This window comes from Dyadobacter sp. (assembly GCF_039919315.1).
Classification (GTDB): Bacteria; Bacteroidota; Bacteroidia; order Cytophagales; family Spirosomataceae; genus Dyadobacter.
Window position 1 is genome coordinate 115344 of record NZ_JBDSFX010000083.1, and the last position, 57671, is coordinate 173014.

Below are 57671 nucleotides of genomic sequence, written 5' to 3' on the forward strand. Positions count from 1 at the left end.
TGCATCATCTGTTACATCTATTTCTACCACTTCTACATTGAACAATGTAGCCAGTTCGTTGGCAACGGCTTCGTTTTTTCCTGCTATGTCACGGATGCCTGCAATGACGGAGTAGCTTGCATTTGCAAGAGTTACGGCAGTAACTTTACCAAAGCCTGTACTGGTTCCTGTTGTAAAAACTGTCTTGTTAATCGTTAATAATTTTGTTGTTATTTGATGAAGCAAAGATATTATTGCAGCAAGGCCATTTCCATTGATATATGTTTGAAAAACAAGCAAACAAATGTCAATGGATTGGTAAGCAGGACAGTCTATTTTTGGGATGCAGCAATTCGTATGCGGGTATGCAAAGCTTCTTCTGAGGGCTGAGGGACTTTAACATTGCAAGAGCAAAATAATGCAAGTATAAATGTAAATTTCTATCTTAGTTCATTGACAATTTAAACAACAAACTATTTATGAAGCACTTAATACGTTTAATGACGACCGTCGCCTTTTCACTGGTACTGATCACAAGTTGCCAAAAAGACATTGAGAAGGCGAGCACCGTAAGCCCTACAGAATTGCAAAATGCCCAGAACGCAGCGAGACTTTCCGCCGAATTGAAGTCGAAATTGGATAAGGTGCGGGCATCCTTGCCGGTTAGCGGTCAAAAAAATCAGCGCCAGAGCGCTGACCTAATATTGAAAATGCACCCCGAGTATCGGAACATGATACTCAAAGCATTAAAGTTAGTAGAGACCCCCTGCAACGACAACACGGCCGTTTCGCAATGGCTGGATCAGCAACTTGCTGACTGGAACAACGAAATTATTGGCTATGTGCTCGACTTCGCGATGCTGGATCTACCAACCTATGATGCACTAGTCTTTGAAAACAGCTCGGCCAACCAGTATTTTGGCGTGAAGGGCGAGTACACGCAAACGCTTACCAAAACATTTAAGGATATCAAACGCTTTTGGAACATTCCGTCTGATGACATTATACTCGCAGCCATGCATGGCAACATGTTGCTTAACCGCGATAAGATCATCCGGACTTATGTAGCCGCGTTCGGTGTGGACCCAGCGACTGCTGCTCAGCTTGCCGACATTGTGGTAGAACTGACGAACGAGATTCCGCAATACAGAAAGGGTGATCATCCTATTTTTACATTCAATGCATTTGCTTTGGAGGGATTTGATTATCCCCCATTCGCCAACATTCCTGACAAGATTATCATGGGCGATGGAATTTTAGCGGCATTCACCGCAACCGGGTTTGGCGATGTGGCCCCTCAGGCGATACTCGCACACGAATTCGGTCACCATATTCAGTTTGAGCTGAATTTGTTCGGCGACGAAGAAAGCCCCGAAGCAACGCGCAGAACCGAATTGATGGCTGATGCCTACGCTGCATATTACCTATCACATGCGCGGGGAGCTTCCATGCAATGGAAAAGGGTAAAATTATTTATGCAGGTGTTTTTTAATATCGGCGATTGCTCGTTTACGAGTGATGGGCACCATGGTACGCCAACGCAAAGAATGGCTGCTGCTGAATTTGGTTACAGCGTCGCCAACAATGCTCAGAAGCAGGGACATATACTTACAGCTCAACAATTTACTGCCCTTTTTGAAGCACAATTGCCCACAATCGTTTTGCAATAACGCATTTGAAAGTGAGAAATAGTCAAAGAGACCGTCTCATTTCACATGTGAGACGGTCTCTTTGTAATAGGTGATTTTGGAAAAAAATGATGCAACATGATTATTAACAATCAAATAATGCGCAAATAACACCGGGGTCATACTGGAAAGGCATCTTTGTAAAACATGCTTTGGCTGTATGGACAGAAGAAAGTTAATCAAAACCCTTGGGGCGATGGCAGGAGGACTGCCTGTTTCTGCGACAGCACAACCCCTGCACTACGCGCCAAAACGCGTTTTACGCATCGCCCATCTCACCGACATTCACATGCAGCCTCATCTGTGGGCCGCGAGAAGCTTTGAGAAATGTCTGAATCACCTGCAAAATCTGGACATTAAGGCGGATCTCATACTGAATACAGGCGATTCAGTGATGGGTGCCCATGGTATTTCCAAAGACAAGTCGGCAAAGGAATGGCGGCTTTATCATCAAATCATTTCTTCCGAAAATAGCACGCCTATGATTACCTGCATTGGCAATCATGATATCTGGTTTCCCTCAACCGCTGAGGGTACTTTTCAGGATGGCAAGAAACGGGCGATGAATGCTACTGAAATGACCAGGCCGTATCACAGTTTTGATAAAAACGGATGGCATTTCATATTACTCGACAGCGTTCAGCCCAAACCGGAAACTACGGGTTATGTGGCCAGCCTGGACGAAGCGCAGATGGACTGGCTACAAGAAGATTTGAAAAATACGCCTTCGCATGTGCCGGTGATGGTTGCGTCGCATATCCCAATCCTATCTGCCAGTGTTTTCTTTGACGGCGATAATTTAAAGGATGGGAACTGGGTTGTCCCCGGCAGCTGGATGCATATGGATGCGGCTCAGATAACGAAGTTGTTCAGCAAGCACGAAAACATCAAACTGGCAGTAAGCGGTCATATCCATCTCCTCGACCGTGTTGAATACAACAACGTTGCCTATTGCTGTAATGGAGCCGTGTGTGGTAATTATTGGATGGGAAAATACAAAGAAACCAAACCCGGCTATGCCATTATCGATCTTTTCGAGGATGGATCGTTTTCGAATCAGTATGTGAATTATCACTAAGGATACCTATCTTAATCTTCATCAAATCCCTCTTCCTCTTCTTCCTCGCCTCCTTTTTCCAATCTCACAAAAGCGCCACGGCGGGGGGCAGGCATCATGCTCTTTTCACCACGAACGGTTTGCCACACAATCCGGCTGAAAATCAGGTCGTCAATGGCATCAGGCACTGAAAGATCAAACTGATCAGATTGACGGGAATTCGTATTAACGGCGACGTTTTTCTGGGCAAGGTCTACACCGGCCTGCTTCGATGTAAAAGCAGCCGCATTCGCCGTTTTGTTAAAACATCTCCACATCGGCGTAGCAGCGGCGTCGTATTGGCTCATTGGTTTCAAACCCAGGATCAGTTCCATTGTACGCAACATTCCCGAAGTAGAATACATGGTATGGTCTACAAACCCCCTTTTCACAAAACCTCCGGCAACAAATGCAGTAGAACGGTGCGCATCCACATGGTCAGGTCCATTTTGCGCGTCGTCTTCCAGAATAAACACGACTGACTCGTTCCAAACCTTGCTTTTGGAAAGATGTTCGACAAAACGACCCACAGCCAGGTCATTATCAGCCACAGCCGCAAACGGTGTAGGTTTTCCAACACTCGCGCCGGAAGTATGGTCATTGCCAAACCGGAGCGTATTCAGCCTTGGAAGCTTACCGGCAGCCAATAGTTCATCAAAATCCTTTTCCCAGGCCGCTTCGCGGTCGATATCCATATAACCAAGATTGTAGCCCTTAAATGTCGGGCAGTACTTGCCTTCAAGCGTTTTAATGTTAGCTTTTCCCTCGTCTGCAAACCAGCCATAGCTCCTGAAAGTCAAGCCGGCTCGTAATGCATGGTCCCAGATAAAGCCGTCTCTCGGATGCGCGATTTCTTTTTGGCCTTCAAAATCGTAAGTACCTCCACGACCGCCGTAACTTGTCACCCAGTTTTTTTCTACGTAGTCGTTGGCGTAGGCAGCCGAAGACCAGTTATGCCCATCGGCGCTTACTTCCGCATCCACGTAAAAGTTATCCAGCAACACAAATTCGCGGGCCAATGCATGTTGGTTCGGCGTTACTTTTTCCGGAAATAAGCACAATGAAGCATCGCCGTTTCCTTCCTTCATATCTCCCAGGATCTGGTCGTAGGTCCGGTTTTCCTTAATGATGTAAAACACATATTTAATGGGCGATTTGTCTCCTACCTTCATGGGAACCGGGTTTCCAGCCTCCCCTTCTGCATTCAATTCTTTGTTTTTGGTATAAGGGGTATTGGCATAAACCAAACGCGAGTAAGCAGAAAGTACCGGCGACGACGGAGCATCTATCATCGACAATGTGCCTTTGAACAATCCGCCAATGTACTGCTCCCTGCCTGTGTAAGCCTGCGGGTTAGGACCTACCTGCTGCGGGACTTTTGACAAGTTCGGATTAGGGCCTTTGGGGTTCGCTTTGGAAGAAAATCCTTTTCCATTGGTGACAAATATTTTCGACCCAATCGTTTTCACAGCGGTCGGATACCAGCCTGTCGGGATGAATCCGATGGAATGGCTGCGTCCTTTTGTTTCAACGTCAAACACCGCTAGACAGTTGTTATCGGCATTGGCAATGTATAACGTTTTCTCATCCTCGCTCAACGCAAGGCCATTGGGCGTAGTACCCACGGGCGCGTCTGGAAATAGGGACGTGGTTAATGTTTCCGATATCTGGCGTTTGGTAAGGTCAATGAGCCCGACGGTGTTGTCATTGCCATTGGCTACATATAAAAATTTACCATCTTTGGTTAACAGCAAATCGTTAGGATTTTTGTTAGTAGCAATTTCGGCTGCTATTTTTTGCGTTGCTGTGTTCACAATCACAACCCGGGAGCCGCCCCAGAGTGAAATATAAAGTTCCTTTTTATCATTGGAAAGCAAACAGGTGTAAGCTGCCGCACCCAGGTTTAGTTTGCCAATGGTTTTTTTGGTTTGAGAATCACAAATGTAAAGCGAGCTGTCTTCTTTGGTCACGACATAAATCCTGTTCTGTGCATCGTCGACTGCTATTCCCGTCGGAGATATTTTAACAGGCCAGGGTTTGCCCAATACGATCGGCTGCGCAGGAACAAGCTGCTGGTTTTCAATTTTGAATACTAAAATTTGATTATCGTTACCACCGGAGGCATACAGTGTTTTTTCATCCTGGCTGAATGCCAGACCAAGGTATGATTTAGCGACTCCCGCCGTATCCAGCACCGTTTCCGAGGCTGCATCAATTAAGGTAATGCTTTGTGTGCTCTGCCCATTATTGGTGACAGCCAAGTATTTTTTTGACGGGGAAACTACTAGGTTCAAGGGAAGATCATCCAGATCCAGACTCCTGCCAACCGGTGTTAGTGACCAGCCATTGGGTAAATTGATGCGTTTTGACGAAAGATCTTTATAAATGGCCTGCTCTTCCGATTGCCCGGGAGAGCCTGTATTTTTCTTACAACCGTAGGCTGAAACAACCGCCAGCAGCAAGTAAAGTCCGGTTTTTAAATTTCCTGTCATGGTGAGTTAATAGAATGAATGCGTTTTATGTCAAATCTAGGTCTTCTATATGGCTAAAGACCAATTGATAAGTTAAGGATTTGTTAAGAAAAAACCTGAGTGGAATCAGAATAGCTTCGGTATGCGTCAGTTTTATAGAAGCGTTATTTCTTTACAAAAAAGAATCCTTTGTCGTACCCGGCCTTGATGTGATCAATTTCCATTTCCTGCTCTCCTTCGACATAGGATGTGAATTCAGCTTTCAGCTCATAGTCCTTGAAATACCCCAGAAATTTTTCTTCATTGAAAAACCAGGCGGGATAGCGGGCTTCGTAGATTTCCGGGGATACAATCTGCAATGTCAACCGGTCGGGTTGATTATTTTTGATAAATGCAGTCCGGTCGATGATTATATATTTGAAACCGTAATCCATTACTTCCAGAAGGAATTCGTGGGGTTTTTCAAGATACTGGACTACGCTCGACAGCAGCAGTACATCAGCTTTTTTTGCTGCAAGGCTTTCCTGGATAGTGAAATGGAATTTTAAGATTTCGTCCGCAAACAGCTGCTGCCCGCAACGAACGTAATTTTCTTGCTCTACAACGCTCCAATGCATTTTTACCGAGGCAGGGATAAGATCTCTTACCTGATAATAAGTACTTCCCAATGACCCGCCAAAATCAATGACATTCAATGCATTTTCACATTCAATAGCAGTGTAAAGAAGCGCGGAAATGACTGAATAGGGGTAAATTTTTTGATCAAATAAAACAGAGTCCCGCTCGTATACGGCTTCTCCGATTTTGATTTTCAGCAATGCTTCTCTTGTGATATCGAGGATAGTACCCGCTTCATATCCGCCGGAAAGGGACGTCAATGCGTCCCAGCTACTATAATTCCCAAACCAGCCGTACTGGTTTTCCTTGTCTTTCTTACGCTTGAAAAATGACATTTTCTTTTGATAGAGTATGGTGCAATTTAGCTTATTGAATGAAAACAGCATGGGATTCAGCAGATATCTTTGATATTTGTATTTCAAAAAATCCTTCCTATTACGAACATTTTGTAAATGCAGAATTTTTGCACGCTTTTCAATTCATTCTACCTTTCGCGTGGGTTGGCACTTTACAATTCACTTTTGAAACAAGACATTGATTTTCAGCTATATATTTTCGCGTTTGATGAAGATTGTTACCAGGTTTTATGCCGGTTGAATCTATCCAATGCTACAATTATTCCACTAGGAGCATTCGAGACGCCGGAATTGCTCTCGGTCAAAGCGGGCCGCACAGCCGCCGAATATTGCTGGACATGCACGTCGTTTACCATTTGGCATTGCATCCATACCTTTTCGCTCGATCGTTGCACTTACCTGGATGCGGACCTGCTATTCTTCGCAGATCCAAAAATACTGACCGACGAAATGGGCGATAAATCGGTACTCATCACGGAACATCGTTACAGCCCCGAGTACGATCAGAGCGCATTGAGCGGCATTTACTGTGTGCAATTCGTAACTTTTAAAAATACGCCGGCGGGACTGCACGTCTTGGATTGGTGGATGAAAGCATGCCTGGAATGGTGCTATGCGCGATTTGAAGACGGAAAATTTGGCGACCAGAAATACCTCGACGACTGGACAACCCGGTTCGAAGGCATACACGTGCTCGCACACCCGGGCGGGGGCATTGCACCGTGGAATTCCAAGGATTACAGCTATACCATTCAGTCGGACAAAGTGTATCTCCAATCTCAAAAAGGTGAAAATGCTCAGCTCGTGTTCTACCATTTCCATGATTTCAGGTATTGCGCCGAGAAAAGCTTCCGATTGACAGCCGAGCAGTACAGACTTCAAAGTGACGTGAAACGGATAGTATATAGTGCTTACCTGAAAGCGCTGGCAACCGCAGCATCGCAGGTTCGCGCAATTGAACCTTCTGCTGTTTTCCATGAAAATCCAATGCCATTGAAATGGATCAAAGTGAGCCTGTCGCGTCGCATACAGTTTTTTGTAAAAGGACATTATAAGAATTACGTCAAAATGAATGCATTAACTTAGCAACAGGCATGTCCCCGACCCTACCCAAAATCACTGTCGTGACCCCTTCGTTTAACCAGGCGCGTTACCTGGAAGACACCATCCGTTCCGTGTTGGATCAGGGATATCCAAACCTTGAATACATCATCATCGACGGAGGAAGTACGGACGGATCGACTGATTTGATCCGCCAATACGAAAAGCAGCTGACTTACTGGGTTAGTGAAAAGGACAACGGACTGTACGATGCTATACAAAAGGGTTTTGCACGCTCAACGGGTGAAATCATGACGTGGATCAATGCCGACGATATGTATCATAAGCAATCTCTGTTCACGGTGGCGGCCATTTTTCAAAAATTTGAACAGGTGAAATGGCTGATGGGCGCAAACACATTCTTTAACGAAGCCGGTCAATGTTTTCTCTATGACGATTTGCCTTACGCCCAGCGTTGGTCGCGGTTACGGCTGGAATTGTTCGACGGCCAGTTTATTCAACAGGAATCTGTATTCTGGCGGCGCGAACTTTGGCAGGAAGCGGGAAGTCATATAGCGCAGGGTTATTCATTGGCGGCAGATTTTGAGTTATGGCTGAGATTTTCGCGGTATCAGCAGCTGTACACGACATCATTTCTGTTGGGAGGCTTTCGGTTCAGGTCTGAGAATCAGAAAAGTTATGAGCAGCGGGACCAATATATGGAACAGGTGCGCGAATTATTAGCAAAGGAAAAGAGAGGAGCCGTTTCTCTTCTGTATTACCGGTTCCTGATACGTTTGGCAAAAGCCGTTTCAAAAAGGAAATGGAGAAACAAATTGTTGGCCAACATGCTAAATCTGCCGCCCAAAATCATCTTCGACCGGGAGCAGGGAATAGTGTTTAGTAAGAAAAATGATTTTTAGCGACCCGACATCCGCTCTTTTATCTTTTTGAATTGGAATCGAAGGTAGATTGACAGTCCAAAGTATTGCAGTATCAGTCTGCTTTTCTCTTTTTCAAAAACAATGTCCTTTTGCAATGACGAGATGCCGGTGTCATTGAAAACCGCAATATCATAATCCCTGAATGTGAAGTGGTAGTCTTGCATGCTATTGCATCCCATATTGAGCACATGATCCGCTGAGATCGTATACCGCGTATCATACCTGCGTCCATCAAAAAAACGCGCCGGATAGACAATGGCCTGATGATTAATGCCGGTCTTGGCCTGTCGGTAAGGCGAAAGCTCACCCAGATATTTCTTACCGGATTTGATTACATTACCGTAGTAGATCGAATGCGGATCCTTCAACTCCCGGGCAAACATTGAAAAGTCGGACGTCAATATGTCGTCAGCACCAACGAAGTATACCCATTGGCCCTGGACGTGATCCAGAGCTTTGTTCATGGCATCATAAATTCCGCTATCCTTCTCACTTTTCCAGTATGCAAGCCTGCCAGCATTCCGCTGAAGAATGGCCCGTGTGTTGTCTGTACTTGCTCCATCCATGACGATGATTTCAATGTGTGGATGTGATTGAGCGTAAATACTGTCCAAACATCTTTGTAAATACTGATCCGCATTGAAAGTGACCAGAATGACGGATATGAGCTGATTCTCCATCGCGATTAAACGACCAATATATTCTCAACCTGTGTGACAGGTTCAAAATTGCCGATATACTGATGCAGTCCCTGCGTGCAATACACCGATTTATGCAACACACTCTCCAATAAATGTCCGTCTGTTTCCCGGCAGCGGGTCCTATCGACTTCCGGATGGAAAATATGGAAGACTACGCCGCCAAATTTGATTGCGCGTTTTCTCAGTCCCGCATTAAGAAGCCTCACGGCAATCTCATTATCCTCACGGCCCCACGCATGAAATACTTCGTTATAACCGTTGACGCGGATAAGGTCGTCTTTCCAAAAAGCCATATTACAGCCTCTCAATGTAAAAATATTCTGGTTTTTATAGCGATCAGCCATGTATCTGCTCAGCCATCCTATGCTGAAACGGTTAGAGATATTGGTTAAACCGGATTGGAAAAGATCAACGTGCGGCTTCTGTAACTGAACTAGTTTTTCGGATAATGGCTTATCCATCAACACCCTGCTTCCGGTCACGAATGTGCCCCGCTTTCGCATCGCCAAATGATCCTTAATAAAATGCTTGTGAAGCAAAAGGTCTCCGTCGATCTGGATAACGTAGTCGAATGAGCTTGCAGCAATGGCTTTGTTTCGGATTTTGGAGAGGCGGAACCCTTCGTCCTCTTGCCAGATGTGGATGAGCTTCACGGGAAAAGTGGGACGAATAGCCTCTATCAGCTCAGCAGTCCGCGCTGTTGATCCGTCGTCGGCAATAATTACCTCGTCCGGTAAAACTGATTGTTCTTTCACGCTGAGCAGGCAAAGTCGCAGCGCTTCCGGCCAGTTGTAAGTAGAAATAATAAGCGAGCTAGAGAATGTCTTCATATCCATTAGTGCATCTTTTAACTTTTTTATTCAGCGTTTTTTCAATGATTTGCCGATGAAAAGGCTCATTGGGCTTCGGTAGTTCGTCATGGTGTAAGTGAAACTGGACCGCGGCCAGCTTGACGATTTTTTTCTCGATACCATTGTTGATGAACCGGGCTGCCAGCTCCTCATCCTCATGGCCCCATCCATTCAGCTCATTATTATATCCGTTGACCCGGATAAAATCAGTTTTCCAGTATGCCAGGTTGCTGCCGCGGACGCTGCAGCTCGTCATTTCCTTCCGATGTCCGAGGCCCCATTGCGCGGGTAAACGCAAGGCATTCAACCGGTTATTAACCCCGGAAGAGTAAAAACGCAGATTCACATTGGTGTTTTGAAGCACCGATTCAGTTTTCTGCGCAGTGAGTCTCGCGCGGGTGCCGCGCACGAAAGCGCCCGTTTCAGCCGCCGCCAGGTGGTCGGCCACGAATGATGGGTGCAGCAGCACGTCCCCGTCTACCTGGATTACGTAACTGCCGGTGCTGCGTGAAATCGCTTTGTTGAGTATCTGGCTTTTGCGAAAACCAATGTCTTCCTGCCAGACATGCCAAATCGGAACAGGGAATGTTTCCTGCATTTGGTTAATCACAGTGCGCGTTCTACTATCCGATCCATCGTCGGCAATAATCACTTCTTTGGGGAGGACCTTTTGTCTTGCAACACTTAAAAGATTGCAATGCAATGCCTCAGCCCAATTATAAGTAGCTATGATGAGCGAAGTCGGCGGAGCTAAGTCCATCAATAAATTAGGTTGTTCACTGTATACAATTTCATGTTAATTTCCTGGATTCAGCCCATAGCATTAAAGCGATGTTGCAACCGGCCAATGGACAGGTATATAGAGCAAAATATCAGGTTAATGGTTGGAATGGGGTATAGTCAACCAGATATTCACCTAGTAACATCGAATTTTTGCTATCCTCAGGGTCAGCGAGAATCCAGCCTAAGAAATTGAAATTAAAAAAGAAACGGATGGTTACTTATGTTGCTATACGTTTGCAGGTCTTGAAACTGAACCTGGTATAAAAGGCGGGGATGTATTTTACTGATAGAGCCCATGAAATTACGTTTTGTTAGGGAATAATATTATTGCATGGGGTACAAGTTAAGGAGCGGAAACGAATTAAATCGAACCGTATGCTAATTTATTTTTCGAAATTTAAGTCACCGATGTGCGACATTTGTTAATTTCCTGCATGTCAATCTAGTGGTTAGTCTTTGACGAATCGTTCCGACGGATTGGGATATACGGCTCCCCACCTTTTTTCTATCCTTACCAAATCCATCTCCGAGTTGAAATGTACATACCTCCCGCAGGTTTTGCCCAAAATATCAAGCTGAGAGAAGACAAAGTATAGACAACTAACCACAGGCTTTAGCCTGTGGTTAGCGGCCCGCTAGACGGTCGTCAGCTCGCGGCCCGGTAGGTGGTCGTGGTCGTCAGCCAATGGCTCAGCCAGCGGCTCGCTCGGCTCGGTCGACCTCTCGACCCTTACTGACCTCATCCGGAAACCTCGCAGCACGTTGGCTAAAGCCCGTGCGTCTTTTGCATACCCGTCACTCCAGGCTGAAGCCTGGGGTTAAAAAAGTCCTGCGGGAGTCTGGCCAAGTTGGTTTAACCCTTTTATGGTATTGAAGTGCACGTGCTTATGTTCCAAATTTGCACATAGAAAATTGCTAACCATCATTTCAGCCTCCTCGGCGAAAACTGAACAAAAACTGATTGAACATGAAAACACTAGCCTTTAAAGTTATCCTATTTTGTGTCCCTGTCATGATGGCTGGACGCTGCAGCAGGGAACCAGAAACACCCATACCGCAGGTGAACTTAGCCGACTTTGGCCTGGACGCCACTTTTGACGTTGGAGAAAATTACACTTTCAAACAATTTGTGCCTCTGGAAACGAACATGGGAAAACAGGCCGCCGGCTGTAATTTTCTCGGAAATCAGATGAGCATTGGCTTTGGTGCCCTAAACTACCTTGATCCCAACAAGTCCAACGGCTTCAATGTTGGTTTCAGCGTTGATAACGTCACTCATGAAGGGCTATATGAATTCCGCGAGGAAGATCCCGCTGCCAAAAACACATCGGGCTACATCAAGAGGACCAGGTCGGGTTTGATATCCTCAACCCCTTCTCCTATAATGGCATACGACAATCGTCAAAATTATTTGCGGCTGCCTCCTGACGCGGACGGCCACTGTAACGAACAGGAAATGCAGGTTGGCGTCCAAAGTATCGATATCACCAAGTACAGCAGTGAAAACGGGGGTGTGATAGAAGGCAGTTTTCACATCAATGTGTACCATAAACCCGAAAGCAAATGCGCACAGTACCAGCATCAGCTGATCACCGGAAATTTTAAATTGAAGCGGGTAAACATACCCCAGTAATTAAATCATTAAGTTTTTTATGCAAAACTGAAAATGTATGATGTAATTTATTTAGTGGGGCAGTAAGAGGCCTTCAATATGTTACTTTTAAGGAGAGGCAGGCCTGCAAGCCGTGACTTATCCACTACGTGACTCTCTTAAAAAATGAAATTTACAACGTTCGTCATTAGCCTGATTCAGTTGCTCTCTTTTGTGGGCACGATTCAGGCTTTTGCTCAGTCACCCAGAACTGTTCCGTTGCCCTTTATTCAAAACCTGATCTCATCTGCTGACCCTCTGATCAAACGAGCGGAATACGACTCGGCATCTACCAAACTGAGTCAGGCATTACAACTTTCAATCAACGCCAATGCCCGGCATTACGTAGCAACCTGCTATGACAAGCTGGCAGAACTGAATCAGTTCATTGGTAAAACAAATGAAATGAACCGGTTTGATTCGCTTTCCCTACCCATTGTAAAACACCTCAAAGACACCATTCTCCTGATCAATATCTATAACAGACAGGGGATTCAGGCCATGGAAAAAGGCAAAAACAATATCGCCGAACGCCATTTTAGCACGGCACTTGCCCTTGGTCTGGAACGGGAAGCTTCTAAAAAAACGGCCGAGGTTTACAGCAATTTCGGTTCAATGTATCTGGCCAAGGGGGAAAAAGGAATGGCATTGGAAAGCTTTTTGAAAGCATTAACCCTTTATGAAAAGAATGGCGCGGAACAAGGCATGGGAGAAACATACAGCAACATTGCCTCCTTATTTTATCTTATGGGAAAGGTTGACGATGCGATTCAGTACCAGCAAAAAAGCATTGAAATCAGAAAAAAACTGAATGATAAGAAGGGACTGACCATTACAAACATCAACATTGGACAGCTTTATATTATCAAGGGAGCATATCCGCTTTCATTAAGTCACTTGCAGCAGGCCTTAAAATATGCAGAGCAGTTAAAGAATACAAAATTAATTGCCTCTGCATCTTCTGCCCTATCCGTTTATTATTCCAAGACCAAAAACTATTCGGAAGCACTCGCCTGGCAAACCAGAGGAATAACGCTTTTTGAAGAGATCGATGACAAACAAATGCTTTCCCGGCTGTACGTTTCTGCGGGAAACCTGGCCAATGCTGCCAACGACTCTGCCAAATCAATCGCCTATTATAAGAATGGGCTGCATCTGGCTATTGCGATGGATAACAAGGAAAACATCGCTAACGCTTATGAAAAAATAAGTATTTTTCATTCGGGACGGCAGAATTTTGAACAGGCCCATTTCAATTATAAACAGTATATCGCTTACCGTGACAGCATTTCTGAGAAAAGTAATCTGGCAAAAATTACTGAAATTCGCACATTGTACGAAACGGAAAAGAAGGATGGAGAAATTATACGACTCAATACACTTCAAAAATTAAAACAACTGCAAATTGAGAAACAAGAGGCCGTAATCGATGGAAACTTGTTGGAAGTAAAACGGAAACAGGCCGAAATAGAGCTGCTTTCCGCCGAGAAAAAATTAAATGATGAAGCACTTGAAAAACAGAGCTTAGTTACCAAAAACAAAGAACAACAACTGGCATTAGCCGAAAAGGAAACCGAATTAATAGACAGCCAGCTTGATAATGAAAAGATTGTAAGAAACCTGCTAATCGCGGTTCTGATCCTTGGGCTACTGACCGGATTTACATGGCTTAACCGGTTTAAATTGCGAAAGAAAATCCAACAGCAAGCCGATTTGCTTGCCATTAGGAACAATATCAGTAAAGACCTGCATGATGAGATCGGCAGCACGCTCACGAGTATCAATATTTTGAGCAATGTATCTCAAAAAGCACTTTCTTCTAATCCTCAGCAAGCACAGGAAATGTTGGGAAAGATTGCCGGGCAAAGCAAAACCGTGCAGGAAAAAATGAGTGATATCGTGTGGGCAATTCGTTCAGAAAATGAAAAAATTGAAAGTTTGGTCGCCAGAATTAGAGAGTACGCCTCACGAACATTGGAACCATTAGACATTGACATCGAGATTTCATTTGATGACGAACTTATTGATAAGGAGTTACCACTTCAAACCAGGAAGGAATTATTATTGATCAGCAAAGAGGCCATCAGTAATATCGCCAAACATGCACAGGCATCGAAGGTAACGGTATCCTTTGGTCGAAATAATGAGTCACTGGAATTGAAAATAAACGACAATGGAAATTGGAAAGGCAATGGAACCGGTACCGGAACAAAAAGCATGGTGGAAAGGGCACGGCTGCTGGGAGGAGATCTATCCATTGTCCCCGGCAACTCAGGAACTCTTGTCCATCTGCTAATTCCTATAATCTGACTATATTTTCAGGCAACTAGCTCTATTAAATTTGACCTATGATTCCAAAAGTGCTTATATATGAAGATAACGTCAACTTGCGCGATAGCGTTGTAACACTTCTGGAATGGGACAAATCGTGCGAGGTCGTGGGTGCTATGACCGATGCCAGCTTCGTCAAAAAGGATGTTTTGCGTTATAAGCCCGACGTCGTCATTATGGACATCGAAATGCCTCACAGCAACGGCGTACAGGCGGTAAGGGATCTTCGTTCAGTTAATCAAGATGTTCCGGTTCTAATGTTTACCGTTTTTGAAGATGATGAAAATGTTTTCAATGCGATTTGTGCAGGAGCAAACGGGTATATCCTGAAAAAAAATCTTGAATCCTTACAGGCGTCGGTAACTGATGTATTGACCGGAGGCGCTCCTATGTCCGGCTCCATTGCCCGTAAAGTACTCGGATTTATCCCCAAATTCGAAACCAAAAAAGATCCTAATCTCGAACTGCTCAGTAAACGGGAAAATGAGATTCTGGAATTTCTTGTAAAAGGTTACAGTTATAAAATGATTGGCTCCGCATTGACCATTTCCGTCGAAACGGTTCGCGTTCACATCAAAAATATTTACAAAAAACTGCATGTAAACAGCGCTACGGAGGCATTGTATAAAGTATCTCAGGGAAAGTAATCTAATGGATTTAAACAGTTCTATCAGATATATAAACATGCCTGACGAGCGGTTGGGATCTACTCTTTTACAACCTTAAAGCGCCTTTCTCCTTCCTTGGACTTCACTTTAATCACATAAAACCCATCGGCCAGATCCGGCGAACGGAGGTCTACTTCCAGAGCAGGTGTACCTTCCCCAAATTCGAGTTTTTTGCGTGTTATGCCATCCAGGTCAATTACCTCGATTAGAACAGGCCCGGATATTACGCTTTTCGGTTCAAGCCTGAACATTCCTTTCGACGGATTTGGGAAAACATGCCATTCCGGAATTTGGTCGAACGAGACAGATTTAATGGATGAATACGTGAAGCTTCCTTCCGTACCGTCCGAAGCGCGGTCGACCATTTTCAGCCGGTAGTAGTGTACTCCGTGACGTGCAGCCTGGTTGTCAAGGAAAGTGTATTGCCGGTTCTCGTTCATACCTTTCCCGGCAATTGTCCCAAGATCATAAAACAGCCCTTTTTTGACATTTTCGCTGCCAACCGCCACCTGCACCACGAAGTGACTGAAATCCGTTTCCGAAGCAGTCGACCAGTTTAGGTATACCAATGCGCCTTCTCCCGAACCGCTTTTCTGGGCGGTAAAGTTGATCAGTTCCACAGGTAATGGTATGCCGGTACCTATGTAGCTTTTTGCCAGCCAGAATTCAGAGAAGTTTTTGGTCTCAAATTCCAGGTAGTAACCGCTTCCAAACGGAACCTTTGCTACCTTATCGTGAGGATAATAGTCCCATCCCTCTTTGGTGTCGTTTGTCATATTGCCATCCTGGTTAGGTCCCGAGTATTTCGTCACAGCCAGGTCATAAACAGATGTGGGTTTATTCACACCCGGGTAGCCCGTTGCCTTCACCAGTCTTTCGATACTCGCTTCGGGAATGTATAACCGCACACCGACAGGTTTCTCAAAATTTCGATCCGAATTGATCACGAAATTCCGGTCTAATACCAACTGCCCCTCACTTAGCTGTAATGGGCCCTCATTCAAATAAGGCTTTACAAGAACACTAGTGATGTCCTGCCCACGTGAATGTATAGACGCGACTAGTCCATTGTCGATGGAATAATGACTCCATTCGTTGCCTGGCATGTAAACTGAGCCAATTCCTGAGGGTACAGACCCGCCACTGTAAATATCATAGCCCATATTGTAAATATGGATATCATCGATGGCAACTCCTTCTCCATTGCCGGCACCATTACTTTTGAAAACAAAACGGATCCGCAAATAATTGGTCGTCGGTAGCAGCGCTGTAAATACCCGCCATCCACCAGCAACTTTCCCGCTCCAAAAGCCCAATCCTCCCTTTTCGTCACCATACCAGTTGGTCCCGTAACCTTTTGCACCTAGCCGTCGCCATCCGTACCCGCTATCGCACTCGATGTAGACCATGTCACAATCATCCCCATCGCACGATTCCATGTCCATCCGGGCGCTGAAACTTAGGTATGTTGAATACGAGTAGGGTAAGTTAAAGCATGGCGAATACAGGTAAGACTCCTCATTATTGTGATAGAAACCGGTCAGGTTTGTCTTCCAGGCATTCTGACCGCTTGCTGCATTCGAAATGCCTGCACTACTGGGCTTACCGAACTGCCACGATGAATTAGTACCCAGCGTGTACCATCCTCCGTTTCCCGACTCGAAGTTTTCCAGGTATGGCATTGCAGTAACGACCCCCGGTGTGAAAATTTCAACTTCTAGCGTGTCATTGGTCCGGTTGAAGTCCGATCCCTTCTCGCACCATACTTTCAGTACGTGTTTTCCTTCTTTGTAAATATCTCCCGGGTCATATACCGTGAACGTCGCACTTTCGCTTTTTCGAATTACGTCTATATTGTGTTCCGATATGATACCATCAACAGACAGTTTGACAGGTACGTTAAAGCAGTCATCACTACCGTTGTTCTTGAATACCGCTTGCATGTTATACCCACCCAAATTATCGCAGATCGAAAATGGAGGCACATTTAATGTTAGCGCTTCGACATCACTCCTCGTTTTGAATAGCCTTATATCATGAATTGCGTAGCCGTCTTCAGGAAAAGCATCAACGGCTGCGCTAGCCCATCTCACCTGAAAACCAGCCGAAAATTCCTGACTATTATTTCGAAGCAATTGGGTAACCTCTACCGACGCCACTTTGTAACTATTTTCTACGTCTCCATAAGGTCCTCCGTCAATAATATAGGCAAGAATCCATGGATCGTCGCTACTGCCACGAATGTACACCCTGTTAAAGTCGTAATCGTAATAACCAGCCCAATAAGTATGTTTGAAATTAAGCCTTACGTCGTCGTCATGTACGCGGTATCCCGAAAGATTAAATGTGCCCTCTAAATAGCTCTGGGATGAAAAGGAACTACGGTCAGTTGCATCCAAAACAAATGTATTTTCGGGCAAATAGTCAGTAATTGGAGGTACTTTTGTCCGTAAACGCCCATTCCCTTGCAGCCGCTTAAAGTCGTATGCTACCGCACCCTGGATACCCTGAATCGACGCCCTGACATCAAAAGCGGGAAGAGCTTCTGGATTCAGAACATAAGGTAATGTGATCTTCGGATTGGGAATCTGTCGCAGCTTGACGACCAGAGAATCGTTTGATTTGACGGGATCTCCGGCAAGCCGCACACGTACGAGTAATGTTGCTTCGCTGGCAGAAGCCAAATTGACACGCCGTTCAAAAGTATAATTCGTGCTAGCCGACGGCGCCAATGTGGTATTGACTGATTCCCAGTGCATTTCTCCTCCCAGTGAATAGCCAACCTCGATGGGTTGGGACTGGGGCTGGTCATCAATGTTTTTAATACTGATTGTAACGGACTGCTCAGCTGCGTAGGCCGCCTTCGTAAACATTCTGACATTCGGCAAAGGCGTGACCACGGCCTCCATTTTGAGGTCGTTATCCGAAATAGCACCTTGGCAGGTTCCTGAATCGGGTTTTCTGATGATCGCAATCGAACGCCGTCCCGGTACCTGATCTTTCCGCGCTCTTACCGACATATAATAAATGGAGTCCTGTGACAACCCCGCCGCTGTGTAATTCAGTCCGTTTGTGATACCAACTGCCTTCATTTCATCACCAGTCGATAACATAACTTCGTAGTCAGAAGCTCCGCTCACCGCGCTCCATTGTAAAGCAATGTATCCTTCGCATTGAACGGATTGAAGGGTTACAACCGGGATACCGAGAATGGCGAAAGGTCCGCTCACATTAGTAAGGCCGCCTCCATTCCTGGTTACCCTCACTTTTGCCTTGCTTGTCATTGCATCGGGTACGGTCCAGGCCAATTGCCGCTGATCCGGTGCCACACCCGCGTTGAGGGTCGTCCAGGCGGCTCCATCGTTAAGCGAATACGCGACATTGTACGTACTAAGCTCGTCTCCATAAGCATCCCAGCAAATATTGATCGCATCACCCTTCGTCAAATGGTCGCCTGCCAATGGATATGTGACTGTTACAGAAGTTTCAATGATATCGTAAACGACGAAATATTCCTGCACATCCAGGGGAATCTTCGTTGCCACCACCTGAACTGAATAAGTGCCCGCGGCGGGTGCGTCCAAAACGATCTGCTCGATGTTATTGACCGAATCGACTCCCGACACAGCCGCTGCCGTTGGGGCAGTTGCAGAGGGAAACTTGGGCAATACCTTGGTGTTTCCAGGTCGGATCATGGACATGTCAAGATTGTTTACCAACGTGCCGCCATCAGCGAGCGGGGAAGGGGCCGGATCATGCCAATAAATCAGAACCTTCAATTTGGCTGTGTTGGCTGGTACGACAATCTCATGGTTTTTTGTAGCAAGATGTGCGATCGTTCCATTAAAATAATGGCCCTTATCCAGCATGGTTACTGAGCGAAGCAGATTCATCTGCCCAAAACCGTAACTGTAATCGGGCCCTGGTAAGCCCTGGTCAGTAGCACCATTGCAGATCAGTGCTTTTATCAATGCATTTTTAGGATTATTCTGCTGGTGCAACTGACGATACCGCTGGTAAAGCAATGCCGCACCGCCCGTGACCGCAGGCGTAGCCATGCTCGTTCCAGAAGCAGACTGGTACGCATTGCCCTGAATGGCCGAAATGATACCGTTTCCGGGAGCGGCTACTTCCGGTTTGATCCGGCCATCCTCTACGGGCCCTTTTGAAGAGGTAGGGCTGATGATACCATTTGTTTGTGTATTCCCGACTGTCAAAACATTTTTTGCCGACTGATAACCGCCTAGAACCGTACCAAAACCTACCGGTAACACATTGCAGTTTGTCGATAATCCGCTGTTTCCAGCAGCAAACACATGTAGCAATGAAGGGAATTGAAATGCTTGTTGATCCAGCGCGGATGAAGTGTTACTGTAACCGCCATAACCCCCGCAGCCACCGGGCCCGCCATAGGTATTACTGGTGACCACCATCCCATATTGCTGGACGTACTGAGAGGAATTCTCCCAGATCTGCGACGTGGACTTAGACACGATTTTCGATCCAGGCGCATAACCTCTGTATTTTTCGTTGAGCAGACCCGATCCGGCAGCTGTCCCCCCCACGTGTATGCCGTGCCAGAAGCTGTAATTGGGATCAACATAGCTAATCACGCGCCGACCTATATCCGGATGTACAATGGGATCTGAAAAATCGCCAAGACCGATCACTACGCCCTCTCCTGTCAATTTGTAACCTAATATCGCTGTGGAAGCCAGTACATTAGCCTTGGTATTGGCTGTACTTTTATCGTTCAGCATTTCCGTTGGCCCCGGTACCGGTTCTATGAATTGCACCCAGGGAAATTCAGCAAGACGTCTGATACTGCCCTCGGGAATTCTTACGTCGAGTATCTGGTGTGATTTCAGGGCATCGGATAACAGCTCGAACCCAATTTGATTGATGTCGCTGACCACCTCATCCCACGTGAAAGATCTTGCAAAGCTCAATGTCACATCTATTTTTCCGGCAACCGTTCGGGCATGCTCCGGGACAATCCCCGCCAGCAGTAAAGTTTCAACAATATCCTCAGCACCCGGTTTGAAAACAGCCCGTACTCCAATAGCTTTCAAGGCTTCCCAGTCAATTTGCCCTACTATTGTGGCGGTGTAAGCATTATCAGGTACATATTCCAGCAGCTCTATCCCACTTTGTTTAAGGCGCATTTGCCCGGCCTCGTCAGGAATCTCATTGAACTGAATAATAACGAGCGATTTTTCCTCCTGCACCGCCTGCTGGCGACCGTCGCGGAGTATAATGTCTCCTGGAATGCTGTCGGAAAGCGACACTATTCTGTTTTTAAGAAATAGCCGCTGCTCTGGCCCATGTTGGGCAAGGATTGTAAATGGAATAAATGATAGCAGAAATAATAGACGAACTGTCCGTTTTCTTGGAGTCATGCAGATGTAACCGATAGGAAAGGAATGCACGAAAATAGTCAACAAAAGATCATTCCCAACGTATACTGGGCTGTAAAATTAATTTGACAGAACATTTGCCACTTCGACAAACGACAGTTTGATAAAGTTTCTACATGACCTTTAAATAATTGAAATAAACCGATCAATGCCCAAAAAGCCCCTAACAATAAAACATTTCAAATAAATAATAAAATTAAACAAATAAATTTTTTCGGATTTTTAGTTTTAGTCTGATGTTAACCATTAAATTGGCTATCAAATTAGCCATTCTAAAAATGTCAATGAATCAAATCCGGCTCGTCATCTTCATGACTGGGTTATTTCTTTTATCAGTAACCGTTTACAAATGGCAGGCATTTACGCATTTTGCATGGGGCATTATATTGTTTAAAGCGCTTGTCCCGATCTCATTTCTAATGGTTTGCTACGGCTTTGGGCGCCTCCTTCGTATTCCCCTGATCTTGTGCCTGGCAATACCCATTTTGTTAGAAAGCATTTGCTGGCTGTACATTAGCCATGTCATGCGGGTAAATCAAACTGCGGCTGTTCATCGCGTGGGGATTTTGGAGCAATGGATCAACTATCGGGATGTAATCCAGTTTAATGGTCAGTTCAGCAACTATTCGCCCGATCTCGGCTACACGCTCAGACCGCGAAGTGAGGGTTATCATGCTGACCTTGAATATAAAAACAAATTTAAGATTAATAGTGTTGGCCTCAGGGACGACGAGGAATCGTTGCAAAACCCCAAAATTATCTTTGTTGGGGATTCTTTTACAATGGGCTGGGGAGTTGATCAGGATAAAACTTTCGCACAGCTGACTGAAAAACAAGCAGGTGCAAATTCTATTAATGCGGGAATTTCGTCCTATGGTACCTATCGTGAAATGCTGTTATTCAAGAAATTGCAGCGAGATTCTTGTAAGTTACTCGTTATCCAGTACTGTGATAATGATCTCGAAGAAAACGTCGCCCGCACTGAGCCCAACAATCAGGGCCAGTTATTAACTTCTGAAAAATTCCGGAAAGTCACGGTTTTCAATCACCTGAATGAGGGCTACTTTCCGATGCGCTACGCATACTTTTTTCTCCGTGAGAAGCATCTTTTCAAACGCATATTCACAAATCCTGTTGAAGTATGGCAGGATACGTTTGACGCTGCTTCGTCGTGGATATCAGGAAAACCATTGGTGGATAATGCCCCTCCTTTTATCCAATCGGAAGCTGCAACGATACAACACACTGAAAACTTTTTCAAAGTATTGGCCAAAATCAGGTTAATATACGCTGGGAACATTGTGGTAATGCACATTGCCGGCCGGTATACCAAACCGGAAATGATCAATGCTTTCGAAGCAAAAGCGAAAAAAGAAGAAGATACCAAGCTCTATTTTTTAAGAAACACGGACATACTTACCACGAACGACTATTATCCGATAGATGGCCATTTAAATACGAAAGGACATCAAAAAGTCGCTAACTATTTGAATAAATTAATCCAGGAAAAGAATTTACTAAACTAGCCCCATTAGGGTATCAGGCGATTATTCAGGGCCGCTTCAACCAGTTATTTTTTTGAATGAGCTCAGCCATTGCCGCCCCTATTTTAGCGTGGCCACCAGCATTGATATGGTCATCAATAGTGAAATAATCTGATCGGCTTAATAATGCGTGTACATTAACAAAATACACCCTGTCCGCTGGATGGATTGCCTGATAAGCCTCAAACTCTTTCACGATCGGAAAGTTGAATGGGTGGATGCTGAACACTGGCTTCGTCATCCCGAACGCCCAGCGAATTTGTCTTAATTTCGACATCGAACTCCGGATTTGTAAACCTACCCGTGATACCCGGTTTAAAGCGATATCCGAAGGTAGAATCGTAGCGGGAAAGGTCATTATTAAAGTTGGTTGTATTTCGAAAGGAGCCATACAATTCCCGAACCCAATAATAATAATCATTGCTTAGCGGAGCATAACGCTGGTAATGTGCCATATATGCAACACTACCCACCAAACCGGCTTCTATGACAGCGAAGATGCTTACCAAGATGGCCAGACGGTCAAATCGGCCGCTACAAAAGGACCAAAGCATCACAATTAATCCAATCGGAAAGAGGAAAAAATAGAGCGGAAAAATAGTCCCATGCTGGACAAAAAAATCCTGACGAAAAAGCGGCAAGCATAGCAAAAGAAAGCCAAACAGAAAAATTCTGATACTCATAGTGGTGTGTTTTCATGTTTTTGGTAGAATGCCTTTTTAATCAAATTATTCATAGACTTCAAACCTTTGGACGAGAAAAGGATAAATACAACTAATAATACTGTTTGTCATATTTATTCTTTTCTTCAAAAATATACTCCAGTGCTGGTCCGATTGATGAGCTAATTATTAAACGGTGTGTGATTGGTACAATTTTTTCTATCAGCTTTCTTTCAATCAATTGAATACATTACACCAAAAAGGTCAAATTTCTATATGAAGTATTTGTTAAATTAAGACACTCAACTTTATTATAATATGAGCTCACACATCGAATTTCTAAATCCGGATGAATTATTAAAAAATCCTGCTTTTTCCCAGGCTGCTATTACAAAAGGAAATGGAAGTACTATTTATATTGGCGGACAAAATGCAATTACCAAAGACCTTGAAATAATTGGTAAAGGTGATATAGCCTTGCAGACCGAGTATGTTTTAAAAAACATCGAAATCGTATTAAATTCCTGCGGCGCAACGCTAGACGATTTATTTAAACTGACAATTTATATAGTACAGGGCCAGGATGTGAGAAAGGGCTTTGAAGGGGCTCAGGGATTCCTAAAAAAATTGAGCAATCCGCCTATTATTTCTGGCATTGTGGTCGCCGGACTGGCCAACCCTGATTATTTGGTAGAAATCGAGGCAGTTGCATTTAAATCCACCATTTAGGGAGATAAATAAATGGTGACCTCTCCTAGTGGGTTGTGTTGTTTGGCAAGCATGTCAGCAAAAGTGCCTGGTAGTCTGATTAAGTGTTTTACTTACTGAGCCTAGTACACAATCTTCCCGCGATGGATCAAAGATTTAACAGGAGAAATCCTAGAAACTGCTTCTGCCGAGCAACTCGCATCGATCAGTATCATATCTGCGTGGTGACCCACTTTTGGCCAGCTCTGGTTTCCCTTGTCGTCAAGCGGGAGAATATTGTGTGTAGCGATTTTTAGAATTCTTGAAAGGTCAAATTCGGTACGGTATCCGTAAAGTTGCGCTGCCAGGTTTGCTTTTTGCAGAATACTGCCGCTTCCGAAGGTACTCCACCAGTCAATGATGCAGTCATTGCCAGCGAGCACATCCACACCGTGTTTATACAGAACGGGAATCGGCATAATGGTGCCTCCAAACGGGACGGTGGAAGCAATCCCTACCTTTGCATTCGCCAGTTTTTCAGCAATTTCTTCGGTTTTTATTTTATCAAGATGCGCCAGTGCAAAGCTGTGGCTAATATATGTTTTGCCCTTCAATACCGGGTTTTCCAGTACCTTATTAATCAGATATTCAATCGTTTTTAACCCCGATTCCCCACCTTCGTGCAGGTGGATATCAATGCCTTTACTGTTGTCGAGGGCAAGCTGCACGATAAAATCCATGTGCTTTTCGATCGCCCCGTCGATACTGGTCGGATCCAACCCGCCGATGAAGTCAATATCCATTTTAGCGGCTTCCTTCATTAAATCCGCCGACTTGGTGTAGTAGATACCATGCTGAGGAAATGCAACCAGCTCAGTCTGAAAGGAATCCTTCTTATTTTCAAGCGCTTTTTGAAGATGCTTTAATGAGTCCAGACCGGAAGTGGGATCAATATTGACGTGCGACCTTGCATAGTTTGTACCGTATGACTGCATCAGTTCGATCAGCTTCTCAGTCCTGGGGGTCGACGTTTTCAGAAGCTCAGGTATAATTTGCTGCTCATAGGCAATCATATCCTTCACCGATTTATTCTTGGAAAGCTTTGCTTTCCAAGGAAGGCCGTAAAAAGTTTTGTCCAGATGAATGTGCATATCCCGGAATGGCGGAAGCATTAGCAGTCCTTTGGCATCGATGGCGTTTGCATCGGGTCTATTGGGAAGAATAGCTTTTATTTTGCCTTCATGCACCTCAATATTAAACAGTTCTGTTTTGGTATGGACCACTTCACCGTCTTCATCATATTCAAAACCCGTTTCCAATCTTACATTTTTCAATGTAAATGATTTGTCAGCTTTGAGGAGTCGAGGCCTTTCCTCAGCAATGGCCGCGGACGCATTCAACATGCCTGTGCCTGCCGCCAGCAACACGGATGAACTTTTAATGAAGCCTTTGCGGGAGATTGATCGTGGTTCCATAACTTATAGTTTTATACAAATTAAGTACCGGGACGCGAAAACTCATTGATTACTTCGCAAATTTCTTCGACCCCGCAACACAAAGTATAACGCCCAGGGTGACACCCAGCATCCCAATACTTACCTGCTCATGAAGTAATGTTGCGGCCAATGCCAGTCCGAAAAATGGCTGCAACAGTTGCAGCTGCCCCACCGCCGCAATACCTCCCTGCGCGAGCCCCCGGTACCAGAATATAAAGCCGATCAGCATACTGAATAGAGAAACATAAGCCAGTCCGAACCAGGCAGGCGAGCTGATTTCGCTGAGCGATGCGGGCATTAGCAGGAACATAGCAGGGGTCATAAAGGGCAGTGACAGCACCAATGCCCAGCAGATCACCTGCCATCCGCCTAATGCTTTTGAAAGTTTCGCTCCTTCGGCGTAGCCCAATCCGCACAAAATAATGGCCAGCAGCATCAGTATATCACCGGCAGGAGACGCGGAAAGACCCTGCGCAGCTGCAAAACCAATCACAATCAGGCTTCCCAATATCGAGAATAACCAGAATGCCGGGCGCGGACGCTCACCGCCACGGAGCACACCGAATATCGCTGTCGAAAGCGGCAGCATGCCCACGAATACGATGGAATGCGCCGAGGTAACGTACTGCAATGCGAGTGATGACAAAAGCGGAAAGCCAACCACAACTCCCAATGCGACGATCGTGAGTGCGACCAGTTGCGCTTTTGCAGGCCTCTTCTCTTTGAAGATCAGCAGCATCCCAAGCGCAAGCAATCCAGCAATGGTTGCCCGTGCCACGGTGACAAACAATGGACTGAAGTCCACGATGGCCAGTTTCGTTGCAGGAAGCGAGCCACTGAATATGAGCACGCCCAGAAACCCATTGATCCAGCCACTGCTGCTGTTTACTGTCGATTTGTAAAAAATTGAGTTAGTACTGTTCATGGCTAATGATTTATTGTACTGCAAAATTAGACTGACTAGCTCAACAGACACAGTACCAGTTTTGTAAATTTTAATGAGCACAGTTATATTTACAGCATGAACAGAGATTTTCTTTACAATCAAATAGCCAACGGGATCGCCAGCCAGATCACGGGCGGGTTGTTGAAAGCCGGAGATAAACTACCTTCAGTCAGAATGTTATGCAGGGAATATCGCATTAGCATGAACACTGCTAAGAGAGTATTTCTAGAATTGGAAGCGCAATCGCTGATTGATTCAAAACCGCAGTCGGGCTATTTTGTGAGTATGGGATCTCACCTCAAACTTCCCCTGCCCGACGTGAGCCGGCCATCTGCCGTAGCCAAGGGTATGGAGCCTGACGAACTGATCAGTAAAGTGTATGCCAATATGGGCAATGATGGTTTTACACTTTTTTCAATTGCTGTCCCTTCCACAGATCTTTTGCCATTGGCCAAACTGAGAAAAGAGATCATGAATGCTACCCGTGAGCTGAATGGAGGCGGCGCGGCGTATGAACCGGTACAGGGGAATGTAAAATTGCGAAGAATGATTGCCATCCGCTCCCTGGCCTGGGGCGGTAACCTGCACGAAAACGATCTGATCACTACCACCGGAGCTATGAATGCGCTTTCCTTTTGCCTGATGGCGCTGGGAAAGCCGGGTGACACGATCGCGATGGAAAGTCCGTGCTATCCGGGGACATTGCAACTGGCTATCACTCTGGGATTTAAAGTACTGGAACTACCCACGCACCCTATTTCCGGGTTAGAGCTAAATGCATTGAAAGAGGCTATTCCCAAAATTAATCTCTGCCTTTTAGTCCCGAACTTCAACACACCTCTGGGCAGCTGCATGCCTGACGAAAATAAAAAGGAAATCGTCGCGCTCCTGTCCAAGCATAACATTCCGCTCATTGAAGACGATATATATGGTGACTTATATTTCGGAGCACAGCGTCCTAAATGTTGCAAATCCTTTGACAAAGATGGCAGTGTTTTATGGTGTAGCTCGGTCTCGAAAACGCTTGCACCGGGTTATCGCGTGGGCTGGGTCGCGCCTGGGAAGTACAAAGACAGGTTACTCAAACTCAAATTGGTCCATTCCATATCCTCTTCCTCGATCGCACAGGAAGCAGTCGCTAGTTTTCTGAATTCGGGTAAATACGAAAGTCATTTGCGTCAGCTTCGCCGGACTTTGCAGGATAACTATCAACATTACGTGAATGCCATTGCCCGGTACTTTCCGGAAGGTACTAAAACAAGCAGGCCCCAGGGTGGTCTCTCGCTCTGGGTAGAATTCAGCAATGGTACCGATGTGGCAAAACTTTACGATCTGGCTATTAAACAACACATTAGCATTGCACCGGGAAGAATGTTCACGCTCCAAAATCAATTTGAAAATTGTATGCGGCTGTGTTTCGGTTTGCCCTGGTCAGTGCAGATAGAGGCTAAATTGAAACAGCTTGGAAGTCTTGCAAAGGTGGTCTGAGTCACTTTTCATTTTAATGTAAACAGGTATCTTCTGCCGTCGCGACGGAAGCGAATTGCCTCCAAAGCATTCGCTTCCGTCGGCGGCTAGCTATAAATAAATCCGGTACATGATGTTGGGAAAGATGCCAAATTGCTTGAAATAACCCACTGAGCCAGGTTTACTATCGTCGTAATATTCCGAGATCCTGCTCAGGCGGTTGGTGATGTTGTCGATATTGAGGAAAAGTTCGTGGGTCGTTTTACGTTTATTGACCTTGTAACTGGCCGAGAAAGTAACTTGGTAAATGTCCTCAATCTTGTTCTCGTAGGCCTTTTTATAGTCCCATATCAATCCCTTTTCCGGGTCTGAAATGACCTGCCCGGCTCCATTCCGCAGCAATGGAATGTACTTTTTCCCGCCTCCGAAAAAGACCTTTGCATTCAAAGCGATAGTTTTGTTATGCTTGCGGCTGAGGTTAGTAAACTCCTTCCCCATCAGAACGTTCACCAAATAATTATCAGCATAGGCCGTGTTTCTTTCCTTACCATCAAGCGGTGTGTATTTGGATCGGTACAAAGAAGAGTTGATCAAGAAATAGTAATGTTTGTCAAAAAACCTTTCAATGGTTAGCTCAATGCCATAATTCCTGCCTTTTCCTTTATTAACGAGCTCCACGTAGCGAAAATCCTGGCCTTCATTAATGGTCGCATAAGCGCTGGTGTCCGAATTTTCGACAGGCAAATTGTATAAATGCTGATAATACCCTTCCGCTTTAATCCTCAGATTCTCCGTCAACCGGTATTCATACCCCGCCACAAAATGGTGCGCTTTGAGCAGCCCCAGGTTCCGGTTGGGTTCCTTGTAACTGCCATTGGGCTGTTTTACTTTTGCAAAATAATTGTGTACCCGGTCCATCGTGCTGTGCAGGCCATATCCGGCATTGAATGTTCCCCGGTTACCTGCGTTCCAGCGAACCGCCAGCCGGGGTTCGAGCGTGCTTTTGTGATTATAAAGCACATTCATATTGTGCAGTCCGGTCACAATGGTGACCCGGTTTCCCGCCCTGAGTTTCCAGCTTATAAAGTTGCGAAGCGTAGCAATGCCTTCGTCAAAGTCAGAAAGGATCTGCGGCGAGCCAATGCTATCATTCAAAAAGCTTTGCGCATAAGAAAAATTGGTATAGACAAACTTGGCCCCGGCCTCGATCCGGTTGCGTGCATTAAGCTTGTTATTGTAAGTGATCGAAGCACGGTACGCGGCGTTGTTCAACCGGCTTTTATAGGTAGGTCTTTTGTTTGCCAAAGAATCTCTGAGCCACTGGCCTGCATCATCTCGGACTTTAATGACATCGGATTGGTCGATATCTTCATTGATCCCGTTCCCCGAGAAGGAAAGCAGCGTTTTTAAAGACGCATTTTTGCGGAGTTGCAACTGATGAGAAAGGCCTGCATTCATCAGAAACGAGCGTTTTTCATAATCCTTGCGTATCGCTTCACTGGCTGACTGGTTCCCAGGAATCGGAGCTGTGCCGGGATTAAAATCGTCAAGCGTTACCTTGCTTAACCCGCCCAGGCCGAACAATGAGAATGTTCCTGCTTTTTTGGTGGGTAACAACAATTTGAATGCGCCGTCCTGAAATGTAGGGGCGCCGCCTTCTATATCCACCAGTCCTATATTGCTGAGAAGCCCGATGGTAGAATACCGGTAGTTGGCCAAAAAAGATCCCTGGTAATCTTTCTTAAACGGGCCTTCCACCGTCACATCGGCACCCAAAATGCCGAGTCCAAATATCGACTGAAAATGCTCGTTATTCCCATTCCGCAGTTTCACGTCATACACGCCCGAAAGCACGTCGCCATATTCGGCTGAAAATGCGCCTGTGTAAAAATCAGACTTAGCGAGGAGATTGTTGTTCAAAGCGCTGACACCGCCGCCCACTGAATTCTGGTCTGCGAAATGGTTAGGATTTGTAATTTCCACGCCTTCGAGCCGCCATTGTACATATTTGGGAGAGTTGCCCCGCACAATCACTTCATTGCTACCAGTAGCATTATTGGTAACACCTGCAAAATTGGACAGGATCAAAGCCGGGTCATTGAAGCCTCCTGCATATCTTTTTGTTTCGTCCAATGAAATAGACCTGCCACTCAGCAGCGCCATATCATTTTGAGCTTCACCTTTATTTTCGGTCGCGGTAACTACTACTTCATTCAGTTGCGTAGCAGCTTCCTGCATAACCAGGTCCAAAACCACTTCCTGGCCGGCATCGACGACAATGTTCGAAACCTGGCGCTGCTCATACCCCACCAGCCGGAGTTCGAGCGTCACGCGGCCCAGGGGAATTTGTTCCAATAAAAACCGCCCTGAATGATCAGTTACTGCGCCTTTTGTTGGCGTTGATCCTGCAATTATCACCGTCGCGCCGGTCAACGGTTGCCTGCTATCCGCGTCGGACAATGTGCCGCGAATGTTTTGGGTAATGTTCTGAGCACTTCCCGCCATGGCTAAAAGCGAGAAGAATGTTAAAGAGAAGTACTTCATGTTGCTTTGCTAATAGTTAATGTTTTCGCAAAGTTGAATTGAAGTTAAACGGCAATCCGTTGACTTTGGTTAAGAAATGAGGAGTGGCCGCAATACTTTTTGGAAATAGCAAAGTTGACGAGTACATTTGAGGTGTTCTATATATCTAGTACACCATTACACTTATCATCAACATGGGAAACATCATTTCGAGGTTAAAACAAAATTGGCTATTACAACTGTTCACAATTGGCTTGCGGTACCTGCTTGGATCTGCTTTTGTATATGCAAGTATTTTCAAAATTCAGGGAATAAGATTTACAGCGACATCAGGTGAAAATACGCCGATCGGCACATTGCCCCACTTTTTTGAAACCATGTATCAGGCAGGTATTTATTGGCATTTTATAGGCTGGGGCCAGTTACTAGCTGGCTTTCTGCTGATGTCTCAGGCTTTCAGCACCTTGGGTGCGGCTGCTTTTTTGCCGATCATCCTCAATATTTTCATCATTACCACTTCGTTCAATTCTCCAACCATTCTGCTGATCACATTCTTGATGTCGCTTTCAAATGTATACCTGCTAGTCTGGGATTGGAATAAACTGAAATTCATCGTCCTGCCTGAACCGCTACACTACTCGGACGATACTGCCCTGCTATCAAAATGGAAAGGCTGGACGTATGCGGGGTTGGTTTTGTTTGTCGCCGTTGTTTCCCTGAGATTATTTCAAATACATTATTGGAATAAAGTGCACTGAAACAGCTACCTACAATTCTTTTAAATTCTCTTCTGGTTAAGAAATGAAGGGCAGCTAAATCTTCCATGGCAGGGTGAGGTAAAATTCCGGCCGTGCGAGGGAAGTATGCCAATTCGAAATAAAAATCAAATGAGTACGGATGGTAACAGCTATTTTCTTGTTCTGAATCGAAATATTCATTTGCATTGCCGGGCAAATAATGAGAAATTGCGCCCCCAATTTTTCAAATGATGACAACTTCTGTTTTTTGCGGTATTGATTTCGGTACCTCCAATTCCAGTCTGGCAGTAGCAAACCAAGACGATGTTTTCCTGATTCCGGTTGAAAACGATCAAACTACCATTCCCAGCGCCATGTTCTTCGCCCGAAAGGACAACCACGCCTATTTCGGCCGTGAGGCTACCGAGCGCTTCCTGACCCGCCAGCCGGGCAGATTGATGCGAAGCCTGAAACGGGTACTCGGAACTCCTGCCATGCGGCAAGGAACCATGGTCAATGGAGAACTAATGAAATTTGACCAGATCGTTGCCTCTTTTCTGGATCAGATGAAACAAAAGGCTGAGGCCGACATTGGGGGAGAACTCCGGCATGTCGTCATGGGCCGGCCAGTGCATTTTGTCGATAACGACCCGGCTGCGGACCAACGTGCCGAAAACGAATTGAAATCTGTAGCATTGAGTCTTGGTTTTGAGCATGTCGGGTTTCAATTCGAGCCTATTGCGGCCGCGTTCGCACATGAAGCAAGGGTTGTAGGCGAGAAACTGGCCATGGTCGTTGACCTCGGCGGGGGCACTTCGGACTTTACAATTATCCGGCTTTCCAGGGAAAATGCACGGAAACATGATAGAAACGGTGATATTCTGGCTAATACCGGCGTAAGGCTTGGCGGAAACGATTTTGACAAAGACTTAAGCCTGGCAGAAATGATGCCTGAGCTAGGCTTTCGTACTAAATACGGAGGCAAAAACCTCGAAGTACCTTCCTACCACTATTTTGATCTTTCGGAATGGAGTAAGGTTAACTTTCTTTATACCAACAGAATATTATTTCAGGCCAAACAATTGCTCCGCGAAACACATGATCCGGTGCGATATGGCAGATTGATCAGCGTTTTGGAACAGGAAACCGGCCACGCGGTATTGGCAGAAACTGAAAAGATCAAAATCGGGCTGGCCAGTAGCGATACATTCGTCGCCGCGCTGGATTTCATTGACCAGGATCTTCGCATTGATGTGGCACGCGAGGATTTTAATGCAGCGATCACCACCAAAACGGAACGTATCGTGCTGGCCGCCCGCGAATGTCTGCAAGCCGCGGGCATTACCCCGGAGGAGATCGGTCTGGTCATCATGACGGGTGGCTCTACAGAAATTCCGCTCATTCAGGATCATTTCCGACGACTATTCCCGGCAGCCGACTGGTCGGAAGAGAATAAGTTGTCCAGTGTGGGGCTGGGTTTGGCTTATGATGCAAGGAACCGTTTTTCGTGAGTTGGGTGTGGTTAACAAAGTTGCGTGTAGTTCAAAGTTGAGCGTAGTTTGTAACCGCCCGGCGGCCCGGTACGTTCGAGCGTTGGCCGGTCTCTGACCGGCACCAGCACGAATTCGGTCAGAGACCGGTGCCACTCGGACGTAGTCAGAGACTACGCCCAACTTCTAGAATTATTCATGTTTTTTGAACTATCAAAAAAACATCCAATCCTAATTCCAATCATTACTAATGTCCTTGGCCACTAATGGATTGGTGTTTTTTTCAGTTAAGGGTATAGGAAATAATACATGCTTATCCTGGAAAAACGATTGGCTCGCAGCAGGGTACTTCTCTTTTTTCTCAGCATTCAATGTCTGCTTTGCAATTCCCCAGCGGATCAGGTCAAACCAGCGCACTTGTTCGCCGGACAGTTCAAGCTGGCGTTCCAGTATGATTTTCTTCATTGCTTCGTCCTTGCTACCCAGGGTTGTGTAAGCGAATGCGCCTGAGCGTGCCCGTACCTTGTTGATCAACGGCAGTGCCTCCCCTATTTTACCGGTATTGATATTGGCTTCGGCCAGCATCAGCAGCACATCGGCGTAGCGGATCACCTGTGAATTGATATCCGATTGCGGCAGTTCGCCTTTTTCCTTGTATTCGTAAGGCTCATATTTTCTCCAGCGGAAACCGTTGCCATTTTCTGCAAAAGGATATGGCTTGGCGCCACCAGTGCAATTGTCGCAAAAAGTAACATCGCCTCCGCTTGCCTTATCTCCGTAGAATGTATTCTTGGCGCGTGGATCGACATAGGTTTTACCAGCTTCGTCTTTGTAGGTGAATGCTTTTACGGCTGCATCGGAGATAAATACATTTCGCCAGTCGTTCCAGCCATATTCCATCGCCCGGCCCGTCAATGTGTTTTTGCCACTACCCGAGCCTTCTTGTGAACCGAACATATAGTAAGGACTCCCTTCTGCCCAGCCTCCCCATGCCTTGTGAGGGATGTCAAAAACCGTTTCGGCATTTTTTACAGGGGATTTGGTAAACAGCTCATCAAGATTCGGTACCAAATCGTATGTATACGGTGCCTTGGTCAGCAAGTCGAACTGCGCGGCGGCCTCTGCGTATTTCTTTTGGTACAAATAAGACTTGCCCAATAAAGCAATGGCGGCACCTTTTGTAACCCTGCCCAGGTCATTCGCACTGCTTGCATAAACCACCGGAAGTCCGGCGATGGCATTGGTCAGGTCAGATTCTACCTGCTTCCAAACCTCTTCGGTACTGGCTCTTGGTAAATAAAATTCATCATTTCCACTATAATCTTTGCGAATGGGAACCCTACCCCAAAGCGTCACCAGCAAAAACTCTGCATAAGCTTTCAAAAAATATGCCTCGGAAACATACTGGGTGAGTTTTGCCTTCTCTGCATCATTGGCAGGCGTAATCTTTGCAGCCTTGTCTATCACCAGATTGGCCCTGAATGTAACCTTAAAGGCGGTAGACCAAAGGTCATTGATTTGTGCATGATTGGAGGCATAGCTATAATCATGTAGCTGTAAAACGTCTCCCAAAAGCGGCGCATCTGCCTCTGCCTCATTCCCGGTAAGGTCCATTAAATAATAGAAGTCCCTTGAATAAAGTCCTTTGTAGAGCATCAGACCATAGGTAGCGGTTACCGCTTCCGAAATCGTGGCCGGTGTCGTGAAATAGGTGTCGTCGTTATAGCTCGCCTGGTTTTTGACGTTATCCAGCGAGTTGTCGCAGCCCGCGATGGCCAGGCAGGCCAGCGTTCCCAACGAAAGTATTTGCTTTTTCATGATGACGAAAATGAAGTTGAATAGAAAGAATTTAAAACCCGACCTGAAGTCCCAGCAAGAATGTTCTTGGCTGCGGATACTGACCTGTATCGACACCTTTTGTGAAAATAAACGACTTGGCATCATTCACACTGGCGCTTACTTCGGGATCATAGCCTTTGTAATTGGTCAGCGTGAGCAGGTTCATAGCCGTCGCGTAGATCCGGAAGCTTGAAAACACTTTGCCGGTGGCAGCATTCAATACCGATTTTGGGATTGAGAATCCAAGGGTCAGATTACGGAGACGCATGAAAGAACCATTTTCAAGGAAACGGTCGGAGGCACGTAGATTGGAAGGCGTATTTTGTCCTGATCTTGGCATATCCGTAATGTCCCCATCCTTTTTCCATGCATTCAAAACAGCAGTCGACGAGTTAAATGGACGCGTTGTACCTTCTGTCCAATAGCGCAGCGCATTGTACACTTTCACATCGCCGATCCCAGCCAGTCCCATCGAAAAGTCCCAGGCCTTGTAGGATAAATTGACAGAACCGCCATAAGTCCAGACCGGTATAGCTGACCCCAAAAATGCCTGATCCGCGTCGGTAATGTGTCCGTCACCATTCAAATCTTTATAAACGATATCGCCTGCTTTCAAGCCATCCTGATAAGTTTTGAAACCCTTCCCGATCGCTTGTTCATTGTAATTGTTAACATCGGCCGCACTCGACACCACGTGATCTACCTGAAAACCGTAGAATGAACCAATTGCCGCGCCTACATCCGTTTTGGTAATGTTGATCCCGCCGTTCGTCGAGCCACTCACGATGGGGCCACCGTTTCCAAGCGAAACTACATTGTTCTTATTGTAGCCGGTATTGGCGGATACGCTGTAGTTGAAATCTCCCGCTTGCCCAGCATACGACAATGCCACTTCAAAACCCTTGTTGATCGCATTCGCCGCATTCTGCACCATGCTCGCATCATTATAAACGTCCCCCAGACCAGTCGATACCGGCAATTTTACGTCGAGCAGCAAATCTTTGCTGTTGCGTTTGTAATAGTCCACGCTAACCTGCAGTCTGTTTCGTAACAGTCCAAAATCCAGCCCGAAATCCGTTTGGGTCGTTTCCTCCCATTTCAGGAAGGGGTTAGGAACGCGGGTTACCGTAGCGCCTTGCTGAAATGCCTTGTTTTCTCCGAAGGAATAGACAATGTTGTTATTTCCATAACCCCTGTAAACAGTCGGGTCAGTCAGGAACAAGCCAATGTTAGCGTTTCCGGTGATACCCCAGCTACCTCTGATTTTCAGGTCGGAAATAAAGGACACATTCTTCATAAAATCCTCATTAGCAACCTTCCAAGCCGCGCCTACCGAAGGAAAATTTCCTTTCCGGTGCGCTTTTCCAAATGCAGGGTTAATGTCCTGGCGTATAGAAGCGTTGATCAGGTATCTGTCGTGAAAGGCGTAGGTAATGCGACCAAAATAGGAGCGCGATGCATACACACTTGACCCGGCACCTGTAATGCTATTGGATTTGGACACGCCGATCTGTTTGATCAGGTCATTCGTAAATCCCGACCCCGTCAGATTGACACTCCTGCTTCTGTTGCCTTCGTTGAAGGTATTACCAGCCATGACCGAGAAATCGTGACGGCCGAATGTGCGGGAGTAAGTCAGGATGTTTTCAATGATCGGTGAAACTGAGAACGAATAACTCTCATCGATTTTGCGGTCGGTTTTCAGGTTGCCGTTCAGATATTCGCCGGTATAGTTGTAGCTGTTGCTGTTGGAAAGACCAATGTTTGCCTGCGTCCTGAATTTCAGGCCATTGATAATATCTACCTCCCCCCAAAGCTGGAACAGGTTAGAAACGCCTCTTGACAGTTTTTCGGTTAGGTAAATGCCTGGCAGTGGATTCAATGCGTCATTCTGGTCCAGAATGGTAGTAACCCTGCTGTATCCTCCCAAATTCGTCGGGTCCATGGTTGGCGCGTAGGGTGGCATGCGCAGCGCCTCTACAAAGCTCGCCACATTTCCGGTTGTCCTGTTGTATTTGAAATTGATCGTCTGTCCAAGTCGGATCCTTTTGCCTATCTGCTCTTCCAGCTGCGTCCGCAAATTGATCCGCTCATAGCCAAAATCCTTCATAATCCCTTCCTGGTTGGTATATCCTGCCGAGAAATTGTAAGTCGCTTTTTCGCTCCCGCCTGTTACATTCACATGGTGCTCGGTCACTTTTGCACTGCGAAAGATCTCCTTTTGCCAGTCCGTCCTGGTCACCAGCACGTCGGGTGTGTTGAGTTTATCGGGTACCTTATTTCCCTGTGTTTCATCAATGTCCTTCACCAGCTGAACATACTGGGCAGCATCGAGCATATCCAGTTTTTTCCATGCTTGCGCTACGCCCACATAACCATTATAGGTCACTTTCGGCGTACCTGCTTTTCCTTTTTTGGTAGTGATTAACACCACGCCATTGGCGGCCGATGCTCCGTAAATGGCCACAGATGCAGCGTCTTTTAAAACCGTAATATCCTGAATATCATAAGGGCTCACTGAATTGATATCCCCACCCTGAATACCGTCGATCACATACAACGGATCTGAGTTGGTCAGGGAACCGACGCCGCGAATGATGATTTTCGCATTCGAACCGGGTAATCCGCCGGTATTAACGATCTGAACACCTGCGATTTTTCCCTGCAAAAGCTGCTGGGCCGAGGTAGCCGATACATCCCCAAATTCTTTGCGGCCCACCACTGAAACTGCGCCGGTCAGGTCTTTCTTTTTGGCCGTTCCATAACCGATCACAACCACTTCCTCCAAAGCCTTAGTATCCACCGACAGCGCGACATCGACTACCGAACGGTTCCCAATAACCTCTTCCTTAGGTAGATAACCCACGAATGAAAAAATCAGAATAGCGTCTGCACCGGCTCCGGTGATCTCGTATTTGCCTGATATATCCGTAGTAACACCGCGCTGAGAGCCTTTGAGTACCACGCTAACACCCGGCAACCCATCTCCGCGCTCGTCACTCACTTGGCCTTTCACCGTCACCTCTTCCGGGCCGGACTTTGTTATTTTTGAAACGGAAACGTCAGGCCTGGTCATAGACTCGGGAGACGAAACCGGCGCAATGGTCGCACTTTCAATGGTAGCGATGCCAGCCTCGGGAGCCTTTTTTTCAAACCTGGAAACGATCACATATGCTTCCTTACCCGCTTTTTTGAAACGAAGGTTGAACGGTTTGAGCAGGTCGGTCAGTTGTTTTTCCAGCTTGCTTCCATCCTGGCGATAGTCCGCGCCGGTGATCGTGATATTTTTGACTGTTTCTTCTTCGAACAGTATGCTCACCTGGTGTTGCTTGCCCAGGTCTATAAGTAAGTCTTTTAGGTTTTTGGCTCTCTGACGGCTTTCTTCATGCTGGGGCGCATTCCGCTGAGCCGCGGCCGGCTGGCTGGCAAATGAAACACCCTGCGCCGTGCAAAGCTGCTGAACAGATAACATGGTCAGCACGATGCGGGTCTTTTGTAGAAATCTGCTACTCATGATTTGGGTTGGTTTCTGATTTTCTCAATTCTATAAATTCGTTGTGTTTGACCACTTCCAGGTGAAGCAGCTCAGATAATATGGCCAGGAGGTCGTCGGCTTGCTTGGCTTTGTATACACCGCCGATGCGACATTTACCCAAAACGGGATCCAGTATACGTACATTCACCTTGAAGCGGTCATTCATTTGCTCCACCGCCTCAGATAAAAGTGTATTGTCGAAATAGAACATATCTTGCTTCCAAGCGACAAACCGCGCAGGTGTGGCCGAGGAAGTAAGGGTAAACTGTCCGTTTTTTTCGGTGGAGAAAAGATTGCCTGGTTTCATGTAGAGCTGTTTTCCTTTGGGCAGACTCAGTTTCACTTTTCCTTGCGTCAAAAAAACCTTGGTGCCACGTTCCCGCGAGAAAGCCACAAACTCAGTCCCAAGTACCTCAATGAGGTAATCCTTGTCCATTCTCACAATAAAACGACTGTCTGTTTCGGTATGGACTACTTTGAACTCGGCTTCCCCTTCCAGCATTACCTCGCGGTTACCCGATCCAAAACCCAGTCTTGGAACCCGTAAAACAGAATTAGCATTTAGTACCACTTTTGTTCCGTCCGAGAGCTGGTAAGAAGCGATCCTGCCATTTTCCGAGCTCAGTGATTTGTACAGCAACTCTTTCCTGAAAACAAAACCGGCCACCATCAGCAGACATGCCGCCACTGCACTATAAAGCCACGCGCTTTTCAGTATTAAAAATTGGTTTTTCTGGGTCCGGAGTAAAGGAATTTCAATGTCTACCTCTTCATTATTGATCAATGAAATGTATTCGGACAGTGCGCCTTCAACCTGTGGCGAAAACTGTGGATGACGGCTTTCCCATTCGTCCAGGTAATGATAGTAGAGTTCTTCATTCTGCGGGTCAGCAAGCCAGTCCTCGACAAGCTTGCGCTGAATGGATGTAGTCCTTCCGTCAAAAAAATCGAACAGGACATCTTTAGATAGGGATTCTTTCATTTTATACTTTTTAGCTTTTACAGTCCGATCAGATCTGTTTGGATGATTTCAGAGCAACCACAAAACCATTATCGCATGGACACGGAAATGTTTATTTTAATTATTTAAAGAACAGACAAGTACGGTGTTCGCAACCCCATGCCGCATTCACACTTTAATTGAAAGCAGTAGCGTAATGCATATAAGCCAGCTGTCTTTCAATCCATTGCGGAGCCTTGCGATGGCGCGCGTGATCAATGCCTCCACCGACTTGGGTGTGATCTGAAGTTCGGCCGCGATTTCTTCAAGGCTTTTGCCTTCTACCCGTTTCAGCAAATACGCCTTCCTGCATTGCGGTGGCATTTCCTGCACGATCCGCTCTACCTGCTGATGCAGCTCATTGTATTGCAGCGCCTCACAGGGATTGAGCGAATGAGCGACAAATGGGGTGCTCACAATTTCCAACGGAGACGTCCGGTTCAAATCCCATTTCAGATAGTTATAAGAACGGTTGCGGACGGATTTGTAGAGATAAGCACGGTAGGAAGTGGTGATCAGTTCAAAAGTCCGGCTCTGCCAGAATGCCGCAAATACCTCAGAAACAATGTCCTCGGCAATTTCGCCCGAATGCACAAACCGAATGGCGTGGTTGCACAAATTGGTATAGTACTTCCGGAACAGCAACTCACATCCTTTTCGGGGGTCTTCGCTAAACATTTCCCGGATCAGGTATTCGTCGTGGAGCATGACAGGTTCATTGTCCTGCGCAGACAGATCCATGACCTCTTTTTCGGCTGATTGGGGCGGTAATTTTTTTGTAGAATTAATTGCCATATTATTTCATTAACCCAACTATGTATTTACAGTTTAATCAAACAGACAAGACCACAAGCCCTATCCCCATACTATAAATAATATTTTTTTTTCAATAAATAATTCAATTAAAAAACCGGTAGATCAGCAAGTATCAGCATAAGACAGTATTTGTCCAGAAACGAAATCGCGTAGCGATGCAATGTCGGTAGCCGCAACGCGGCAGCATCGTGTAAAAAAATCCCGTAGGGATGAAACAGCGTGCATGTTGTTTCATCCCTACGGGATTTTAATATTTTCAATGATCATCTTTTTACTACCGATATTGCATCCCTACGGGATTGCCGATAGCAGGTGTTTTAACCATTAATTAAGGCTTCACCACCTTCAATATAACCGACTCTTTGGAAGAACCAATCTTAATCAGATATAAACCAGCATTCTTACCCAAAGGCAATAAATGCCGCTCCGTATCGAAAGGTTTCTGAACTGATTTGCGGAACAAAGCACGTCCATTCAGGTCTGTTACTGTGATGCTGAGCGGTAATGCATTTGCGCCGGTGATGACAACTTCTGCCTCGTCTCCCTGAATCGGATTTCCCATCACAATTACATTCAATTTGGCCGTTGTTACCTCATTCTCCTTCACGCCCAATCTGCCATTGGCCTGGGTTACAGGTTCCACGCCATACACCAGCTGACCTTTGTAGTAAACCGTGATCTTACTGTTCTCGGCAAATGTGCCTGCTGTTTTGTAAGAATGATCATTGGTTTCATCAAATGCAGACCAACCTGTTTTCGCGATCCGGTACTGAATGTTGCCAGTGCTGCTCAGCGGATATAGCTTACCAAGAGATGGCGCTGCTTTCAATTCAAAGTAAGTATCAGCATTGGTGCGCTGCTGGTTGCCTGTAAACTGTCCGGAGATGTTTCCCGCAGCTAATTTTGCAAAGTCAATCCAGTAGTTCAGTCCAGCTGTGCCGTCTGCGGTGAACCAGTAGCGGATCGAGAGATCGGCATAGTTGACCGGTACGTTCCCTTTGTTCTCTACTTTGAGCCAGGTGCTCAGCGCGGTTGGTGCAGCACTGGTATTTTTGTTTTCCGAATAAACTTTCAGATCCAAAACCGACGCTGTCGTATCAGGTTCTACACCCCACCAAAGTTTACCATTACGGTACAAAGTAATGTGATCATTGGCCACATATGAAGAAGTACTTTTGAAAGAATAATCATCTGTCTCCGACAAATTCTCCCAATTCACATTCGCGAACCTCGACTGTATAGCGCCCGAATTGCCTGCGGGATTCAAAACACCGGCAGACGCATTGAACTGGTATTCCACATAGCCTAATGCACCCTGCCGCGGCTTATCCAGCTCGACATAGCTCATTGTCACCTTATTGTTACCCAGCTCAGCATAGTCGATCCATTTGTTGATACCTGCATAGTTCTCGGCAGTCACCCAATAACGGGCGGTAAGCTCGCTATACGGAACAGCAACCGCACTTTCGTTGGCAATGGTCAGGTATGGCTTGATGTTGTTGTTATTGACCTGCCCATTATCACCATCATTGTAAAGTACCTTCAAACCGGAGGATACCTTCAATGTACGGCTCAATGGCTGAGCGGCGCTGTATACTTCGTTACCATTTTGAGACGCGGTAATCACCGTACTTCCCGGCGCAACAACATGTACTTTCCCGTTTGAAATGACTGCCACCGATGTATCCGAACTTGCATAGCTAACCGGCAAACCAGAGGTTGCTATGGCACCCGGATCAAAACCCACTTCTCCCACTAGCCTGGGCGTCAGGCTGTCTAATGCAATAGTTTGCGCGATCAATGGTGGCGCAGCGATGGTGAGACAGAAGTCGTCCAGCACAAGCTTACCGCTGGGGCCAGCTTTTGCAGCCCAGATACCGATGGTAGCAGCGTTTGCAGGGGACAATTTGGTCACCGTGTATTTGGTATAAACAGTTTGAGTAGGCGACGGATAAACCTGGAACTGCGTGGTAGCACTCGTTATTTTAGCACCCTGGGCATCATAGAAATCAATGCCGATACCAGCCCAATACGGCAGGATCAACTGGGCGGGGTTGGAGGGATTTGGTGTCCCTTCTACTTTTGCCCACACATCGAAAGTGATTTCAGTATTACCAGTTACAGTAATCGTTTTTCCGTAGTTGATCGCTCCCTGATCGGCTGTGATCACAGCGCTTTTCAGTCCGCTTTGGGCGGATGTTCCAATGCTGGCAGCGGCATTGTTCGGATTCCTGATCCAGTTTACAAAACTACTTTCAAAACCGTTATTGGTCAGCACACCGCACAATCCTGCACTGACAACGGTCACTGCTGATCCAGAGGAAACGCCACCAGCGTCTTGTGCAGTAGCGTTTATCGTAGCAGTCCCCACCGCGATGGCTGAAACGATTCCGGTAGCATTTACTGTTGCAACAGACGGGTTGGATGAGCTCCATATTACTGTTTTGTTGCTGGCGGTTACCGGCGCTACTACTGCCTTGATGGAGGTTGTATCCCCCACTCCAACGGTTGCAGTCGGTTTGTTCAATGTTACCGAGGTGATCAGTACATTGGAAACGGTGATCGTACAATTGGCAGTTTTGGCTCCGTCCTGTGTAGTAACCGTCACTGTTGCAGTTCCCGGCGCAATGCCCGCCAACAAGCCATTTTGAGTAACTGTGACAATTCCCGCATCGGAAGAGGCCCAGCTCAGTACCTTATTGCTAGCATTGGCAGGCTGAACGGTCGCGACAAGTGTCGCCGAATTATTCACACCGACCGACGCTGTGGCCGCAAGCGTTACTCCGCTTACTGCAATATTGCCGGCGGTAACGACCGATGATGCCGTTCTGCGGCCTTCGTCTGTGGTAGCCGTAATGGTAGCAGTACCCGGTGACACACCGCGTACAAGCCCGCTTCCGTCCACACTCACTACTGACGTATTCGAAGAAGTCCAGACCACTTTTTTATTGGTGGCATTCACCGGCAAAATAGTGACCGACAGTCTTGTGGTATCTCCTACGCCAACCGAAGCAGTAGCAGGAGCTACGGCGACCGAAGTCAATGGCGTCAGTCCAACTTCAATCGCATTGATGGCAGGATAGTTGAAGTTTGCAATCGGCCGGAATACAATGCGGATCTGTCCCGCAGAAGTAGAGGTGACCGCAAACTCCCGGACGATCGCCTTATTCCTGCCGCCGGCTTCTGTGAAAATGTCAAAGTTTTTGAGCAATGTATCGGTAACGGCATTTGAAGTCAGGTTGAACTTCCTTTTTCCTGCTGTGATGGTGGTTGAAATCTCAGCGAAATGCAGTCTTAGTACATAGGATGCATTTGGGATCAGGTTATCATACTGGTAGATAAGCGGCTGCCCTGCATTACGTTGTGATTTGTAAGCATCCGCAGGCGCAGGCCTCACTACACCGGTCAGATCGATCGGCGTGGTCACCGTAGAAGTCCACATGGAAGCGGATTGCGGGGTATCTGCTACAAAGTTGCCAATCGTAGGACCGCCGCAGTTGTTAGCGACCACTACAGTTCCTACTGTTAGCAGGGAAGTGGCTGTTTTCGCACCATCCTGTGTCGTCACGGTAATGGTGGTCGTGCCCAGCTTTAAGCCGGTAACGAGTCCGCTGGCATTGATCCTGGCCACGGTAGTATCTGAGGAAGTCCAGCTCACATTTTTATTGATCGCGCTGGCTGGCAGCACAGTCGCCGTCAGGTTTTTACTGATACCTAATCCTATCGTAATGGTTGAGTCAAGCGTTACACCGGTCACTGCAACGATCGGTGTGACCTTGATGCTGCTCTGCGCGGTTTTTCCGCCGTCCTGGGTAGTTACCGTCATGGTAGCAACACCCGGCGCTACACCGGTAACCAGCCCGGTCGCATTCACAGTCGCAATACCTGCATCGGAAGAAGCCCAACTGACTGCATTGTTTGTCGGATAGGCGGGTTTGAGTGCGGCTTTCAATTGTTTTGTAAAACCTACCACGACAGAGTCTGCTGCCGGAGTTACCGCCACCGAAACGACCGGACCGCCGGAAGGTTCGCCAACGAAAATCCCGTTGCCTCCGATGCCTAAGAACACTCTTCCGTGCAAATCCGCAGCCATACCACTCACAGTACCCGGAACGGGGTTAATGATGGTTGTCCAGGATGCACCATCATCATCTGAACGAAAAACACCGTACGAAACACCATTGATGGCAGTTCCCTCCGAACTTACATAGATCACCGGGTTGGACGAAGCCGTGGTGTCCGCCTTTCCGACAGCAATCCATTTTGGTCTTGTAATAACGGTCGGGTTTACTTTGGTAAAAGTTTTCGCAGTATCGGTAGAATGATAAATTCCATCACCCGAGAATGCGATCCAGAGATCTCCTGCACGTCCAGGTGTAGTCTCCACATTCATTTGCGCCACATTGCCGACGTTGGGTAAATTGGAAGCCGTTGTCGGTGAAAAATTGACCCCACCATCCGTACTGACGTGAACCTTACCATTTGCATAAATATAGAATATATTGCCATTTACTTTATCGGCAGCCAAGGGCTGCATTCCCGCCCAGATATCATAAATACCGCCTGGTTTCAAAACGGCCGAAGGTACACCATTGCTGGCAGTCCAGGTAGTACCGAGGTCCGAGGAATGATAAGTGAGTCCACCCTGTGTCACCCAGACCAATTTTCTGCTGGTAGCGGATACCGCGATCCTTCCTCTTGCTCCCGGAAAGGAGGTAAATTTTTTATAAGAACCTCCGCCATCTGTGGAGTAACCTCCTATACCTACGCCATTCCAGCCATCACTTCCTACCCGTGCGATAAAATTCGGGTCCGAGTATTGAATGGCCCCTCCGGTCGTATTGGTGCCGGTGTTGGTTACAAACCAATATGATATTCCTTTTGCAGGTGGTTGGTCCAGCGACTTATGATCAAATCCGCCGACATCGCCCGTTGTCGAAACCAGATAGTTACTACCCGAAGGCGGGCAAACCAATGGGCCGGCCACTACAATTTCTTCCAGTCCGGTGTTACGTAATTTCCAAGTAACCCGCGATGCCCAAACATTAGTCGTATGACCGACATCGAGCATATCTGAAAACCAGACATGGCCGGCATTAAAGGGATCCCAAGCAAAACCATTGACATTGTGACCGATATTTCCGCTAGCCCCATCTCCAAGTGAATGAGGCGCTTCCGAAACATCTCTCGTTGCCGGAACCATTGATGACCAGCTGCCTCCACTTCCGCCGGTAGTACTGCGGTATGCGATGTCATGGTTCCATGACCCGGTGGTTGTCACTATGATTTCGTTGCTATTGGAAGGGTTCACGCCTACCCCGCTAAATTCCTTGCCGGTTACCGGAGTGATATCTATCCAGCTGCTTCCATTCCATTTGTTTAATGTAAAACCTCCGAGCGGTCGCGTGGCGGTTTGAGGTAGCCGGGTCACAAAGAAGGTACCGTCATCGCTGATGCTGGCGCGTCGGGGCTCACCAGGGCTGCCAACCATCAATGCAAAAGTATTTCCGCCGTCCGTGCTGCGATATACGCCAGCCTTGGCGCCCAGGAAAATATTCCGGGTCACTCCATTGACCATACCACCGCTTTTATCAAAAAAGATAAACCTTCCTGACACTGAATCCGGTAACGAAGTGTTGACTTTGGTCCATGACCCTACTGCTCCTGCCGATGTACTTTTATAAGTACCATTTGCACGGGTCGTTACATACACCAAATTGCTATTGTTCGGATCAACAACCAGACGGTCGGAGTAAGTCTGGTCGCTGTTAGGTAACACGGTTATCCGTAACTGGCAGTCAGTCCAGGTAGCGCCCCGGTCGATCGATTTCATGACCGTTCCGGGAGCAGTCCCACCGCCCGGCACGGTACCCATTCCTGTTTGATGCGTAGCATAGAGAATGTTACCGGTTGCATCGCTCGGATCAAAGGCCAGATCGCCGCATTTGGCGGCTGCTTCCCAGTTCCAGTATGTGGTGGGTATCTTGTCATACCACATCAGGTCGTCCCATTTCTGAGCAGCATGGTTCCACTTGTAAGGAGTACCTACGTCAGTGGTGATGAAATAAAGGTTTGGGACCTTCGGGTGTGCTTTAATGCTTGTGACGTTACCGCCGCCGCCCATCCGTACGGGCTTCCAGTTGTACGTTTGTGCTTTGGCTACATAATTCAAGGCTCCTGTGAGTGCAATCAACAGGATCATCATGCGGACTGATTTTTTCATAAAATGTGCTTTTAGTAAGAATTAATTCGAGTTATCGAATCGAAAAAATACTGTCTACAAAAGTTAGTTTTCAATAAGAATCTCAACATTCACGTAGAAGTATTTTTAATGATTTAGATAACAATTCATCTTAGCTGACAAAATCACGAGCACTATCCCCATACTATAAATAATATTTTTTTTTCAGTGAATAATTCAATTACAATATTGTGTTTATGTTTTGCGCAATATAAATCCATGTATATTTAACAATCTCACCATGAGATCCATAAATGCCCGATGAAAAAGAAGCTCATCTTTTTATTTTGCATGGCAGGGTTTTGCTCAGATGCTCAGCCGCTGCCGCAAGGTTCTTACGAGAACAAGGAACTGGGCTGGATGAAAATATACAAGCCGGCGGCCGACCTTAAACCGTTTTCGGTCGATCACAGAAGTTACAGCCCCGCACAATTGCGTTATTGTGAAACATTCATCATGTGGATGCAGCAAAGCTACCAGCCCACGGGACGGCTTGGTGACGTTCGGAAATCGGTGAATGAAAAACTGGGACTGTACAATAAGGACACCAAAGGCCTGCCTAATTGCTACGGGGCTTATACGAAGCTATATTATCATGTTAAAAAGGATGTTTCCGGTAAGCTGGCACCCGTTGATAACGATGCGGATTATTGGAACATACAGGCAAATGGACTGCATGACATCAGCAAATCCGTCAAATCGCTCACTACATCAGATCAATACTACTTCACGCTTTCGTACTTCAAAACGGGCAAGGAAGATATGCCTGATGATGCTCAGAATGCAGGCCTTTTGGGGTTCGATACCCACCCGATGTTAAATAAATATGCTCATTTTTTTATCCCCAAAGGCACGAGTAATGCCTCTTCAGGCAGGTATTACGTCGCGCTGCTGTTTCCTGATAACCGGGCACCATGGACACCGGTTACAAAGGCCGAATTTTTTGAGCAGTCGGAAAAAGTAATTGATCAAACGTTCCAGGCGGAAATGAAGACCAATGCCGACCAAAACCGTGGTTATCCTCTCGGATTGGAGCAGGCTAACCAACGAAGCAAAGCCCGGTTTGAAAAAGCCATGGTCAATTTTAAACGCGTTAAGGAAAAGTACAAAAACCGCATGAGTGAAATAGCAATGCTTTCCGCCAATCATGCTAACAACGACTTTTTCAATGGGAGTGAAAGCGTTGGCGACATGTTTGAAGCTACGCTGAACACTACTTATCCAGTATTTAAAATATCCAAAGAGTTGGCGGACAAATGTGCGAATGGCCAACCTCAATGGATCGCCATTTATTGGGAACCGTTGGTGCATCTGCATAAGTCGATACTGACGAACTTCAATTTTGATTACGTTTATAACTATTTTTTCGATCCGGGAAAGGTTGCTGGTGTAGCCTACAAACCGCTTAATAATCCATAGACGTCTGATGGGGAAAGCCTCTACATTTAACCATTTTGCGACCGCGAGAAAAGGCCTTTTTCTGCTGTTGATTTTTTACTTGGGCTTTCACCTTACCATTTTCGGGCAAGATACAACCCGTAGCAATACCTACGCTGTGGTGATAGGGATTACCAAATATCAAACAAAAAGCCTTTCGACCCTGCAATTTGCAGATCGGGATGCCTCGTTATTTGCTGCGCATTTGCGATCAAAAGCGGGCGGCAATGTTCCCGTGGAGCATATCAGATTGCTGCTGAATGAGGATGCCACCATCGCGGCTATTTATGACGCCCTCAACTGGCTGCAAGAGCACTGCACTTCCAATGACAAGGCCTACTTCTATTTTTCGGGCCACGGCGATGTGGAGACGGATAATAATTTCAGTTTGGGTTACCTGCTGGCTTATAATTCCCCGCCCAACAACTATCGCAACAATGCCATCACCATTGAAGATCTGAACAAGGTGGCCAATCATCTTTCCTCGAAAACCAAAGCAACGGTCGTGCTGGTGACGGATGCATGCCATTCGGGAAAGCTTGCGGGCGACTATTACAAAGGCAAACAACTGGTGGCCAGTCAGCTGCAATTGATATTGAACAATGAAATCAGGATGGCAGCTTGCGGAGTAGACGAAAAAGCTGCCGAAAGCGAAGACTGGGGCGGTGGCCGCGGGGTGTTCTCCTATTATTTATTAATGGGTTTGAATGGCATTGCCGACCTGAACCGCAACGATACGATCCAGCTGCGGGAGTTGAATACATACCTGGATTCTGCTTTCAAGGCTGATCAGATTTTGATCCGTAACGCATACAAACAGCGTCCTGTACTGGACGGGAATCCGTACCAGACGATGTCCGTAGTGGATGCATCCACGTTGGAGACTGCGGTCAGCGAGACGGCTGGCCCGAATGGAACCGATCAGGCTAGCTCGCTTTTACGGATGTTCAAACCACTTGGCATACAGCCCATTGATCATTTATTCGGGGCGATGAAAGCGAGGGCCATTGAAAGCAAATTATCCTTCGCCAGATACATTAAAGTACCAAAAGATAGCTTGCCATTAAGAATTGTACTGGACTGCATGGCCTATCAGCTGGAAGCGGATCGCAAAATAGATTCGTTAGACGCCAATAGCGCCCCCATCGACACCAGCTATTATCTGGCCAATGGCGATACATTGCTTCTGCTCAAAAACCAGTTGTTGCAGAGCCAGGCGATCGTGAACAATTTTAATGAACGATTGATACAAATGGTACATGGCCTGGCGCAGGATATGGTGAATGCATATCTGGACGGCGACATTGCCGAGCTTGAAAAAAGGCAATATTACTATACCGGCAACCGCAAATACAGCGACTTCATCGATATGCTTCGTGTTGTACTGCGGATAGCTCCAAAACAACATTATTTATATAACCTGCTCATGGTTCAGGAAGCCTATATCAGCGGATTGGCAGCACGGCTGGAAATGGCCACATCACCGAATACCGCTACGTTACTGACGCGCGCAATGGCGTATCAACAAAAAGCGATGAAGCTGGAACCTTATGCGGCATACATTCACAATGAAACGGGCAACCTCTACCTGCGCAGCAAAAAGTACGCGCTGGCCGACTATCATTTCAATATGGCCGAAGAACTATCACCCACCTGGGCGGTGCCGTGGAGTAACCAGATAAGGCTCGGCCTGGCCACCGGTCAGTTAAAAAGGGCAGCTAAGGCCCTTGCGATGGCGGATTCCTTGCAGCATGATCTTCCCTATATCCTGATGAATGCCGGCCTGCTGTTGGCGCGACAGGGAAATTTACTGGCGGCTGAAAGTTATTTTCAAAAAGCAATCTCAAAAAACAATATTCATTTCCTCCCGTACGAGAGGCTGGGTAACCTCTACATAGCCACGGGCGACTATGAAAAAGCTGATCGTTTTTTGGCAGCAGCTGCGATGCGGAAGGTCGATTTTGCTGTTAACGACCAGAGTTTCTCCTTTGGGATAGAGCTAGGCGGCCCTCCTGGGAACGATTCATTGAAAACCGTGGACAATATGCTCTCCGAACATTATGTGCTCGCCGAGCGCTACGAGGGTGAAGGCGAGGCGGGTAAGGCCATGGAGGAATATGCTACTATTATTGCTATTGAAAACGACAAACAGCTTGACCAGGCGATTCTCAAAGGTTTTGTAACAGCTCCGGGAACTGACCAGTCACCGATCTTTGTGGACGAGGCCCTGATACTCCGGTATGAGACGCCGGTGAATATGGGCGGGTACATTAAACTAGCGAATTTATTCGAAAAAGCTGGCGACTATGTCATGGCTGAAAAGACCTATTTACAACAAATTCAACGCAACCGCGAGGCTGGCTATCTCAGGGGGAAACAGACACAACCGGGCCCATTTCAGCTCACATCCGGGGTAAATTTTAATTTCTACTGGGGTACGGTCAACCGGCAGGCGGAAGCAGCCACTTTTAGTTTTTACCAAAGAATGCTACGAATGTTCCCCCGGAACGCAGAATGGCAGGAAAAAGCGGGTATGTTTTTGTACCAGAGACTTTTGCTATGTTTCCGGAAGTTGCCGGTCAACAAATATGTGGCGGCTCATGAAGGCATTAAAGAATATGCTTATCCCTTTTTATTCTCGGACGTAACAGGAAATTCACCCGAGCATCAAAAGATCCAATTTAGCTTACCCGGTACCGATGAAACCATTGTCATTCCCGCACCCAAGTACGACCCGCTGAATGAATCTTTGCAAAGTCTGAAATTGGCAATGAGGCTTTCGGGAGAAGTGCAGCCCAGCAAGTCATTACTGGAAGCCATTGCTGACCTTTACAGCTGGATGGGCAATGAAAAGGCCGCTTTCGAGACCTATAAACAAATCCTTCAAAATCAGCAGACAGACACAGCACTTCACAATAAAATCATTCAATATTGTTTCGCGATCAATGAGTCAATTTTTGCATTGAGTCAGCTTGAAATCCTTTACAAGCTTGGCAAAACTACGACAACACAAAATATGCAGCTCGCCAATGGATATGCGTTAAATGGCCACCCGGATAAAGCCATGGAGGTTTTGAGCAAAACTAGTACCGTTACCAGTACGGAAAAGGCGGCTTCTCTGATGCTACACGCAAAAACAAACTGGCTGGCAGGCCGCAATGCAAATGCGCTTCGGTACCTCCATGAGCTACCGGTTGTGGATTCTAAGACTACCAACCCGGATAGTGTGAATGCACTCGGATTTTACACCACAGGTAGGCTGAATGCTTTGCTGAAACAAAACGAAAAGGCACTCCATGCATTAAAACGGAGCCTGGAAAGTGGTTTCGGGTACGGCAATGTGCTGAATACGGATCCTGCCTGGAAACAACTAAGGGTTTCGCCACAATGGAAGACACTGAAAAAGAAATATTCAAGCCAGCTGACTGCTATTGATTACCAATCCAGTAAAGAAGAAAAACCCTCCCCACTCGACTACAGCATACCCGACTAGTCGTCAAAAGCTAGGGTGTCACCGCGAACCTGGCCGATTGTACACAGCGGTTGTCCCCGCAGGCAGCCGAAAGCGATAACCAACTTGCCTGCTTTTTGGTATTGGCCAGTATGCTTACCCAGGTAGCATTCTCCGGCATCCCATAGAGTACTTTGCGAAGCTCGACGGTCAACGAGTTGGTGAAATATCCGCCTAGTGAAGGATTGCCGACGGCGAGCTGGTTCCGATCAGCCGATCCGATGAGTATGGCCAGCGGTTTTTGAGGAAAAAATAACCGGTTCATAACACCTTTATTTAACACTGGAATGTAGTCTCCGGATGGCCCCCTGGATTTCATAAGCGTAGGACCGGAAGGAACCGGCTCGCCGATGTCATCATTGCAGCAGTCGCTAAGAACGATCGTGACTCTTGCCTTTTTTGTGAGCAGTACCTTATAAATACCTTCCACGCTCATATTGTTCTTGCTCAATTCTGCTTTCTGGCTTGTCCGCAGCGACATTCTCGGATATTCACTTTTATCATTTGAATACCTGAAACCGTGCCCGCTGTAATAAAACACAACAATATCCACTGGTGAAGGACGCAGCTTTGCCAAAACAAGCTCCACCGCCCTCTTGCTAAGGGCGCTGTCGATGACCATTTGTGTCAGCATATCCATGTTGGCATCCGTCGTCAGCTGGGTAAATATTTTAACGACATTGGCTACGTCCCGCCGCGTGCTTTTCGCTATCGTGGAGTCCAGCGTATTGGCGACAGTGATCAGATACAGCTTTTCCTTCCTTTTAGTAGGATCTCGCGGGGAGGTACGCATGGCATACAGGTATAAGTAGAAAGCATCGGATTCGTTGAAAAAAACCGACACTAAATCCCGCTCTTTTTTTAAGTCCCTGTTGCTTTTTTGTTGATTGACCAGCATTTCAGACGTTCGCCAGCTCCCGTCAGGCCATTGATATGCAATGGCGTCCGGCACATAAAAAACATCTTCTTCTTCCTTTTGCATTTTAAACACAAATCTGGGCATGAGGAAGCCCGCCAATCCCGCGCCTTGAATGGGTAGCGGCTCTCCTTCGTCAATCAGAAAATGTTCCTGACTTTCCAAGCCGCCGCGTGCATCAGCAGAGTCGCGCAGATTGATTTCAACAAGCCTGTTCTCCCCGGAAGACGGTTCGGTATACCTTATACGCGCTATGCCACGGCCATTGTCGTATTGTGTTAAAAAGGTATAGTAAGTCAGGGTGGAGTCTGGGGAAATGGAAATTTTATTCTCGAAATAGAAAAACGACTGGCAGTAGGATTTTGAACCAGTACCCAAGAATAGAATAGCAAAAAGCCCTGAGACGGCATATTTAAAGACAATCCGTTCAAAACGCCGGTAGCAGGGCCTTTTATTCATCGTCTTACCTGGTTTTTCGTGGCTCAGGACGCGTTGACGATGAATCATCCAACGCAGGTAAGCTGTCACCAGGAATACTGTCCGGCACCATTTTCTTTTCAATGACCTGGTCCGTTGAATCCACAGCAGTGGTCTCCGTATCGTCCGATTGCTTGTCTTTGCCACAGGAAATAAATAGCGCAGAAGCAACTAAAACTCCGGCAAACAATCCGGATAATTTGATTTTGTTTGTAATTTGGGGCATACGCTCGAATTTAGTTTGGACAAGTTAGCAAATACGCTCTTAGAATTGTAAAAAAACAAAGAGAATATTTACAAAAGGACTTGTCACAGATCAATCTTCGTCAGATAACTCACTTCGCATCATTTTAACCCTGTCAGAGTCATGGAACGCCTGCCGAAAATTGCTTTGCTGACAACGGTAGTCTGGTTGTGCTTTTTGTCCGAGATCTATGCGCAAACTGGCGACCTGCGTCTGTTAAAGGAGGAGCAAAAGCGGCTGGAAAAAGCACCCCACTACGTTACTGACACCGCCTACCTGAATGTGGTGAACCAAATTGCATTTCTATATGCTGACAGTTATCCCGACAGCGCGCTGAAAATACTCAAAGTGAATACGCTGCATTGTGAAAAGATCGCCTACGAAAAGGGAGAAACGGACGGTTATAAAATTACCGGTAATGCGTATATGACTAAGGGTGACTACGCCAATGCATTAAACTGGTACACGAAAAGTTACGAGCTAGCCGAAAAAATGGGTTATAAAACGGCCTTTCCGGGGATTCGTAATAACATCGGGCTGGTGTATATGAGCCAGGGAAATTATACCGTTGCATTGAATGAATTTTATGCGGCATTGAAATCGGCAAATGAGATCAATGACCAATTTGTAGCAGCCAGTACTCTGAACAATATTGCGATCATTCATTTTTACCAGGGAAAATTAAGGGAGGCGGACAGCACCTACCAAAAAACACTGGTAATCGCCAAGAAAATGGCGGACACCATCGGGGTGATACTGGCTTATAACAACATTGCAGAGATAAATATTGAGCAACATGCATTACCGCTTGCGCTGGCGAATCTCAACCTGGCTTATGCGCTTGCGGTCAAGAAAGATAATCCTGAAATGCTCACCGTCGTGTCACATTCACTGGGTAGTACATATTTTCAATTGGATAGCTTAAACAAAGCGGCGGTATATTTTGAGACTGCGTCCAGGATCGCCCGCAAGCATCATTACAGCACATCCGCCTGTAAAGCCGTCATCGGGTTAGCGAGGGTTTATGAGCGTCAGGGATTTTTAAAGAAAGCGTTGGAAGCTGGTCTGGATGGTTTGCAGCAGGCCAGGAACATGGGACACACCCAGCTGCTGCGCGACGCGAATGAAATAGTGTCTGTCATTTACGAAAAAATGGGCGACGGCTTGAACAGCCTGACGTATTTTAAGGAGTTTAAGATTTATTCGGATAGCCTGCGAAATGTGGAAAGCGAACGCGTTGCCAATATGTACGATGCGAAGCTGGAATTTTCGAAAAAGGAAGATGCGCTACATCAGAAAAACCTGCAACAGCAATGGCTGATATTTGCTGCATTAGCCGCGGTGACATTACTGGGCATGATTTTGCTGTTCGTGATCCGTAACCGCAAAAAGCTCGACTATACCTACAAGCAATTGCAGCGAAAGAATTTGGTGATCGAATCACAACGCAAAAAAGCCGAAGAAACACTCGACGAATTGAAGTCCACACAGGTGCAGCTGATCCAATCCGAAAAAATGGCCAGCCTGGGCGAGCTTACGGCCGGTATCGCACATGAAATTCAGAATCCGCTGAATTTTGTCACGAATTTTTCAGAAACCAGCATTGAATTACTGGATGAAATGAAAGATGAGCTGGAAAAAGGTAATCGGGAAGAAGCCCGGGAGATCGCTGCCGAAGTGATTGCAAACCTGGAAAAGATCAACCAGCATGGCAAACGCGCCGATTCCATTGTGAAAGGTATGCTGCAACATAGCCGAGCCAGCAGCGGGCAAAAAGAGGCGACGGACATCAATGCGCTTGTCGACGAATATATTCACCTGAGCTACCATAGTTTACGCGCGAAAGACAAGTCATTCCACGCCACGATCAACAGGGATTTTGACCCTGACCTGGGTCCATTGATGCTGGTCGCTCAGGATATAGGAAGGGTTATTCTCAATCTTCTAAACAATGCTTTTTACACCACGCATCAAAAACAAAATCAGGTTACCGGGCCGGAATACGAGCCGACAGTAAGCCTGAGTACCAAAAAGACCGGTAACAAACTGGTGATCACTGTGGCCGATAATGGAAACGGCATGCCCGACGACATTCGCAAGAAAGTTTTCCAGCCGTTTTTCACCACCAAGCCAACCGGGCAGGGCACCGGCCTTGGCTTGTCCCTGAGCTATGACATTATCACAAAAGGGTACGGCGGCACGATGGAGGTACAATCCCAGGAAGGCGAAGGCGCTGTGTTCACCATTACATTACCAGGATTGGGATAGCCTACTTTTTCACCCACCTCCTGACCACCATTCCGGCCCCCTGCCGGATACGCAGAAAATACAACCCTGCCTGCAAGGAGCTGATACTAATGGTTTTTTCGAAAACCAAATCACGCTTAACAAATTGGTACATGCCGCGCTCACGGCCTACCATGTCGAACACGCTAACCGTCACATCGCCTTTGTAAAGACTTTCCAGCTTGACGGACAGCAGCATTTCGGCAGGTACAGGTGACAATACCACATTACCCGCCAATTCGGGCTCAATGGCGGTGATGAGCTGGATTTTCCAGGGTACCAGGTTCTTTTCGGGATCGGAGAGTTTGGTATTGGTCAAAAGATGAAATTCTCCGGGCTTGAAATTCAATGGCGGATCAGACTGCCCTGATACTACTTCGTCACCGGAAAAATAGTCGTACCAATGTCCTGCCGGAAGCGGTATTTTCTGATCGTTCACATCCAGATTTGCCAGTACATGCAGCTGCATGGCCGCATTGCTAAGCGATAATTTCTTGATCGTATTTTCAGCTGCGTCCAGTTCAAATGTTCCGCCGGATACTTTCGAGAGTGCCTCTTTTAAGTGGATCAGCTCCGAAAAAATTTTGTATAATTTCAGCCTTTCCGGATTGCTATAATAGTCCCATTTGGCTGGTTTGGCACCCGTACGGCCATTTTCATTGATGGATACATCGTAACCAAGCTCACCAAACTGCCATATCATCTTCGGCCCCGGTGTAAGCATAAACAATGCGGCCGATGCTTTAGTCCGCTCCAAAGCTGACGGAAGCGATTTGACAGTATACCCGTTCCCAATGCTGCCATTGGTGAGCGCGTCGTACATCAGGCGTTCTTCATCGTGGCTTTCCATGTACCCAATTGCAGCGGGTTTTTGAAAACCCGTGTGCGATTTCCATGAGAGCCGGTTGAAATTCCCTTTGCCACTTTTAATAGTTTCCCGGAAAGCCCCGTTCTGATTGTCCCAAACCAGCATACCATAATCGGTAAGCTCCGACTCCTCAAAATCATCTGCAAAATGCTCTAAAATTACAAAAGCAGTGGAATCTGTCTTGCGCACCTGGTCATATATACGTTTCCAGATCGCCACCCTGCTCGCGTCGTACGCTCCCCAGGCAGCCACATTATCCCCGGAATTGACTTGTGTAAAGCCTTTGGAAAGATCAAAACGGTACCCGTCAAAATGGTATTCTTTCATCCAAAACTCCGTCACACGATCCACATAGGACTTTGTTGCGGCTGATTCGTGGTTGAAATCAAAGAACACGCTGAAAGGATGCATCGCCTTTTGGTTAAACATCGGGCTATTTTTAGCTGGCTGCGTGCCGTCCCAGTACATTTTGACGTAGGGAAATTCATAGTCGGCCTGATTTAAAACCATGTCCAGCAGCACCGCAATGCCATTTTCGTGGCATTTATCAATGAATGCTTTGAGATCAGCCGCCTTTCCATAGGCCTTGTCGGGCGCGTGATAGAAAATCGGATTATAACCCCAGGAATCATTACCGGTAAACTCCATGACGGGCATTAGTTCAATCGCATTGATCCCAAGCCGCTTCAAATAGGAAAGCGTATCGGAAAGTGCCTGGTAGGAACGCGCGGCGGTAAAATCCCTGACTAGCAGCTCATAAATCACCAGATCTTTCGCCAATGGTCTTTTGAAATTGTTAACCTTCCAGTTGTAAGGTACCTGGTCGGTTTGCAGAACGGACACAATATCACCCTGCGCTTTGGCTGGGAATGGTAGCAAATTCGCATAAGTAGCGGCCAGGATGACCTTGTCATTGTTGCGGTCCAGTATTTTTTCAGCATAAGGGTCGCCAACAGGGATGATACCATCCACCAAATACTGAAACGGATACTCTTTCTTTGCGATCAAATTTTTGATTTCCAGCCAGTAAGTCTGTCCGTCCGGCGTTCGGTTCATCAAAAATCCAGGTTGATTTTCCCAATCATTGAATTCTCCGAGCAAATACACAAACTTCTTTTCAGGAGCAAAGAGTACCAGCGTTGCCGAGGTTGCGGAAGTGTAATTAATGCCATTCTTTAATCCTGCGGGCAACGGAGCGATCTTAGGTTCCGGGCTAACGGTGAAAGAAAACTGATCAGTAGCAGTTTTCCCGTTTGCAGTGGCTGTGACCACCACAACCCGTTTTTGTCCGCTGCCAGTTCCGGTATTCATGCTGACTGCCAATGTCGTGTCGATTGCCGTCGCAATCACTTTACCATCCAGAGCAATGCTCAATGACGATGGCTGCGAGGCATTCGCTTTCACCACCAATTGCTGGTTGGCTTCTGTAAAAAAGTTCTCCTGCTCAGGACTCAGGAAGCGCACGAGCAGATCCGTCGGCTGGTACAAATCCACCAGAAAATCCTCCGTCTGGGCAGTACCGTCGGCATTCTTCACCAGCACCCCGATCCAGGTAATCTTTTGACTGGCAGGAATGGTATAGTACTGGTCGGGCGTAATGGTTATGGTCCATACGTTATCGGTCCCTTTTTTCAGCAGGCCTGGCGCAAATGGCTTGTCAAAACTGGTTTGTCCAGTTGGACTGAACTCCACTTTGCGTGTCGACACGTCCGACCCGCCCCACGCCCAGATATACAATCCGTCGGACTGATTGAGCAACGCATTTTTACGGTTATCCTTCGCCTGGCTAATGTCGAAAGTCAGGTTGACCGCACCATTAGCAGTAGGAAATGAAGGTGAAACTTTGATGGCCTGGCACAGACAAAATGTGCTGGCAACCACAAAGCATATTGTAAAGCAGAGGTTCCTTATCATTTGTTGATTTTAAAGCTAAGGATTGATATCCAGGACCATCGGCTGACCCGGTTCCAGTACGATCCGGTCTTGAACTGCTATGGATTTCTGTGAAACAATGTCTTTTGCAGAAAAATCCGGACTCAGTATTTCCCTGAACTTCGCTAATTCCAATGTGTAAGCCGACGTATTTTTGTTCAAAATGACCATTACCTTGTGGTTTTCATTATACCTGAAAAACACATACACGCCATTCTCGGGAGCAAACTGTTTGAGCTTTCCGGTATGTACCACCTCAGCGCCTTTTCTCCATTGGGCCAGGTTTTGCACCAATTTTTTTGCTTCCGTCACTTGCGCGCTCAGGCCCTTATCATTGAAAACATCCCTGCTATCTCCCTGCCAGCCACCCGGCATATCGCCCCTGATCTCTCCATGCGCATCGCTTTTCGGGTTCGACATCA

At 46.6% G+C, this 57671-nt stretch carries 36 protein-coding genes (2 of these 36 cut by a window edge); 15 read left to right on the forward strand and 21 right to left on the reverse strand.

Translation table 11 applies throughout. The features are described from left to right. Positions 1 to 225: the 5' end (the start) of an SDR family NAD(P)-dependent oxidoreductase gene (locus ABIO93_RS22985; RefSeq protein WP_348072049.1), read on the reverse strand. 372 nt of this gene lie to the left of the window's left edge; only the first 225 of its 597 coding nucleotides appear in the window; it begins with the start codon at positions 223 to 225; its stop codon lies off the left edge, out of view. Positions 226 to 458: 233 nt separating this feature from the next. On the opposite strand from ABIO93_RS22985, the gene ABIO93_RS22990 reads away from it, so the two are divergent. Together ABIO93_RS22990 and ABIO93_RS22995 are read left to right on the forward strand one after the other, a co-directional pair. Beyond that, entirely contained in the window at positions 459 to 1649 is a 1191-nt protein-coding gene (locus ABIO93_RS22990) for a hypothetical protein (RefSeq protein WP_348072051.1), read from the forward strand. Between the two features lie 178 nt (positions 1650 to 1827). Further along, complete coding sequence (locus ABIO93_RS22995; protein ID WP_348072053.1) at positions 1828 to 2745, forward strand: metallophosphoesterase; 918 nt, start codon at positions 1828 to 1830, stop codon at positions 2743 to 2745. An 11-nt stretch (positions 2746 to 2756) separates the two neighbouring features. Here ABIO93_RS22995 and ABIO93_RS23000 read toward each other — a convergent pair whose 3' ends face one another. After that, on the reverse strand, positions 2757 to 5255 hold the full coding sequence (locus tag ABIO93_RS23000; protein ID WP_348072055.1) for a bifunctional YncE family protein/alkaline phosphatase family protein: 2499 nt from the start codon (positions 5253 to 5255) through the stop codon (positions 2757 to 2759). A 143-nt stretch (positions 5256 to 5398) separates the two neighbouring features. Further along, complete coding sequence (locus ABIO93_RS23005) at positions 5399 to 6187, reverse strand: methyltransferase, TIGR04325 family (protein WP_348072057.1); 789 nt, start codon at positions 6185 to 6187, stop codon at positions 5399 to 5401. Between the two features lie 117 nt (positions 6188 to 6304). On the opposite strand from ABIO93_RS23005, the gene ABIO93_RS23010 reads away from it, so the two are divergent. Continuing rightward, entirely contained in the window at positions 6305 to 7294 is a 990-nt protein-coding gene (locus tag ABIO93_RS23010) for a glycosyl transferase (RefSeq protein WP_348072059.1), read from the forward strand. Between the two features lie 8 nt (positions 7295 to 7302). Then, entirely contained in the window at positions 7303 to 8172 is an 870-nt protein-coding gene (locus tag ABIO93_RS23015; RefSeq protein WP_348072061.1) for a glycosyltransferase family 2 protein, read from the forward strand. Here ABIO93_RS23015 and ABIO93_RS23020 read toward each other — a convergent pair. From ABIO93_RS23020 to ABIO93_RS23030, 3 genes are read right to left on the reverse strand one after another with little or no spacing between them, the layout of a single operon-like run. Next, positions 8169 to 8873: a glycosyltransferase gene (locus ABIO93_RS23020; RefSeq protein ID WP_348072063.1), complete on the reverse strand. Its 705-nt coding sequence runs from the start codon at positions 8871 to 8873 to the stop codon at positions 8169 to 8171. The two genes, ABIO93_RS23015 and ABIO93_RS23020, sit on opposite strands and share 4 nt — an antisense overlap. A gap of 5 nt (positions 8874 to 8878) precedes the next feature. Beyond that, a complete protein-coding gene (locus ABIO93_RS23025; RefSeq protein WP_348072065.1) occupies positions 8879 to 9724 on the reverse strand; it encodes a glycosyltransferase family 2 protein in 846 nt (281 codons plus the stop codon). After that, on the reverse strand, positions 9708 to 10505 hold the full coding sequence (locus ABIO93_RS23030; protein ID WP_348072067.1) for a glycosyltransferase family 2 protein: 798 nt from the start codon (positions 10503 to 10505) through the stop codon (positions 9708 to 9710). The genes ABIO93_RS23025 and ABIO93_RS23030 overlap by 17 nt, the downstream gene beginning before the upstream one ends. A 990-nt stretch (positions 10506 to 11495) precedes the next feature. Between ABIO93_RS23030 and ABIO93_RS23035 the strand changes: the two genes are divergently transcribed. The 3 genes from ABIO93_RS23035 to ABIO93_RS23045 all read left to right on the forward strand — a co-directional run bounded on the left by ABIO93_RS23035 (position 11496) and on the right by ABIO93_RS23045 (position 15157). Further along, positions 11496 to 12161: a hypothetical protein gene (locus ABIO93_RS23035; RefSeq protein WP_348072069.1), complete on the forward strand. Its 666-nt coding sequence runs from the start codon at positions 11496 to 11498 to the stop codon at positions 12159 to 12161. A gap of 144 nt (positions 12162 to 12305) precedes the next feature. Next, complete coding sequence (locus ABIO93_RS23040; RefSeq protein WP_348072071.1) at positions 12306 to 14489, forward strand: tetratricopeptide repeat protein; 2184 nt, start codon at positions 12306 to 12308, stop codon at positions 14487 to 14489. Positions 14490 to 14527: 38 nt separating this feature from the next. Next, positions 14528 to 15157 (forward strand): response regulator transcription factor, encoded by a 630-nt coding sequence (locus ABIO93_RS23045; RefSeq protein WP_348072073.1) that lies wholly within the window; start codon positions 14528 to 14530, stop codon positions 15155 to 15157. Between the two features lie 59 nt (positions 15158 to 15216). Here ABIO93_RS23045 and ABIO93_RS23050 read toward each other — a convergent pair whose 3' ends face one another. Next, on the reverse strand, positions 15217 to 20577 hold the full coding sequence (locus ABIO93_RS23050; protein WP_348072075.1) for a S8 family serine peptidase: 5361 nt from the start codon (positions 20575 to 20577) through the stop codon (positions 15217 to 15219). Positions 20578 to 20879: 302 nt separating this feature from the next. On the opposite strand from ABIO93_RS23050, the gene ABIO93_RS23055 reads away from it, so the two are divergent. After that, positions 20880 to 22121, forward strand: coding sequence for a hypothetical protein (locus ABIO93_RS23055; protein ID WP_348072077.1), 1242 nt, complete (start codon positions 20880 to 20882; stop codon positions 22119 to 22121). Positions 22122 to 22146: 25 nt separating this feature from the next. Here the strand turns inward: ABIO93_RS23055 and ABIO93_RS23060 are convergent, their stop codons facing one another. Further along, positions 22147 to 22335: a hypothetical protein gene (locus ABIO93_RS23060; RefSeq protein ID WP_348072079.1), complete on the reverse strand. Its 189-nt coding sequence runs from the start codon at positions 22333 to 22335 to the stop codon at positions 22147 to 22149. Further along, positions 22322 to 22822: a hypothetical protein gene (locus ABIO93_RS23065; protein ID WP_348072081.1), complete on the reverse strand. Its 501-nt coding sequence runs from the start codon at positions 22820 to 22822 to the stop codon at positions 22322 to 22324. The genes ABIO93_RS23060 and ABIO93_RS23065 overlap by 14 nt, the downstream gene beginning before the upstream one ends. 297 nt (positions 22823 to 23119) lie before the next feature. On the opposite strand from ABIO93_RS23065, the gene ABIO93_RS23070 reads away from it, so the two are divergent. Continuing rightward, the gene (locus ABIO93_RS23070; protein ID WP_348072083.1) at positions 23120 to 23530 is read left to right on the forward strand and encodes a RidA family protein; all 411 of its coding nucleotides are present in this window, start codon (positions 23120 to 23122) and stop codon (positions 23528 to 23530) included. Between the two features lie 101 nt (positions 23531 to 23631). Here ABIO93_RS23070 and ABIO93_RS23075 read toward each other — a convergent pair whose 3' ends face one another. Together ABIO93_RS23075 and ABIO93_RS23080 are read right to left on the reverse strand one after the other, a co-directional pair. Then, positions 23632 to 24963: an amidohydrolase gene (locus tag ABIO93_RS23075; RefSeq protein ID WP_348072085.1), complete on the reverse strand. Its 1332-nt coding sequence runs from the start codon at positions 24961 to 24963 to the stop codon at positions 23632 to 23634. 49 nt (positions 24964 to 25012) lie between these two features. Further along, complete coding sequence (locus tag ABIO93_RS23080) at positions 25013 to 25909, reverse strand: DMT family transporter (protein ID WP_348072087.1); 897 nt, start codon at positions 25907 to 25909, stop codon at positions 25013 to 25015. Between the two features lie 96 nt (positions 25910 to 26005). Here ABIO93_RS23080 and ABIO93_RS23085 point away from each other — a divergent pair, with 96 nt between their 5' ends. Beyond that, the gene (locus ABIO93_RS23085) at positions 26006 to 27418 is read left to right on the forward strand and encodes a PLP-dependent aminotransferase family protein (protein WP_348072089.1); all 1413 of its coding nucleotides are present in this window, start codon (positions 26006 to 26008) and stop codon (positions 27416 to 27418) included. A gap of 90 nt (positions 27419 to 27508) precedes the next feature. Here ABIO93_RS23085 and ABIO93_RS23090 read toward each other — a convergent pair whose 3' ends face one another. Then, the gene (locus ABIO93_RS23090; RefSeq protein WP_348072091.1) at positions 27509 to 29941 is read right to left on the reverse strand and encodes a TonB-dependent receptor; all 2433 of its coding nucleotides are present in this window, start codon (positions 29939 to 29941) and stop codon (positions 27509 to 27511) included. 173 nt (positions 29942 to 30114) lie between these two features. On the opposite strand from ABIO93_RS23090, the gene ABIO93_RS23095 reads away from it, so the two are divergent. After that, on the forward strand, positions 30115 to 30678 hold the full coding sequence (locus ABIO93_RS23095; protein ID WP_348072093.1) for a hypothetical protein: 564 nt from the start codon (positions 30115 to 30117) through the stop codon (positions 30676 to 30678). Positions 30679 to 30908: 230 nt separating this feature from the next. Next, a complete protein-coding gene (locus ABIO93_RS23100) occupies positions 30909 to 32168 on the forward strand; it encodes an Hsp70 family protein (RefSeq protein ID WP_348072138.1) in 1260 nt (419 codons plus the stop codon). Positions 32169 to 32378: 210 nt separating this feature from the next. Here the strand turns inward: ABIO93_RS23100 and ABIO93_RS23105 are convergent, their stop codons facing one another. From ABIO93_RS23105 to ABIO93_RS23125, 5 genes are all read right to left on the reverse strand, one after another. Beyond that, positions 32379 to 33965 carry a RagB/SusD family nutrient uptake outer membrane protein gene (locus ABIO93_RS23105; protein WP_348072095.1) on the reverse strand — a complete coding sequence of 529 codons (1587 nt, stop codon included), beginning with the start codon at positions 33963 to 33965 and terminating at the stop codon, positions 32379 to 32381. 31 nt (positions 33966 to 33996) lie between these two features. Continuing rightward, on the reverse strand, positions 33997 to 37500 hold the full coding sequence (locus ABIO93_RS23110; protein WP_348072098.1) for a TonB-dependent receptor: 3504 nt from the start codon (positions 37498 to 37500) through the stop codon (positions 33997 to 33999). Further along, positions 37493 to 38503 carry a FecR domain-containing protein gene (locus ABIO93_RS23115; RefSeq protein WP_348072100.1) on the reverse strand — a complete coding sequence of 337 codons (1011 nt, stop codon included), beginning with the start codon at positions 38501 to 38503 and terminating at the stop codon, positions 37493 to 37495. Before ABIO93_RS23115 ends, ABIO93_RS23110 begins: the two co-directional genes overlap by 8 nt. A 147-nt stretch (positions 38504 to 38650) precedes the next feature. Next, on the reverse strand, positions 38651 to 39316 hold the full coding sequence (locus ABIO93_RS23120) for an RNA polymerase sigma-70 factor (protein ID WP_348072102.1): 666 nt from the start codon (positions 39314 to 39316) through the stop codon (positions 38651 to 38653). A gap of 349 nt (positions 39317 to 39665) precedes the next feature. Next, complete coding sequence (locus tag ABIO93_RS23125; RefSeq protein WP_348072104.1) at positions 39666 to 45560, reverse strand: Ig-like domain-containing protein; 5895 nt, start codon at positions 45558 to 45560, stop codon at positions 39666 to 39668. Positions 45561 to 45839: 279 nt separating this feature from the next. Between ABIO93_RS23125 and ABIO93_RS23130 the strand changes: the two genes are divergently transcribed. Both ABIO93_RS23130 and ABIO93_RS23135 read left to right on the forward strand, forming a co-directional pair. Then, positions 45840 to 46997, forward strand: coding sequence for a hypothetical protein (locus tag ABIO93_RS23130; RefSeq protein ID WP_348072106.1), 1158 nt, complete (start codon positions 45840 to 45842; stop codon positions 46995 to 46997). A gap of 7 nt (positions 46998 to 47004) precedes the next feature. Further along, complete coding sequence (locus ABIO93_RS23135; RefSeq protein ID WP_348072108.1) at positions 47005 to 50508, forward strand: caspase family protein; 3504 nt, start codon at positions 47005 to 47007, stop codon at positions 50506 to 50508. A gap of 10 nt (positions 50509 to 50518) precedes the next feature. On the opposite strand, the gene ABIO93_RS23140 is transcribed toward ABIO93_RS23135, so the two are convergent. After that, positions 50519 to 51901: a caspase family protein gene (locus tag ABIO93_RS23140; protein WP_348072110.1), complete on the reverse strand. Its 1383-nt coding sequence runs from the start codon at positions 51899 to 51901 to the stop codon at positions 50519 to 50521. Between the two features lie 4 nt (positions 51902 to 51905). Beyond that, positions 51906 to 52145 (reverse strand): hypothetical protein, encoded by a 240-nt coding sequence (locus tag ABIO93_RS23145; protein ID WP_348072112.1) that lies wholly within the window; start codon positions 52143 to 52145, stop codon positions 51906 to 51908. A gap of 141 nt (positions 52146 to 52286) precedes the next feature. Between ABIO93_RS23145 and ABIO93_RS23150 the strand changes: the two genes are divergently transcribed. Further along, a complete protein-coding gene (locus ABIO93_RS23150; RefSeq protein WP_348072114.1) occupies positions 52287 to 54431 on the forward strand; it encodes an ATP-binding protein in 2145 nt (714 codons plus the stop codon). 1 nt (position 54432) lies between these two features. Here ABIO93_RS23150 and ABIO93_RS23155 read toward each other — a convergent pair whose 3' ends face one another. Further along, positions 54433 to 57231, reverse strand: coding sequence for an alpha-amylase family glycosyl hydrolase (locus ABIO93_RS23155; RefSeq protein WP_348072116.1), 2799 nt, complete (start codon positions 57229 to 57231; stop codon positions 54433 to 54435). Positions 57232 to 57246: 15 nt separating this feature from the next. Continuing rightward, positions 57247 to 57671 carry the 3' portion of a glycoside hydrolase family 13 protein gene (locus ABIO93_RS23160; protein WP_348072118.1) on the reverse strand. It continues 1432 nt past the right edge of the window, so 425 of the gene's 1857 nt are visible here — the last part of the coding sequence; its start codon lies beyond the right edge, outside the window; the stop codon is at positions 57247 to 57249.

Excerpts from the sequence above, each read along its gene's own strand:
- ABIO93_RS23000 (WP_348072055.1), bottom strand. The coding sequence starts at position 5,255 with ATGACAGGAAATTTAAAAACCGGACTTTACTTGCTGCTGGCGGTTGTT.
- ABIO93_RS23120 (WP_348072102.1), bottom strand. The coding sequence starts at position 39,316 with ATGGCAATTAATTCTACAAAAAAATTACCGCCCCAATCAGCCGAAAAA.
- ABIO93_RS23095 (WP_348072093.1), top strand. The coding sequence starts at position 30,115 with ATGGGAAACATCATTTCGAGGTTAAAACAAAATTGGCTATTACAACTG.
- ABIO93_RS23075 (WP_348072085.1), bottom strand. The coding sequence starts at position 24,963 with ATGGAACCACGATCAATCTCCCGCAAAGGCTTCATTAAAAGTTCATCC.
- ABIO93_RS23155 (WP_348072116.1), bottom strand. The coding sequence starts at position 57,231 with ATGATAAGGAACCTCTGCTTTACAATATGCTTTGTGGTTGCCAGCACA.
- ABIO93_RS23115 (WP_348072100.1), bottom strand. The coding sequence starts at position 38,503 with ATGAAAGAATCCCTATCTAAAGATGTCCTGTTCGATTTTTTTGACGGA.
- ABIO93_RS23045 (WP_348072073.1), top strand. The coding sequence starts at position 14,528 with ATGATTCCAAAAGTGCTTATATATGAAGATAACGTCAACTTGCGCGAT.
- ABIO93_RS23010 (WP_348072059.1), top strand. The coding sequence starts at position 6,305 with ATGCAGAATTTTTGCACGCTTTTCAATTCATTCTACCTTTCGCGTGGG.
- ABIO93_RS23090 (WP_348072091.1), bottom strand. The coding sequence starts at position 29,941 with ATGAAGTACTTCTCTTTAACATTCTTCTCGCTTTTAGCCATGGCGGGA.
- ABIO93_RS22995 (WP_348072053.1), top strand. The coding sequence starts at position 1,828 with ATGGACAGAAGAAAGTTAATCAAAACCCTTGGGGCGATGGCAGGAGGA.
- ABIO93_RS23030 (WP_348072067.1), bottom strand. The coding sequence starts at position 10,505 with ATGGACTTAGCTCCGCCGACTTCGCTCATCATAGCTACTTATAATTGG.
- ABIO93_RS23050 (WP_348072075.1), bottom strand. The coding sequence starts at position 20,577 with ATGACTCCAAGAAAACGGACAGTTCGTCTATTATTTCTGCTATCATTT.
- ABIO93_RS22990 (WP_348072051.1), top strand. The coding sequence starts at position 459 with ATGAAGCACTTAATACGTTTAATGACGACCGTCGCCTTTTCACTGGTA.
- ABIO93_RS23055 (WP_348072077.1), top strand. The coding sequence starts at position 20,880 with ATGAATCAAATCCGGCTCGTCATCTTCATGACTGGGTTATTTCTTTTA.
- ABIO93_RS23150 (WP_348072114.1), top strand. The coding sequence starts at position 52,287 with ATGGAACGCCTGCCGAAAATTGCTTTGCTGACAACGGTAGTCTGGTTG.
- ABIO93_RS23015 (WP_348072061.1), top strand. The coding sequence starts at position 7,303 with ATGTCCCCGACCCTACCCAAAATCACTGTCGTGACCCCTTCGTTTAAC.
- ABIO93_RS23100 (WP_348072138.1), top strand. The coding sequence starts at position 30,909 with ATGACAACTTCTGTTTTTTGCGGTATTGATTTCGGTACCTCCAATTCC.
- ABIO93_RS23125 (WP_348072104.1), bottom strand. The coding sequence starts at position 45,560 with ATGAAAAAATCAGTCCGCATGATGATCCTGTTGATTGCACTCACAGGA.
- ABIO93_RS23070 (WP_348072083.1), top strand. The coding sequence starts at position 23,120 with ATGAGCTCACACATCGAATTTCTAAATCCGGATGAATTATTAAAAAAT.
- ABIO93_RS23085 (WP_348072089.1), top strand. The coding sequence starts at position 26,006 with ATGAACAGAGATTTTCTTTACAATCAAATAGCCAACGGGATCGCCAGC.
- ABIO93_RS23135 (WP_348072108.1), top strand. The coding sequence starts at position 47,005 with ATGGGGAAAGCCTCTACATTTAACCATTTTGCGACCGCGAGAAAAGGC.
- ABIO93_RS23130 (WP_348072106.1), top strand. The coding sequence starts at position 45,840 with ATGAAAAAGAAGCTCATCTTTTTATTTTGCATGGCAGGGTTTTGCTCA.
- ABIO93_RS23025 (WP_348072065.1), bottom strand. The coding sequence starts at position 9,724 with ATGAAGACATTCTCTAGCTCGCTTATTATTTCTACTTACAACTGGCCG.
- ABIO93_RS23005 (WP_348072057.1), bottom strand. The coding sequence starts at position 6,187 with ATGTCATTTTTCAAGCGTAAGAAAGACAAGGAAAACCAGTACGGCTGG.
- ABIO93_RS23105 (WP_348072095.1), bottom strand. The coding sequence starts at position 33,965 with ATGAAAAAGCAAATACTTTCGTTGGGAACGCTGGCCTGCCTGGCCATC.
- ABIO93_RS23040 (WP_348072071.1), top strand. The coding sequence starts at position 12,306 with ATGAAATTTACAACGTTCGTCATTAGCCTGATTCAGTTGCTCTCTTTT.
- ABIO93_RS23110 (WP_348072098.1), bottom strand. The coding sequence starts at position 37,500 with ATGAGTAGCAGATTTCTACAAAAGACCCGCATCGTGCTGACCATGTTA.
- ABIO93_RS23065 (WP_348072081.1), bottom strand. The coding sequence starts at position 22,822 with ATGAGTATCAGAATTTTTCTGTTTGGCTTTCTTTTGCTATGCTTGCCG.
- ABIO93_RS23080 (WP_348072087.1), bottom strand. The coding sequence starts at position 25,909 with ATGAACAGTACTAACTCAATTTTTTACAAATCGACAGTAAACAGCAGC.
- ABIO93_RS23020 (WP_348072063.1), bottom strand. The coding sequence starts at position 8,873 with ATGGAGAATCAGCTCATATCCGTCATTCTGGTCACTTTCAATGCGGAT.
- ABIO93_RS23140 (WP_348072110.1), bottom strand. The coding sequence starts at position 51,901 with ATGAATAAAAGGCCCTGCTACCGGCGTTTTGAACGGATTGTCTTTAAA.
- ABIO93_RS23145 (WP_348072112.1), bottom strand. The coding sequence starts at position 52,145 with ATGCCCCAAATTACAAACAAAATCAAATTATCCGGATTGTTTGCCGGA.
- ABIO93_RS23035 (WP_348072069.1), top strand. The coding sequence starts at position 11,496 with ATGAAAACACTAGCCTTTAAAGTTATCCTATTTTGTGTCCCTGTCATG.